This is a genomic window from Streptomyces sp. NPDC102360 (assembly GCF_044766085.1).
Classification (GTDB): domain Bacteria; phylum Actinomycetota; class Actinomycetes; order Streptomycetales; family Streptomycetaceae; genus Streptomyces.
This window is the reverse complement of sequence record NZ_JBIWLG010000024.1, coordinates 1-56,591: the sequence shown is the minus strand read 5'-3', so window position 1 is coordinate 56,591 and position 56,591 is coordinate 1. Positions and strand designations below refer to the sequence as shown.

44 protein-coding genes and 1 pseudogene are annotated in these 56,591 nt (G+C 71.1%); 26 read left to right on the top strand and 19 right to left on the bottom strand.

All coding sequences use genetic code 11. The features are described from left to right. Window positions 1–322 precede the first annotated feature (322 nt). The 6 genes from ACIRHA_RS42595 (at window position 323) to ACIRHA_RS42570 (ending at window position 6,743) form a co-directional block, all read left to right on the top strand. A complete protein-coding gene (locus ACIRHA_RS42595) occupies window positions 323–1,624 on the top strand; it encodes an ABC transporter substrate-binding protein (protein WP_403857419.1) in 1,302 nt (433 codons plus the stop codon). A 65-nt stretch (window positions 1,625–1,689) separates the two neighbouring features. Continuing rightward, the gene (locus tag ACIRHA_RS42590) at window positions 1,690–2,658 is read left to right on the top strand and encodes a carbohydrate ABC transporter permease (RefSeq protein ID WP_403857416.1); all 969 of its coding nucleotides are present in this window, start codon (window positions 1,690–1,692) and stop codon (window positions 2,656–2,658) included. Between the two features lie 2 nt (window positions 2,659–2,660). Further along, a complete protein-coding gene (locus ACIRHA_RS42585; protein WP_403857413.1) occupies window positions 2,661–3,524 on the top strand; it encodes a carbohydrate ABC transporter permease in 864 nt (287 codons plus the stop codon). Next, a complete protein-coding gene (locus ACIRHA_RS42580) occupies window positions 3,521–4,192 on the top strand; it encodes a hypothetical protein (RefSeq protein WP_403857410.1) in 672 nt (223 codons plus the stop codon). Before ACIRHA_RS42585 ends, ACIRHA_RS42580 begins: the two co-directional genes overlap by 4 nt. Window positions 4,193–4,396: 204 nt before the next feature. Then, window positions 4,397–5,416 (top strand): LacI family DNA-binding transcriptional regulator, encoded by a 1,020-nt coding sequence (locus tag ACIRHA_RS42575; protein WP_403857408.1) that lies wholly within the window; start codon window positions 4,397–4,399, stop codon window positions 5,414–5,416. A 4-nt stretch (window positions 5,417–5,420) separates the two neighbouring features. Beyond that, on the top strand, window positions 5,421–6,743 hold the full coding sequence (locus tag ACIRHA_RS42570) for a Gfo/Idh/MocA family oxidoreductase (RefSeq protein ID WP_403857405.1): 1,323 nt from the start codon (window positions 5,421–5,423) through the stop codon (window positions 6,741–6,743). A gap of 174 nt (window positions 6,744–6,917) precedes the next feature. Here ACIRHA_RS42570 and ACIRHA_RS42565 read toward each other — a convergent pair whose 3' ends face one another. The 4 genes from ACIRHA_RS42565 to iolB form a co-directional block, all read right to left on the bottom strand. After that, on the bottom strand, window positions 6,918–8,309 hold the full coding sequence (locus ACIRHA_RS42565) for an APC family permease (protein WP_403857402.1): 1,392 nt from the start codon (window positions 8,307–8,309) through the stop codon (window positions 6,918–6,920). A gap of 322 nt (window positions 8,310–8,631) precedes the next feature. Continuing rightward, window positions 8,632–10,140 carry a CoA-acylating methylmalonate-semialdehyde dehydrogenase gene (gene mmsA / locus ACIRHA_RS42560; protein WP_403857399.1) on the bottom strand — a complete coding sequence of 503 codons (1,509 nt, stop codon included), beginning with the start codon at window positions 10,138–10,140 and terminating at the stop codon, window positions 8,632–8,634. A gap of 31 nt (window positions 10,141–10,171) precedes the next feature. Next, the gene (gene iolD / locus ACIRHA_RS42555; RefSeq protein ID WP_403857396.1) at window positions 10,172–12,049 is read right to left on the bottom strand and encodes a 3D-(3,5/4)-trihydroxycyclohexane-1,2-dione acylhydrolase (decyclizing); all 1,878 of its coding nucleotides are present in this window, start codon (window positions 12,047–12,049) and stop codon (window positions 10,172–10,174) included. Beyond that, a complete protein-coding gene (iolB, locus tag ACIRHA_RS42550; RefSeq protein WP_403857393.1) occupies window positions 12,046–12,864 on the bottom strand; it encodes a 5-deoxy-glucuronate isomerase in 819 nt (272 codons plus the stop codon). Before iolB ends, iolD begins: the two co-directional genes overlap by 4 nt. A gap of 356 nt (window positions 12,865–13,220) precedes the next feature. Between iolB and ACIRHA_RS42545 the strand changes: the two genes are divergently transcribed. The 3 genes from ACIRHA_RS42545 to ACIRHA_RS42535 all read left to right on the top strand — a co-directional run bounded on the left by ACIRHA_RS42545 (window position 13,221) and on the right by ACIRHA_RS42535 (window position 14,854). Further along, window positions 13,221–13,418: an AlpA family transcriptional regulator gene (locus ACIRHA_RS42545; protein ID WP_266719414.1), complete on the top strand. Its 198-nt coding sequence runs from the start codon at window positions 13,221–13,223 to the stop codon at window positions 13,416–13,418. Between the two features lie 126 nt (window positions 13,419–13,544). Continuing rightward, window positions 13,545–14,492, top strand: coding sequence for a PrsW family intramembrane metalloprotease (locus ACIRHA_RS42540; RefSeq protein WP_403857390.1), 948 nt, complete (start codon window positions 13,545–13,547; stop codon window positions 14,490–14,492). A gap of 53 nt (window positions 14,493–14,545) precedes the next feature. Continuing rightward, window positions 14,546–14,854, top strand: a complete 309-nt coding sequence (locus ACIRHA_RS42535; protein ID WP_403857387.1) for a heavy-metal-associated domain-containing protein — start codon at window positions 14,546–14,548, stop codon at window positions 14,852–14,854. Window positions 14,855–15,445: 591 nt separating this feature from the next. Here the strand turns inward: ACIRHA_RS42535 and ACIRHA_RS42530 are convergent. The 3 genes from ACIRHA_RS42530 to ACIRHA_RS42520 form a co-directional block, all read right to left on the bottom strand. Then, window positions 15,446–16,756 carry a citrate synthase gene (locus ACIRHA_RS42530; RefSeq protein ID WP_403857383.1) on the bottom strand — a complete coding sequence of 437 codons (1,311 nt, stop codon included), beginning with the start codon at window positions 16,754–16,756 and terminating at the stop codon, window positions 15,446–15,448. 184 nt (window positions 16,757–16,940) lie between these two features. Further along, entirely contained in the window at window positions 16,941–19,202 is a 2,262-nt protein-coding gene (locus ACIRHA_RS42525) for an ATP-dependent RecD-like DNA helicase (RefSeq protein ID WP_403857380.1), read from the bottom strand. Window positions 19,203–19,272: 70 nt separating this feature from the next. After that, window positions 19,273–19,851 carry a hypothetical protein gene (locus ACIRHA_RS42520; protein WP_403857377.1) on the bottom strand — a complete coding sequence of 193 codons (579 nt, stop codon included), beginning with the start codon at window positions 19,849–19,851 and terminating at the stop codon, window positions 19,273–19,275. A 381-nt stretch (window positions 19,852–20,232) separates the two neighbouring features. Here ACIRHA_RS42520 and ACIRHA_RS42515 point away from each other — a divergent pair, with 381 nt between their 5' ends. From ACIRHA_RS42515 to rbsD, 5 genes are read left to right on the top strand one after another with little or no spacing between them, the layout of a single operon-like run. Continuing rightward, window positions 20,233–21,270: a LacI family DNA-binding transcriptional regulator gene (locus ACIRHA_RS42515; RefSeq protein WP_403857427.1), complete on the top strand. Its 1,038-nt coding sequence runs from the start codon at window positions 20,233–20,235 to the stop codon at window positions 21,268–21,270. Next, window positions 21,267–22,805, top strand: a complete 1,539-nt coding sequence (locus ACIRHA_RS42510) for a sugar ABC transporter ATP-binding protein (protein WP_403857374.1) — start codon at window positions 21,267–21,269, stop codon at window positions 22,803–22,805. The genes ACIRHA_RS42515 and ACIRHA_RS42510 overlap by 4 nt, the downstream gene beginning before the upstream one ends. Further along, window positions 22,795–24,738: a substrate-binding domain-containing protein gene (locus ACIRHA_RS42505; protein WP_403857371.1), complete on the top strand. Its 1,944-nt coding sequence runs from the start codon at window positions 22,795–22,797 to the stop codon at window positions 24,736–24,738. The genes ACIRHA_RS42510 and ACIRHA_RS42505 overlap by 11 nt, the downstream gene beginning before the upstream one ends. 58 nt (window positions 24,739–24,796) lie before the next feature. Further along, window positions 24,797–25,696 (top strand): ribokinase, encoded by a 900-nt coding sequence (locus ACIRHA_RS42500; RefSeq protein ID WP_403857368.1) that lies wholly within the window; start codon window positions 24,797–24,799, stop codon window positions 25,694–25,696. Next, complete coding sequence (gene rbsD, locus ACIRHA_RS42495; RefSeq protein WP_403857365.1) at window positions 25,693–26,082, top strand: D-ribose pyranase; 390 nt, start codon at window positions 25,693–25,695, stop codon at window positions 26,080–26,082. The genes ACIRHA_RS42500 and rbsD overlap by 4 nt, the downstream gene beginning before the upstream one ends. A 181-nt stretch (window positions 26,083–26,263) precedes the next feature. Here rbsD and ACIRHA_RS42490 read toward each other — a convergent pair whose 3' ends face one another. From ACIRHA_RS42490 to ACIRHA_RS42480, 3 genes are read right to left on the bottom strand one after another with little or no spacing between them, the layout of a single operon-like run. Then, window positions 26,264–27,112 carry a sugar phosphate isomerase/epimerase family protein gene (locus ACIRHA_RS42490; protein WP_403857362.1) on the bottom strand — a complete coding sequence of 283 codons (849 nt, stop codon included), beginning with the start codon at window positions 27,110–27,112 and terminating at the stop codon, window positions 26,264–26,266. Beyond that, the gene (locus ACIRHA_RS42485; RefSeq protein WP_403857359.1) at window positions 27,109–28,263 is read right to left on the bottom strand and encodes a dihydrodipicolinate synthase family protein; all 1,155 of its coding nucleotides are present in this window, start codon (window positions 28,261–28,263) and stop codon (window positions 27,109–27,111) included. Before ACIRHA_RS42485 ends, ACIRHA_RS42490 begins: the two co-directional genes overlap by 4 nt. Continuing rightward, window positions 28,260–29,417 (bottom strand): Gfo/Idh/MocA family protein, encoded by a 1,158-nt coding sequence (locus tag ACIRHA_RS42480; protein WP_403857356.1) that lies wholly within the window; start codon window positions 29,415–29,417, stop codon window positions 28,260–28,262. Before ACIRHA_RS42480 ends, ACIRHA_RS42485 begins: the two co-directional genes overlap by 4 nt. Before the next feature lie 205 nt (window positions 29,418–29,622). Between ACIRHA_RS42480 and ACIRHA_RS42475 the strand changes: the two genes are divergently transcribed. Further along, a complete protein-coding gene (locus tag ACIRHA_RS42475) occupies window positions 29,623–30,669 on the top strand; it encodes a LacI family DNA-binding transcriptional regulator (RefSeq protein ID WP_403857353.1) in 1,047 nt (348 codons plus the stop codon). Window positions 30,670–30,676: 7 nt separating this feature from the next. Here ACIRHA_RS42475 and ACIRHA_RS42470 read toward each other — a convergent pair whose 3' ends face one another. Beyond that, the gene (locus ACIRHA_RS42470) at window positions 30,677–30,973 is read right to left on the bottom strand and encodes an HGxxPAAW family protein (RefSeq protein ID WP_403857350.1); all 297 of its coding nucleotides are present in this window, start codon (window positions 30,971–30,973) and stop codon (window positions 30,677–30,679) included. 121 nt (window positions 30,974–31,094) lie between these two features. Between ACIRHA_RS42470 and ACIRHA_RS42465 the strand changes: the two genes are divergently transcribed. Then, window positions 31,095–31,742, top strand: a complete 648-nt coding sequence (locus ACIRHA_RS42465; protein WP_403857347.1) for a TetR/AcrR family transcriptional regulator — start codon at window positions 31,095–31,097, stop codon at window positions 31,740–31,742. A gap of 64 nt (window positions 31,743–31,806) precedes the next feature. Here ACIRHA_RS42465 and ACIRHA_RS42460 read toward each other — a convergent pair whose 3' ends face one another. Beyond that, entirely contained in the window at window positions 31,807–33,234 is a 1,428-nt protein-coding gene (locus ACIRHA_RS42460; RefSeq protein WP_403857344.1) for an alkaline phosphatase family protein, read from the bottom strand. A 322-nt stretch (window positions 33,235–33,556) separates the two neighbouring features. On the opposite strand from ACIRHA_RS42460, the gene ACIRHA_RS42455 reads away from it, so the two are divergent. Next, window positions 33,557–34,492: a GNAT family N-acetyltransferase gene (locus ACIRHA_RS42455; RefSeq protein WP_403857341.1), complete on the top strand. Its 936-nt coding sequence runs from the start codon at window positions 33,557–33,559 to the stop codon at window positions 34,490–34,492. A gap of 17 nt (window positions 34,493–34,509) precedes the next feature. Then, window positions 34,510–35,310: a sugar phosphate isomerase/epimerase family protein gene (locus ACIRHA_RS42450; RefSeq protein WP_403857338.1), complete on the top strand. Its 801-nt coding sequence runs from the start codon at window positions 34,510–34,512 to the stop codon at window positions 35,308–35,310. 127 nt (window positions 35,311–35,437) lie between these two features. Here ACIRHA_RS42450 and ACIRHA_RS42445 read toward each other — a convergent pair. Next, window positions 35,438–36,277: pseudogene (locus tag ACIRHA_RS42445) on the bottom strand (EamA family transporter); the annotation flags it as partial. 126 nt (window positions 36,278–36,403) lie between these two features. Here ACIRHA_RS42445 and ACIRHA_RS42440 point away from each other — a divergent pair. The 3 genes from ACIRHA_RS42440 (at window position 36,404) to ACIRHA_RS42430 (ending at window position 40,364) form a co-directional block, all read left to right on the top strand. Beyond that, window positions 36,404–37,363 carry a LysR family transcriptional regulator gene (locus tag ACIRHA_RS42440; RefSeq protein WP_403857335.1) on the top strand — a complete coding sequence of 320 codons (960 nt, stop codon included), beginning with the start codon at window positions 36,404–36,406 and terminating at the stop codon, window positions 37,361–37,363. 432 nt (window positions 37,364–37,795) lie between these two features. Next, window positions 37,796–39,613, top strand: a complete 1,818-nt coding sequence (locus ACIRHA_RS42435) for a glycoside hydrolase family 3 protein (RefSeq protein ID WP_403857425.1) — start codon at window positions 37,796–37,798, stop codon at window positions 39,611–39,613. Window positions 39,614–39,740: 127 nt separating this feature from the next. Continuing rightward, window positions 39,741–40,364 carry a hypothetical protein gene (locus ACIRHA_RS42430; RefSeq protein WP_403857332.1) on the top strand — a complete coding sequence of 208 codons (624 nt, stop codon included), beginning with the start codon at window positions 39,741–39,743 and terminating at the stop codon, window positions 40,362–40,364. Window positions 40,365–40,391: 27 nt separating this feature from the next. On the opposite strand, the gene ACIRHA_RS42425 is transcribed toward ACIRHA_RS42430, so the two are convergent. Then, window positions 40,392–40,817 (bottom strand): hypothetical protein, encoded by a 426-nt coding sequence (locus ACIRHA_RS42425; RefSeq protein ID WP_403857329.1) that lies wholly within the window; start codon window positions 40,815–40,817, stop codon window positions 40,392–40,394. Between the two features lie 100 nt (window positions 40,818–40,917). Between ACIRHA_RS42425 and ACIRHA_RS42420 the strand changes: the two genes are divergently transcribed. Continuing rightward, window positions 40,918–41,397 carry a hypothetical protein gene (locus ACIRHA_RS42420; protein WP_403857326.1) on the top strand — a complete coding sequence of 160 codons (480 nt, stop codon included), beginning with the start codon at window positions 40,918–40,920 and terminating at the stop codon, window positions 41,395–41,397. Here ACIRHA_RS42420 and ACIRHA_RS42415 read toward each other — a convergent pair. Further along, window positions 41,381–45,169 (bottom strand): ABC transporter ATP-binding protein, encoded by a 3,789-nt coding sequence (locus ACIRHA_RS42415; protein ID WP_403857323.1) that lies wholly within the window; start codon window positions 45,167–45,169, stop codon window positions 41,381–41,383. The genes ACIRHA_RS42420 and ACIRHA_RS42415 overlap by 17 nt on opposite strands. Window positions 45,170–45,232: 63 nt before the next feature. Further along, window positions 45,233–46,270 (bottom strand): esterase-like activity of phytase family protein, encoded by a 1,038-nt coding sequence (locus ACIRHA_RS42410; RefSeq protein ID WP_403857320.1) that lies wholly within the window; start codon window positions 46,268–46,270, stop codon window positions 45,233–45,235. Between the two features lie 162 nt (window positions 46,271–46,432). Between ACIRHA_RS42410 and ACIRHA_RS42405 the strand changes: the two genes are divergently transcribed. After that, window positions 46,433–48,652 carry an ArnT family glycosyltransferase gene (locus ACIRHA_RS42405; protein ID WP_403857317.1) on the top strand — a complete coding sequence of 740 codons (2,220 nt, stop codon included), beginning with the start codon at window positions 46,433–46,435 and terminating at the stop codon, window positions 48,650–48,652. Between the two features lie 153 nt (window positions 48,653–48,805). Continuing rightward, complete coding sequence (locus tag ACIRHA_RS42400) at window positions 48,806–49,609, top strand: endonuclease I family protein (RefSeq protein ID WP_403857314.1); 804 nt, start codon at window positions 48,806–48,808, stop codon at window positions 49,607–49,609. A 15-nt stretch (window positions 49,610–49,624) separates the two neighbouring features. Here the strand turns inward: ACIRHA_RS42400 and ACIRHA_RS42395 are convergent, their stop codons facing one another. The 3 genes from ACIRHA_RS42395 to ACIRHA_RS42385 are packed head-to-tail and all read right to left on the bottom strand — an operon-like array spanning window position 49,625 to window position 53,840. Then, window positions 49,625–51,298, bottom strand: a complete 1,674-nt coding sequence (locus tag ACIRHA_RS42395) for a thiamine pyrophosphate-binding protein (protein ID WP_403857311.1) — start codon at window positions 51,296–51,298, stop codon at window positions 49,625–49,627. A gap of 23 nt (window positions 51,299–51,321) precedes the next feature. Beyond that, window positions 51,322–52,314, bottom strand: coding sequence for an agmatinase (speB, locus tag ACIRHA_RS42390; protein ID WP_403857422.1), 993 nt, complete (start codon window positions 52,312–52,314; stop codon window positions 51,322–51,324). A gap of 50 nt (window positions 52,315–52,364) precedes the next feature. Further along, window positions 52,365–53,840, bottom strand: a complete 1,476-nt coding sequence (locus ACIRHA_RS42385; protein ID WP_403857308.1) for a sodium:solute symporter — start codon at window positions 53,838–53,840, stop codon at window positions 52,365–52,367. A 222-nt stretch (window positions 53,841–54,062) separates the two neighbouring features. Here ACIRHA_RS42385 and ACIRHA_RS42380 point away from each other — a divergent pair, with 222 nt between their 5' ends. Then, entirely contained in the window at window positions 54,063–55,496 is a 1,434-nt protein-coding gene (locus tag ACIRHA_RS42380) for a PucR family transcriptional regulator (protein ID WP_403857305.1), read from the top strand. Window positions 55,497–55,635: 139 nt separating this feature from the next. Then, the gene (locus ACIRHA_RS42375; RefSeq protein ID WP_403857302.1) at window positions 55,636–56,436 is read left to right on the top strand and encodes a phosphatase; all 801 of its coding nucleotides are present in this window, start codon (window positions 55,636–55,638) and stop codon (window positions 56,434–56,436) included. Window positions 56,437–56,591: the final 155 nt, after the last annotated feature.

Here is a 56,591-nt window from a genome sequence, read left to right as displayed (position 1 = left end):
GGGGCGCGCCCCCCGCGACCGCCCCCACAAACCCCCGGCGGGCGGGGCGCTACCCCAAAATGCCCGGGGGGGGGGGGCGCCCCCCCCCCCCCGGGCCCCCGCCCCCGACCCCGGTGCGGCGCAACGAGGACGGCGGCGTCAGTCTGGTGCGGCACATGTTGCAAGCGCTCGCAGCAGGCGTCAAGAGGAGGCGCAGGCACGGGAGTTGGCTGGACGGACGTATTCCGGAAATCGCTGCGCAACCCATTGACCGGCCTGCGAGCGCATGCAACCGTCCCACCACGAACCGCGCCCACCACCGAGCCGCTCGTGGAGGCCCCCTATGGGCAGTGCCGCCCCCTCCCGTCGCACCACCCTGTCCGCCCTGCTCGCCTCCGGCCTCGGTGCCGCGCTGACCGGCTGCGGCGGGCCCGCGCGCTCCGTCGGCGCCGGCGGCACCGTGACGCTGCGCTATTTCTTCTGGGGCGACAGTGGCCGGGCCGACCTCATCAACAAATGCATCGCGGTCTTCGAACGCGAGCATCCCAAGATCAAGGTGAAGTCGAGCTTCGCCGCGTTCGACGCCTTCTGGCCGAAGCTCAGCACCGCGGCCGCCGGCGGCAACCCGCCCGACGTGATGCACATCGACTACGCCTGGATCCGCACCCTCGGTGAGCACGGCGTGCTCGCCGACCTCGGCCCGTACACCGGCTCCGGCAAGGAGATCGACGCCTCGACGGTGATCCCGTCGCTGCGCACGGCCGGCAAGGTGGACGGCCGCCGCGTCGCGCTGCCGCTGGGCGCGAACTGTGTCTCCCTGATGTACGACGCCAAGACGTGGTCCGCCGCCGGTGCCCGCAGGCCGACGGGCCGGATGAGCTGGGACGCGTTCATGGAGCAGTCCCTGAAGGTGACCCGGTACGGCAGACGGCACGGCAGCCCCGTGCAGTACGGCATGGACAACCCCGGGCAGAACTACATGGGCCTGGAGGTGTGGATGCGCCAGCAGGGGCTCCAGATGTGGACCGACAAGGGCGCGCTCGGCTTCGACCGGGACGACATGCGCCGCTACCTCACCCTGGTCGACGGCTGGCGCAAGGAGGGCGCGCTCGCGGGCCCCGACGCCGTACTCGAATCGCTGCCCGGCTTCCCCATCAGCACCCGCAGGGCCGCCTCCTACCTGGAGTGGGACAACCAGGTCGGCGGCCGCAGCGACATGCGCGGCAGCACGCTCTCCCTCGGCACGGTCCCCAGCGACACGGGGCGCTCCGGCATCTACGCCAAGCCGGGCATGCTGATCGCCGCCGCCGCGCAGAGTTCGTACCCGAGCGAGAGCGCGCGGTTCATCGACTTCATGGTCAACGACCGGCGGGTGGCGAAGATCCTCGGCACCAACATCGGCATGCCGCCCACCACGAGCCAGCAGGGCGCGGCCGACACCTCCGACCCGAAGGTGCGCCAGGTCCAGGTGTACGAGGAACAGGTCGCCAAGACGCTCGCCGCGACCCCGCCGCCGCCCGCCGACGGCGGCGCGTCCCTCAACGTCTATCTGCAGCGCGTCGCCGAGAAGCTCTTCTACGGCACCGTCTCCGTGGACCAGGCCGTGGATCTCTACTTCGACCAGTCGGAAGTCGTCCTCGCCTGACGGCAGGACCCCGCGCAGGACCTCGCAGCCCTCTCCTGTCCCTCCCGAAACCGTACGGAGTCCTCATGGCCTCTACGACGACGACCGACGCCGCGATACCCCGCGCACGCAGCGGCGACTCCCCCTCGCCCCCTCCGGGCAAGCGCCGCGGGCGCACAAACGACCGCTCCGCGTACGTCTTCCTCACCCCGTGGATGATCGGCGCGGCCGTGCTGACGCTCGGTCCGATGCTGTTCTCGCTCTACATGTCGTTCACGGACTACAACCTGTTCGACGCCCCGCGCTGGATCGGCCTCGACAACTACAAGCGGATCCTGTTCGACGATCCCGAGGTCAAGGACACCGTCGGCGTCACGCTGCTCTATGTGATCGTGGCGACGCCCCTGAAGCTGGTCGCGGCACTGGGCGTGGCCCTCCTGCTGCACACCCGCCGCAAGGGCCGCAACTTCTACCGGGCCGCCTTCTACATGCCGTCCCTGATCGGGGCGAGCGTCGGCGCGGCCATCGTGTGGCGGCTGCTGTTCTCCACCGGCAGCGTCGTCGACCAGTTCCTCGGCACGTTCGGCATCCACACGGGCGGCTGGATCTCCAACCCCGACTGGTCGCTGATGTCCCTGGTCGCGCTCTCCGTCTGGCAGTTCGGCGCTCCCATGGTGATCTTCCTGGCGGCGCTCCAGCAGATTCCGAACGAGCTGTTCGAGGCGGCGGAGATCGACGGGGCGGGCCCCTGGCGCCGCTTCATCTCGGTGACGGTCCCGATGCTCTCCCCGGTGATCTTCTTCAACCTGGTCCTGGAGATGGTGCACGCCTTCCAGATGTTCAACTCGGCGTTCGTGCTCTCCAACGGCACCGGCGGACCCGCGGGCTCCACCCACGTCTACTCGATGTACCTGTACGAACTCGGCTTCAACGACTTCCGGATGGGCTACGCGGCGGCCCTGACCTGGGTGCTGCTCCTGGTCGTCGGCGTGATCACCGCGGTGCTCTTCAAGACTTCGGGCCGCTGGGTCCACTACGCGGGCGAGGAGAAGTGACGATGGCCTCGACTACCAGCACGGCCACCAGCAAGGCCACCACGCGTTCGGCCTTGTGGCACGTGGGCGCGATCGCCCTGCTCCTGGTGCTGCTCTACCCGGTGTTCTGGGTGTTCACGGCGTCCGTGAAGCCCGCCGACGAGATCATCTCCAGCTTCAACCTGCTCCCCTCATCGGTGAGTTGGAGCGGCTTCGGCACGGCACTCGACGGCATCGCCGAGGTGCCGGCGTGGCGCTTCTTCAGCAACTCCCTGCTGCTGGCGGTGGGTTCGGTGATCGGCAACGTACTGTCGTGCTCGATCGCCGCCTACGCCTTCGCGCGGCTGCGGTTCCGTGGGCGCGGTGCGATGTTCGCCGTGATGATCGGCACGATCCTGCTGCCGACGCACCTGCTGCTCATCCCGCAGTACACGATGTTCCAGCAGGTCGGCCTGGTCGACACCTATGTGCCGCTGCTCCTCGGCAAGTTCCTCGCCACGGACGCGTTCTTCGTGTTCCTGATGGTGCAGTTCGTACGCAACCTGCCGAGCAGCCTCGACGAGGCGGCGCTGATCGACGGCTGCGGGCACTTCCGGATCTTCGGCCACATCGTGCTCCCGCTGCTGCGCCCGGCCCTCATCACGACGGCGATCTTCACCTTCATCTGGTCCTGGAACGACTTCTTCGCGCCGCTGATCTACCTCCAGTCGCCGGAGAAGTACCCGCTGCCGGTGGCGTTGCGCCTGTTCGTCGACTCGACGAGCAGCCAGGACTACGGGGCGATGCTCGGCATGTCGGTCCTCTCACTGCTGCCGGTGATCGCGTTCTTCGTGGCGTTCCAGCGGCTGTTGATCGAGGGAGCGGCGACCTCCGGGATGAAGGGATGAGCGGGATGAACGGGACGGGCACGGCGGCGCGGCGTGACACTCCGTACGGCGAGCGGTTCACGCTCTTCGCGGAGGTGCTGTGGATCGGGGTGCTGGTGGCGGCGGGGTCGCTGCTGCTGGTCACGTGGCCGGCGGCGATGGCGGCGGGGTGCGCGGCGGTACGTCGCTGTGTGCCGGACGGCCCCTCGCCCGGCACGGCCCGCCGGTTCGCGGCGGACTTCCGCGGGGCGCTTCCCGGCGGGGCGGTGGTGGGGGCGGGGGGCCTCGCGGTCCTCGGCTTCCTGGGCGCGGACCTGCGGTTGGCTGCCGCCGCGGGTGACCTGCCGTTCTTCTGGCTGCTGGCGCTGGTGATCGCCGGGGCGGCGGGGGCGGTGGTCGTGTACCAGGTACGGATGGCGGCGACCTGGTCGTCGACGGGGCGCTGGGCGCGGGTGGGCCGTGACGGCCGGGGGTCGGCGATGCTCGCGGGAGCCGTGCTCGTATCGGCGGTGTGCGTCTGGCAGCTGACGATCCTGGCGCCGCTGGTGGCGGGGGTGCTGGCCCTGGCGGCGGTAGCCGTGGACCGGCGCCGGGGTAACGCCCGGGGCTCCGCCCCGAACCCCGCTGCTCAATCGCCGCAGGGGCTTAATATGCCCGACCCCCGCGTCCCCAACTCCGGCGGGGCTTGATTTGCCCGGCCCAACGCTTGAGATGGCACGCGTAAAGCGACGCGCACCCGGGATGGCCGGCCGAAGGCCGGCATTTCAGGGGCGCGGGGCTGTATCGATCTGCGGCTCCGCCGCGGGGCGCAAACCACGGCGCGACGGGACCCGCCCGCGAAACGGGACCACCCGCGGCGCGCACGCGAATACGACCACCAGAGGGGACACGGCATGCGTAACCACGACCGGCAAAGCGGCGCAGCCCCTGGCGCGGAGGAGGTCGCGGCCGACGCCGGCGTCTCCCCCTCCACCGTGAGCCGGTGCTTCGCCTCCCCGCACCAGGTGCGGCCGGAAACAAGGGACCGGGTCCTCGCGGCAGCGCATCGGCTCGGGTACCGGCCCAGCCGCATCGCCAGCTCGCTCGCCCGCGGGCGGACCCGCACGCTCGGGCTCATCGTGCCCGACATCGCCAATCCGTTCTTCGCGGTGATCGTGAAGGCCGTGCAGGCCCGCGCCCGCCGCAAGGACTACGCCGTGTTCCTCGCGGACACCGACGAACACCCCGACGACGAGTACGAGTTGGCGCTCACGCTGGCCCACCAGGTGGACGGTCTGCTGCTCGTCGCCCCGAGGATGGACGGCGCCCGGCTCGCCGAGGTCGTCCAGCAGGTCCCGAGCGTCTGCGTGAATCGGAGCGTGTCAGGCGTGCCGTCCGTGGTCGCCCCCAGCGAGGACGGACTGCGCCAGGCCGTGGCGCACCTGCACGCGCTCGGCCACCGCCACCTCGCCCTGATCCTGGGGGCCCGCAACTCCTGGTCCAGCGAGCAACGCGGCCACGCCGTCCGGTACGCCGCCGAGCAACTTGAGCTGAAGGTCACCGAGTTCGGCCCGCACGAGCCCAAGTTCCACACGGGCGCGCAGGTCGCCGATCTGGCCCTGGCCGCGGGCGCCACCGCGATCGTCGCGCACAACGACCTGATGGCGCTCGGCGTGCTGTCCCGCCTCGCCGACCGGGGGGTACGGGTGCCCGACGACGTCAGCGTCGTGGGCGCCGACGACACCCTCCTCGCCACCACGGCCACCCCCGCCCTGACCTCGGTCCGCATCCCGCTCGACGCGCTCGGCGAACGCGCCGTCGACCTGATGCTGCGCCGCCTCGACGAACCCGGCCGCGTACCCGAAGAGCTCGTCATGGACAGCGAGTTGATAGTCCGCCGCTCCACAGGCCCAGCCCCACGAAAGGATTCCTGACGTCATGAAGCGACGCGCCGCGATCATCGGTACCGGCCACCGCGCCCAGATGTACACCAAGGCCCTGGCCGCCCGCCCCCACTACGACACAGCCCTCCTCGCGGACCCGAGCCCGACCCGTATCGCCCACCACAACCGGCTGCTCGCCTCGCTCGGCCGTGCGGAAGCGGCCACCTGCGACCCGTCGGACTTCGCGGCAGCCCTGCGTACGCACCGGATCGACGAGGTCGTGGTCACCACCGTCGACGCGACCCACCACACGTACATCAACACGGCGCTCGAAGCGGGCTGCCGGGTGGTGACGGAGAAGCCGATGACGACCGACGCGGAGAAGTGCCGCTCGATCCTCGACACGGTGGACCGCACCGGCGGCGAGCTGTCCGTCGGGTTCAACTACCGCTACAACCCGGCCCACGAGAAGGTCTGGCAGCTGCTGCACGACGGCGCGATCGGCGAGATCCGCTCGGTCCACTTCGAGTGGCTGCTCGACGTCCGCCACGGCGCCGACTACTTCCGCCGCTGGCACCGCGAGAAGCAGCACAGCGGCGGCCTGCTCGTGCACAAGTCGGGCCACCACTTCGACCTCGTCAACTGGTGGCTGGGCGCGGCCCCTTCCCGCGTCCACGCAGAGGGTGGCCTGGTCTTCTACGGGCGTGACAACGGCGAACGGACCGGCCTGCGCCGCGACTACGTGCGCGCGCACGGCTCCGCCGAGGCGGTGGACGACCCGTACGCCATCCACCTCGCCGACGACCCCAACCTCAAGTCCCTCTACGTCGACGCGCAGGCGGCCGGTGACTCCGACTACGTCCGCGACCGGAACGTCTTCGGTGACGCCATCGACGTCGAGGACGACCTGTCGGTCCTGGTCCGTTACGACTCCGGGGCCACGATGACGTACCACCTCACGGCGTACTCGCCCTGGGAGGGGTACCGGGTGATGTTCAACGGCACGGCCGGACGCCTGGAGCTGGAGGTCGAGGAGAACACCTGGCAGCCGCCGAAGGTTGCGGTGGGCGGGGAGGGCGCGTCGCACGGCGGAGTGGTCATGGACCGCCCCGGCCGCACGTCGATCCTGCTGCGCCCCCTTTGGGAGGCGCCGCGGGAGATTCCGTACGAGTGGTCGGCGGGGTCCCACGGTGGCGGAGACCTCCGCATGCTGAAGGAGCTCTTCGGGCCGGTGGGGGACGGGTCCGACGACGGGGCCGTGCCGGCGGCGGGCAAGGGAGCCACTGCGCGTGACGGTGCGCTTGCCCTCGCGGTCGGCGTCGCCGGGAACAAGTCCCTGACGACCGGCCTCCCGGTGGAAACCGGCCACCTGTGGTAAACGCCTCGGGGCTCCGCCCCGGACCCCGCTGCTCAATCGCCGCAGGGGCTTGATAGATCAAGCCCCTGCGGCGGTTGGCATTTCCAGCCCCGCCGGCGTTTGAGGCGCTCTTTTAGCCCCGCCGGCGATTGGGTCCGGGGCAGAGCCCCGCGACCGCAACCACGGCTCGCGGCGTCAGTCGGTCGGGACCGACACCAACCACCGCGTCTCCTGCCTCGGCCGGAGGTAAAGCGCCCAGTACAGCGTCGCCACCGCCATGATGCCGCCCGTCCACAGCAGGTACGTGACCTCCTGTTCGACCAGGATGTAGATCATCACCGCGATGAGGAGGACCGGGATCCCCGGCCACAGCGGCATCCGCCAGGCCGGCTGGTCCTTGTGGGCGCCGCGGCGGGCGAAGAGGGCGGCCACCGCGACGAGCAGGTACATGCCGGTGACGGAGACGCCCGTCACGCCGTACAGGGTGTCGAGGTTCACGAAACACAGGGCCGCGCCGGGCACGCCCACCACCAGCGTCGCGACCCACGGCGAGCCGAAGCGGCCGAGCTTGGACAGCGCGTTGTTGACCGGGCCCGGCCAGGCCTTGTCGCGGGCCGAGGCGAACAGGACGCGGGAGTTCTGGATGACCATGACGATGCCCGCGTTGATGATGGCGAGCGCGACGCACAGCGAGACGAAGGTGCCGACCGCCGAGTTCGACCAGGCCACGACCATGCCGCTGATGTCGCCCGAGGCGAGCGCCGACAGGTCCTTCGCGCCCATCGTGATCGCGACGACCGGGACGAGGATGACCACGGAGGAGATGGCGAGCGTGGCGAGCACCGTGCGGGCCACGGACTTGCGGGGGTTCTCCAGCTCCTCGGAGAGGTACACGGCGGTGGAGAAGCCCTGCGTGACGAAGAGGGCGATAGCGAGGCCGGACACGACGAGCATGCCCGTCACCACGTCCGTATGGCCGTGCGCGCCCGCGACCTGCATCGAGCCGAGCGAGCCGATGCCGCGCTCGGCGTGCGCGAAGCCCAGCACCGCGACGAGGGCCGCCGCGATGACCTCCAGGACGAGGAAGATGCCGGTGATCCACGCGTTGGCGCGCAGGTCGAGCAGGCCCGCGAGGGTGGCGAGCAGCATCACGCCCGCGCCGGCGACGGACGGGTCGAGGTGCACGAGCGGCGCGAGGTAGTCGGCCGTGCCCATCGCGATCACCGGCGGCACGATCACCACGACGAGCAGGGACAGCACGAAGACGAGCCAGCCCGCGAGCCGTCCGGCCAGCGTGGAGACCATGGCGTACTCGCCGCCCGCGCTGGGGATGAGCGTGCCCAGCTCCGAGTAGAGGAAGGCCACGCCGATACAGATCAGCGAGCCGATGGCGATGGTCAGGGCGGTGGCGGTGCCGAGGTCGCCGAACAGGTCGGGCACGACGACGAAGAGCGTGGAGGCGGGTGTCACGCAGGACAGCGTGAGCAGGGTGCCTCCGACGACGCCGATGGAACGCTTGAGCTTCTGGGCCTGGGGTCCCGCTTCTGGTGGGGACGGGGAAGCAGCTGGGCGAAGCGTGTCGGTCATGAAGCGATTCCGATCGACTCGTGCGACAGGGCTGCGCCATGCAACCTCGCCGATATCCGAACGTCAACGCCTGTTTTCCTTCGGAATCCGCAGCACCGCTTCCGCCAACTGCGCGCGATTCGCGAGAGGTTCGCAAGGGTTTCGCAAAGTTGACCGGGAGAGACACAGCGACTCCCGCAGATGGCCTTGGTAAGCAAGGTTTCTACGGGAGTCGACTTACGTTGCCCGGTTCATCCCCTACGTACGGGAACCGCAGCCGGAGCGCTGAAGTTGACCGCGAACTGTCCGCACTCCGGACGGCGCGGGAACCTCGGCAAGGTCCTCAGTGGTTGCTCGGGAAGCCCAGGTCGACGCCCGAGGGAGCGTCGGCCGGGTCCGGCCAGCGGGTCGTGACGACCTTGCCGCGGGTGTAGAAGTGCGTGCCGTCGTTGCCGTAGATGTGGTGGTCGCCGAAGAGGCTGTCCTTCCAGCCACCGAAGGAGTGGTAGCCCACCGGCACCGGGATCGGCACGTTGACGCCGACCATGCCGGCCTCGATCTCCAGCTGGAAGCGGCGGGCGGCGCCGCCGTCACGGGTGAAGATCGCGGTGCCGTTGCCGAACGGGGACGCGTTCATGAGGGCCACGCCCTCGTCGTACGTCTCCGTGCGCAGCACACACAGGACCGGGCCGAAGATCTCGTCCTGGTACGCCTTCGCGGTCGTGGGGACGTTGTCCAGGAGGGAGAGGCCCACCCAGTGGCCGTTCTCGAAGCCGGGGACCGTGTGGTCGCTGCCGTCGAGGACGACCTCGCAGCCCTCGGCCGCCGCGCCCTTCACGTAGGAAGCGACCTTGTCGCGGTGGGCGGCCGTGATGAGCGGGCCCATCTCGGACGTCGGGTCGTTGCCGGGGCCGATCTTGATCTTCTCGGCGCGCTCCTTGATCTTCGCGACGAGCTCGTCGGCGATGGAGCCCACCGCGACGACCGCCGAGATCGCCATGCAGCGCTCGCCCGCCGAGCCGTACGCGGCCGAGACCGCGGCGTCGGCGGCCGCGTCCAGGTCGGCGTCGGGCAGCACCAGCATGTGGTTCTTTGCGCCGCCGAGGGCCTGCACCCGCTTGCCGTTGGCGGAGGCCGTGGCGTGGATGTGGCGGGCGATCGGCGTCGAGCCCACGAAGGAGATCGCGGCGACGTCCGGGTGCTCCAGGAGGCGGTCGACGGCGACCTTGTCACCGTGGACGACGTTGAAGACACCGTCCGGCAGGCCCGCCTCCGAGAGCAGCTCGGCGATCTTCAGCGAGGCCGAGGGGTCCTTCTCGGACGGCTTCAGGATGAAGGTGTTGCCGGTCGCGATGGCGATCGGGAACATCCACATCGGCACCATGGCCGGGAAGTTGAACGGCGTGATGCCGGCGACGACGCCCAGCGGCTGGCGGATCGACGCCACGTCGACGCGGCTCGCGACCTGCGTCGACAGCTCGCCCTTCAGCTGCACGTTGATGCCACAGGCCAGGTCGACGATCTCCAGGCCGCGGGCCACCTCGCCGAGCGCGTCGGAGTGCACCTTGCCGTGCTCGGCGGTGATCAGCTCGGCGATCGCGTCCCGGTTGGCGTCGAGCAGCGCGCGGAACCGGAAGAGGATCTCGGTGCGCTTGGCGAGGGACGACTGGCCCCAGGAGATGTACGCCTCCTTGGCGGCGGCGACGGCCGTGTCCACCTCCTCGACGCTCGCGAAGTCGACGTGCGTGGTGACGGCGCCGGTCGCCGGATCGGTCACCGGGCCGTGATTGCCCGACGCGCCCTCGACGGTCTTGCCGCCGATCCAGTGGTGGACCAACTTCGTGTCAGACATACGGGCAACTCCTGTGACGGCTACGTACTTCTCAGAGGTGGCGGCGCCGACCGGCGGCGTGCCGGTCGTACTCCTCGCGGGCCTTGACCGCGGCGCTGCGCTCCGCCGTCTCGGCCACAGGAACATCCCACCACGCCTGCGCAGGAGGCGGGCCCGACACTGTGTCTGACGTTTCGGTCTCCACGTAGACACATGTGGGGCGCGTGGCGTCGCGCGCGGCGGCGAGCGCTTCGCGCAGGTCACGCACGGTCTTGGCGCGGTGCACTGTCATCCCGAGGCTGGCCGCGTTCGCGGCGAGGTCGACGGGCAGCGGCGCGCCCGCGTACGCCCCCTGCTCCCCCGCGAACCGGTACTGCGTGGCGAAGCCCTCGGCGCCGACGGACGCGGAGAGGCCGCCGATGGACGCGTACCCGTGGTTCTGAAGGATGACCACCTTGACGGGAATGTTCTCCTGCACCGCGGTGACGATCTCCGTCGGCAGCATCAGATACGTGCCGTCGCCGACGAGCGCCCACACGGGCCGGCCGGGCGCGGCGAGCGCGACACCGAGCGCGGCCGGGATCTCGTAGCCCATGCAGGAGTACCCGTACTCGACGTGGTACTGGTCGCGGGAGCGGGCCCGCCACAGCTTGTGCAGATCGCCGGGGAGCGAACCGGCGGCGTTGATGAGGATGTCGTCGCCGGTCGCCAACTCGTCGAGAATGCCGAGGACTTGGGACTGGGTCGGCCGTACGAGCTCGTCCTCCGCGGTGAAGCAGGCGTCGACGCGGTGCTCCCAGCGCTCCTTGTCCTCGGTGTACTCGGCGACGTACGCGGGCTCGGCGCGGTACCCGGCCGCTTCGGAACGCAGGGCGGTGAGGCCCGCGCGGGCGTCGGCGACGAGCGGTTTCGCGGACAGCTTGTGGGCGTCGAAGGCCGCGACGTTCAGGTTCAGGAAGCGGACGTCGGGGTTCGCGAAGAGCGTGCCGGAGGCCGTCGTGAAGTCCGTGTACCGGGTGCCGACGCCGATCACCAGGTCGGCGGTGCGGGCGAGTTCGTTGGCGGTGGCGGTGCCGGTGTGCCCGATGCCGCCGACGTCGGCGGGGTGATCGTGCAGCAGCGACCCCTTGCCCGCCTGGGTGGAGGCGACGGGGATCCGGGTGGCGCCGGCGAACTCCTTGAGCGCGTCCTCGGCGCCGCTGTGGTGCACCCCGCCACCGGCGACGACGAGCGGTCGGCGGGCGCGCGTCAACTCCTGTACAGCATCGGCGAGTTCATGCGCATCGGGCTCGGGGCGACGCACGGCCCAGACCCGCTCACGGAAGAACTCCTCCGGCCAGTCGAAGCCTTCCGCCTGCACGTCCTGCGGCAGCGCGAGCGTGACGGCGCCGGTGTCGACGGGGTCGGTGAGCACACGCATGGCCTGGAGCGCGGCCGGGATGAGCCGCTCGGGCCGCTCGATCCGGTCGAAGTACTTAGAGACGGGCCGCAGACAGTCGTTGACCGACACATCGCCCGCGTACGGCACTTCGAGCTGCTGGAGCACGGGGTCGGCGGGCCGGGTCGCGAACACATCGCCGGGGAGCAGCAGTACGGGCAGGTGGTTGATGGTGGCGAGGGCGGCGCCGGTGACGAGGTTCGTGGCGCCGGGGCCGATCGAGGTGGTGACGGCGTGCGTCGACAGGCGGTCGCGCTGGCGCGCGTAGCCGACGGCGGCGTGCACCATCGCCTGCTCGTTGCGGCCCTGGTGGAAGGGCATGTCGTCGCCGTACTGCAGGAGCGCCTGCCCGAGCCCGGCCACGTTGCCGTGGCCGAAGATGCCCCAGGTGGCGTCGATGAGGCGGTGTCGGGCGCCGTCGCGTTCCGTGTACTGGTTCGCGAGGAAGCGGACGAGGGCCTGGGCGACGGTGAGTCGTACCGTTCGGGTCATCGGTATCCCTCCGTGGCGTGATCGGGGTGGAAGCAGATCTTCCACTCCCGCTCGTCCCCCGGTCCCGCCATGACGTTCAGGTAGTACATGGCGTGTCCCGGCTGGGCGATCGAAGGTCCGTGCCAGCCGTCGGGGACGAGCACGGTGTCGCCGGTGCGGACTTCGGCGAGGAGATCGGTGCCGCCGGGCCTGGACGGGGACACGCGCTGATACCCGTACCCCTCGGGACCGCCCTCCCGCCCCTCGATCTCGAAGTAGTAGATCTCCTCGAGCAGCGCCTCCTCGCCCGGCCGATGCTCGTCGTGCTTGTGCGGCGGGTACGAGGACCAGTTCCCTCCGGGGGTGATCACCTCCACGGCGATGAGCTGATCGCAGTCGAAGGCGTCGGCGGCGGCGAAGTTGCGCACCTGGCGGGCGCTTTGGCCGCCACCGCGATCCTCGACGGAAACCTCCGGCGCGGGGCCGTAGCGGACGGGGAGTCGTCGACCGCATTTCGCTCCTGCCAGGGCGAACCGGCCTCCCGCACCGGAGGAGATCTCCACGCTGGTGTCGCGCGGAACGTAGGCGAAGTCACTCACTGAACCGAATACGCTGCCCCTGCCCGCCAGTTCGAGGTTCATCCCTTCCGCGCGGACGGAACATCCGCCGGAGAGCGGCAGCACGATCCACTCGCTCTCCCCGGTGTCGAAGGCGTGCCTCTGCCCGGCCCCGAGTTCGAGAATCCGCAGCCCGGCCCGGGACCAGCCGACCTTGTCGGGGTCGACGGACAAGGCGTAGGCCCCGTCGGCGGCGCTACCGCGTGGAAGGTGCGTCATCTCTCTACTCTCCTCCTGGGTGTCGCGCCGAAGGGGACGGAGCGATCTCCGTCGCCCCGTCAGATCTAGACCCGCCCGAGCACCCTGTCAATACTTTGTCCTGACATCCGGACCACATGGCACCCCCTTATCCATTGACGCGCCGGAGCATGCGCCGAAGGCGCGCCCCCTTTGCATCATTCGCGTCACAAACGCCCCCACCGCGTCACACATGTCAGGCCTACGCGGGTTCTGCGTCACAGAGGCCCCACAGGCCCTCCCTTCACCCCGGTTCACCTCGTTCTCCGGGCACAGGCTGAGTTGATCACGGGCGGCACCCCCGAGCCGCCGTGAGCACCGCCAGGGAGGAGCCACCGATGAACGACCGCAGGCTCTGGTCGTACAAGGACATCGCCGCACACATCCGCGTGCAGCCCGACACCGTCCGCTCGTACCGCAAGCACGGTCTACTGCCCCCGCCCGACCACGTCGAGGCCGGCAAGCCCTACTGGTACGCCGACACGGTCCGCGCCTGGGTGGCCTCCCGCCCGAGCAACCGGGGCCGCAAGGACTGAACCGAGAGCGCCGGGCCGTACGGACGTACGACCCGGCGCCCGCACTGCGGCACGTCCGCCCCCGCCATAAACTTCGGACAAATCACCCAAGGTGACCGTAAGTTACCGGCACGCGGAGGGATCCCAGTGACGCAGCCCCAGCAGCCCTTCGGGGCACCCCAGGCCCGGATTCCCCAGCAGCCGCCCCCGCCGGGGCCGCAGATCCGCCCCGGACTCTGGAAGCGCTGCCTCTGGGGCGGCCTGGCGCTGTGGGCCCTGACGGCGATCGTCACGTACGCGACCCAGAACACCACCCTGCTCCCGACGCTCATCATGCTCGGCAGCTTCCTGACCCCGGCGGTCTTCGTCCTCTGGGCGTACGAGCGGCACGGCCGCGACCTGGGCGTGAGCCTGATCCTGGGCTGCTTCCTTGTGGGCGGCATCCTCGGCGTCCTCGGGGCGTCGGTGATGGAGTACTACCTCGTACACCCCTCGGTCTGGATGTTCGTGGCCGTCGGCCTGATCGAGGAGGCGGCCAAGCTGCTCGCCCTCGTCTACGTACTGCACCGCCACCCGCGCATCAGCGGACTGCGTGCGGGCCTGGTCCTGGGTGCCACGGTCGGCTTCGGCTTCGCCGCCTTCGAGAGCGCGGGCTACGCGTTCAACGCGGCGATCACCATGAAGGGCATCGACCTGCGGGCCCTCCTGGAGACGGAGGTCCTGCGCGGCCTCCTCGCCCCTTTCGGCCACGGCCTGTGGACGGCGATCTCGGCAGCGGTCCTCCTCTCCTTCCGCCGCCCGGACGGCCGCTACCGCTTCGCGGCCCCGGTGATCGGCACCTACCTCGGCGTCTCGCTCCTGCACGCCCTCTGGGACTCGATGCACGGCATCGCCATCTGGCTGGTCGCGCGGCTGACCACCACGGGCCTGGACCGCTCCCTCTTCGCCGAGGGCTACATCCCGAAGCCCACCGGGACCCAGCAGCACCTCTTCACGCTCTTCTCGGTCGGCGGCCTTGCCATCATCACGCTCCTGGCACTCACCTGGGTGCGCTCACTCGCCCGCCGCGATCCTTCTTGGAAGAGTACCCCCTAGGGGTATAGGGTCGAGCGCATCGGAAGATGCATCTCACCACCAAGGAGTACGCCATGAGCAGCGCCCACACCGAGCTCCCCCAGGTCGACAACGAGTCCGCCGGTTCCTGCTGCGGCGGCGCCTGCCACGGCGACGGCGCGGCCCCGGCCGCCGAGGGCGCCTTCACTGCCGTGTACGAGGTCAAGGGCATGACGTGCGGCCACTGCGAGGGCGCCGTGACCGGCGAGCTCTCGGAGCTCGCCGATGTCACCTCGGTCCGGGCGAGCGCCGCCACCGGCCAGGTCACGGTCGTCTCCACCGCGCCGCTCGACGAGGAGGCGGTCCGCGCCGCCGTGGACGAGGCGGGCTACGAACTGGCCTGAGATGTGCGCAGATTCATGCAGAGACCTGCAGGAACCCCTGGACCTCCACACAATCCACACGGCACAATTGCAGTACTCCCCCACAGAGGCCGATATCCACATATCGGATCTCTTGCGCACGCACGGGACATATGCAAGAGACGCAGATCACAGTGGTCTGGACGTAACCCTTTGCGGCTCTCGTGAGTCTAAGGAGGCGATGCAGGAACGTCTTGGGGGACGTTTCCGCATCGGAGGGGCCCGCCTTGGGGGGCGGTCCCGACAGCGTTGGCCGGGGCACGTGCGCCGGGAAGCTTGAGCGGCCCGCCCGGCGGTACGTGTTCCGGCGGCCGACGCATCACAGACCCCCAGGCCGGATCCCGTGGGGGGAATCCGACCCGGGTAAAGGAAAGCGCCCCGACTGTCGGCCCGTGGGGGGACCGACAGCGGGGCGCTTTCTGCTTGCCGCAGTGTGGCGTGGCCTGTTGCGGTAGGCCGGGGTTACGGTTTCGGGGCTCTGCCCCGGACCCCGCTGCTCAATCGCCGCAGGGGCTTGTTATCCCGACCGCCGCAGGGGCCTGTTATGCCGAACCGCCGTCGCGGAAAGATCGATCAGCGCTCTTCCACCGGGATGAAGTCGCGCTCGACGACGCCCGTGTAGATCTGGCGCGGGCGGCCGATGCGCGAACCCGGCTCCTTGATCATCTCGTGCCACTGGGCGATCCAGCCCGGAAGGCGGCCGAGGGCGAAGAGGACCGTGAACATCTCGGTCGGGAAGCCCATGGCCCGGTAGATCAGGCCGGTGTAGAAGTCGACGTTCGGGTAGAGCTTGCGCTCGACGAAGTACTCGTCGGCCAGCGCGTGCTCCTCCAGCTTCAGCGCGATGTCGAGCAGCTCGTCGGACTTGCCGAGCGCCGAGAGGACATCGTGCGCCGCCGCCTTGATGATCTTCGCCCGCGGGTCGAAGTTCTTGTAGACGCGGTGCCCGAAGCCCATGAGCTTCACGCCGTCTTCCTTGTTCTTCACCTTGCGGATGAACTCGTCGACGTCGCCGCCGGCGGCCTGGATGCCCTCGAGCATCTCCAGGACGGAGGCGTTGGCACCGCCGTGCAGCGGACCCCACAGCGCGGAGATACCGGCGGAGATCGACGCGAACATGTTGGCCTGCGACGAGCCCACCAGGCGCACCGTGGACGTCGAGCAGTTCTGCTCGTGGTCCGCGTGCAGGATGAGCAGCTTCTCGAGGGCGGAGACGACGACCGGGTCCGGCACGTACTCCTGGGCCGGCACCGAGAACGTCATGCGCAGGAAGTTCTCGACGTAGCCGAGGTCGTTGCGCGGGTAGACGAACGGGTGGCCGATCGACTTCTTGTAGGCGTACGCCGCGATCGTCGGCAGCTTCGCGAGCAGCCGGATCGTCGAGAGGTGACGCTGCTGCTCGTCGAACGGGTTGTGGCTGTCCTGGTAGAAGGTGGACAGCGCGGAGACCACGGAGGACAGCATGGCCATCGGGTGGGCGTCCCGCGGGAAGCCGTCGAAGAACCGCTTCACGTCCTCGTGCAGGAGCGTGTGCCCGGTGATCTCGTTCTTGAAGGTGGAGAGCTCGTCGACCGTCGGGAGCTCGCCGTTGATCAGCAGGTAGGCGACCTCGGCGAAGGTCGAGTTCTCGGCCAGCTGCTCGATCGGATAGCCGCGGTAGCGGAGGATGCCCTCTTCACCGTCGAGATAGGTGATCGCGGATTTATAGGCGGCGGTGTTGCCGTATCCGCTGTCGAGGGTCACCAGGCCCGTCTGGGCTCGCAGCTTCCCGATGTCGAAGCCCGTGTCGCCCACGGTGCTGTCGATCACCGGGTAGGTGTACTCGTCGTCGCCGTACTGGAGTACTACAGCCTTCTCGTTCTGCTCGCTCACGTCATCCCTCACCGACGTAGTGCCTCTTCTTCGAGGTGCCCTGACTGTCTCTACCTTCCCCCACTTGGACCAGCAGAGTGCACTCGGGGTCGACCATTGGGCCCATTGGCGGCACTCAGTGCCGTCAACTTGCTCATCCTGCCCCCTTCGCCCTGGTTCCGGAAGTCCTTGTGACCTTCGTGACTCATCTGATCGATCAAATCTTTGGGGCGGCAGCGCCCGACAGCCGGAAATTCAGGGCGGTACACCGCCTACCGGCCGAAATCGTACGCACCGCCTGGCCGATCGCTCTGCGCGAACCGACCAGGACGACGAGCTTCTTGGCGCGCGTGACCGCCGTGTAGAGGAGGTTGCGCTGGAGCATCATCCAGGCGCCCGTCGTGACGGGGATCACCACACATGGGTACTCGCTGCCCTGGGAGCGGTGGATGGTCACAGCGTAGGCATGCGCCAGCTCGTCCAGCTCGTCGAAGTCGTAGGGGACTTCCTCGTCCTCATCGGTGCGGACGGTGAGCCTCTGCTCCTCGGCGTCCAGGGACGTGACGACGCCGACCGTGCCGTTGAAGACGCCGTTCGCCCCCTTCTCGTAGTTGTTCCTGATCTGGGTGACCTTGTCCCCCACCCGGAAGACGCGGCCGCCGAAGCGCTTCTCGGGCACGTCCGGGCGTCCTGGGGTGATCGCCTGCTGGAGCAGCCCGTTGAGATTGCCCGCGCCGGCGGGGCCGCGGTGCATCGGTGCAAGGACCTGGACGTCGCGCCGCGGGTCGAGGCCGAACGTGGCGGGGATCCGGCGGGCCGCGACGTCGACGGTGAGCCGGCCGGCCTCTTCGGTGTCGTCCTCGACGAAGAGGAAGAAGTCCTTCAGGCCCTGAGTGAGGGGGTGCTGCCCGGAGTTGATGCGGTGGGCGTTCGTGACGACGCCGGACTCCTGGGCCTGCCGGAAGATCCGGGTGAGCCGCACGGCGGGCACGGGACTCTCCTCGGCCAGCATGTCGCGCAGCACCTCCCCCGCCCCCACGCTCGGCAGCTGGTCCACATCGCCCACGAACAGCAGATGCGCCCCGGGCGCCACCGCCTTCGCCAGCTTGTTGGCGAGCAGCAGGTCCAGCATCGAGGCCTCGTCGACCACGACGAGGTCGGCGTCGAGCGGCCGCTCCTTGTCGTACGCCGCGTCCCCGCCCGGCTTCAGCTCCAGGAGCCGGTGCACGGTGGAGGCCTCGGCTCCGGTCAGCTCGGCGAGCCGCTTGGCGGCGCGGCCCGTGGGCGCGGCGAGCACGACCTTGGCGCGCTTGGCCCGGGCCAGCTCCACGACGGACCGCACGGTGAACGACTTTCCGCAGCCGGGGCCGCCCGTGAGCACGGCGACCTTCTTGCTGAGCGCCAGCTTGACCGCCTCCTCCTGCTCGGGCGCGAGTTGCGCCCCCGTACGGTCGGCGAGCCACGCGAGCGCCTTGTCCCACGCGACATTCTGGAAGGCGGGCATCCGGTCGTCCGCCGTGCGCAGCAGTCTGAGCAACTGGGCGGAGAGGGAGAGTTCGGCCCGGTGGAAGGGGACCAGGTAGATCGCCGTGACCGGCTGTCCGTCCTCACCCGGCACCGTCTCGCGTACCACGCCGGGTTCGCCGGAATCCTCGTCGGGCAGGGCCAGTTCGGCGAGGCACTCGATGACGAGACCGGTGTCCACCTGGAGCAGTTTCACGGCGTCGGCGATGAGCCGCTCCTCGGGCAGGAAGCAGTGCCCCTGGTCGGTGGATTGCGAAAGGGCGTACTGGAGACCGGCCTTGACCCGCTCCGGGCTGTCGTGCGGGATGCCCACGGACTGGGCGATGCGGTCGGCGGTGAGGAAGCCGATGCCCCAGACATCGGCGGCGAGGCGGTACGGCTGGTTCTTCACGACGGAGATCGAGGCGTCGCCGAACTTCTTGTAGATGCGCACGGCGATGGAGGTCGAGACGCCGACCGATTGGAGGAAGACCATGACCTCCTTGATGGCCTTCTGTTCCTCCCAGGCGTCGGCGATCTTCTTCGTGCGCTTGGGGCCGAGCCCCGGCACCTCGATGAGCCGCTTCGGCTCCTGCTCGATGATGTCGAGAGTGTCGAGCCCGAAGTGCTGCGTGATGCGGTCGGCGAAGACCGGTCCGATGCCCTTGACCAGGCCCGATCCGAGGTAGCGGCGGATGCCCTGGATCGTCGCCGGCAGGAGTGTCGTGTAGTTCTCGACGGTGAACTGCTTGCCGTACTGCGGGTGGGAGCCCCAACGGCCCTCCATCCGCAGCGACTCCCCCACCTGCGCCCCGAGCAGCGAGCCGACGACGGTCAGCAGATCCCCGGCGCCCCTGCCGGTGTCGACCCGGCCGACCGTGTACCCGCTCTCCTCGTTGGCGTACGTGATCCGCTCGAGGACTCCCTCGACCCGCGCCATCTGCCGCGCTCCGGCAGCCTCTTGCTGCTTCGCCATGATCCGACGGTAGCGGGAGGGTCCGACAACGCGGGAGGGGCCGCCCGGTCCCGGCCCGGGAGCGAGGGGCTCAGATGCCGCCCATCGGCTCCGGATCGACGCGTAGGGGGGTGCCCCAGACCCGCACGACCTCGTAGTCCGTGAACTCGTGGACCAGGCGGTACGCCATCGCCGCGTCCGGACGGCGGCGCTGGGCCGCCAGGTAGAGGTCCGCCTCGCGGCGGTCGTGGCGCGGGGTGCCGCAGAGCTGCCACACCTGCCCGTTCCACATCTCCGGGATCCAGCGCTGCTGGGGCTGCGGGCGGTCCTCGCGGGTGCCGTAGCGGGAGAGCACCGGGCCCTCGTCGGTGGGGCGGCGGGCCGGGCCCGGGGCGCCGGAGATCTCGGAGCGGCGGGCCTTGCGGCGGCGGGTCTCGCAGAACAGGCACAGGTCGGGGGCGGATTTCTCGACCGGGCCGTAGGGGTGCTCCTTGCAGCGGGTCGTGGGCTTCTCGCCGGACACCGCGTCGTCGAGCTGGTCGAGGGCGCGGGTCAGGTCACCGCGGAGCTCGTGCAGCACGTCGTCCGGGGTGTCGCCGGTCAGCTTCTCGCCGTGCTCGCCGAGCACGCGGAGCGCTCTGCCGAGCGTGGTGAGCTGCGCGTGATTCATGCCCCCACCTTCGCACGCGGCACCGACAATCCCGTTCGCCCGGCACCGTGGTTGCGGCCACGGGGCTCTGCCCCGGACCCCGCGCCTCAATCGCCGGCGGGGCTGGATTTGGGGCTCTGCCCCATACCCCGCTCCTCAAACGCCGGAGGGGCTGAATCTGGCTCGGCTCATCAAGCCCCTGCGGCGCTTGAGCAGCATCTTTTAAGCCCCTGCGGCGATTGAGCAGCGGGGTCCGGGGCGGAGCCCCGTGAGCGCGACCACATCCGCCTCACCGATCACGATCACGTCACAACCCTCCGGGCCCCCTTGCCGCGCAACCGTGTAATCGATTCCAATCCTCCGTGTAATCGATTCCACGCAGCCACAAGGAGGTGGTCCGTGATGTCGGCGAGCGCGAGTATCAAGGATGTCGCGGCCTCGGCCGGGGTTTCCGTCGCCACGGTCTCCCGGGTCCTGAACAGCCATCCGTCCGTGAGCCCGGACGCCCGCACCCGCGTGCTGGCCGCCGTGGAGTCGCTCGGCTACCGGCCCAACGCGGTGGCCCGCTCCCTGCGCACCGCGCAGACCCGCACGCTCGGCCTGGTCATCAGCGACGTGCTGAACCCGTACTTCGGCGAGCTCGCCCGCTCCGTCGAGGAAGAGGCCCGCGGGCTCGGCTACAGCGTGATCATCGGCAACGCCGACGAACGCCCCGACCTCCAGGACCACCACGTACAGAACCTCCTCGACCGGCGCATCGACGGGCTTCTCGTGTCCCCGACCGACGGCGGCTCCCCGCTGATGCTGGACGCCGCCCGGGCCGGCACCCCCATGGTCTTCGTCGACCGGTGGATCCCGGGCGTCGACGTCCCCGTGGTGCGCTCCGACGGGCGCGGCGCCGTGCGGGACCTCGTCGCCCATCTGCACGCGCTCGGCCACCGGCGGCTCGCGATCATCGCGGGACCCGCCGCCACCACGACCGGCAGCGAGCGCGTCGACGCCTTCCGCGCGGCCCTCGCCTCGTACGCGCTGGAACTGCCGGACGCCTACATAGGGCAGGGCGACTTCCAGGCGGACAGCGGGCGCCGGGTGACCGAGGCCTTCCTCGATCTGCCCGAGCCGCCCCAGGCCGTCTTCGCCGCCGACAACCTCATGGCGCTCGGCGCGCTCGACGCCATCCGCGCGCGCGGGCTGCGCGTCCCGGAGGACATCGCGGTCGCCGCGTTCGACGACATCCCGTGGTTCGTGCACACCGATCCGCCCATCACGGCGATCGCCCAGCCGACCAAGGACCTCGGCCGGGCCGCCGTGCGCGCCCTGGTCGACCGCATCGAGGGGCGGGTGCCCGAATCGGTCACCCTCCCCGCCCACCTCGTCGTACGGCGCTCCTGCGGCGAGCCCCCACCAACGCCCACCTCAATGGAGAGGAGCAACGGATGAGCAGCTCCGAAGAGTTGCTGCGTATCGAAGGGATACGGAAGACCTTCCCCGGCGTGGTCGCGCTCGACAGCGTCGACTTCGATCTGCGCCGCGGGGAGGTGCACGTCCTGCTCGGTGAGAACGGGGCCGGGAAGAGCACGCTGATCAAGATGCTCTCCGGTGCCTACACGCCCGACGAGGGCCGTATCACCGTCGGTGGCGAGCAGGTCCGTATCCACGGTGCGCAGGACGCCGAACGGCTCGGGATCGCGACGATCTATCAGGAGTTCAATCTCGTTCCCGATCTGACCGTCGCCGAGAACATCTTCCTGGGGCGCCAGCCGCGCCGCTTCGGTCTCATCGACCGGAAGACGATGGAGAGCGACGCCGAGAAGCTCCTCGCGCGCGTGGGCGTGAAGGTGTCGCCACGCGCGCGGGTGCGCGAACTGGGCATCGCCCGGCTCCAGATGGTGGAGATCGCGAAGGCGCTCAGCCTGAACGCGCGCGTGCTCATCATGGACGAGCCGACCGCCGTGCTGACCTCGGAGGAGGTCGAGAAGCTGTTCGCGATCGTGCGGCAGCTGCGCGAGGACGGCGTCGGCGTTGTTTTCATCACCCATCACCTGGAGGAGATCGCCGCTCTCGGTGACCGGGTCACCGTCATCCGGGACGGCAGGAGCGTCGGTCAGGTACCGGCCGCCACTCCCGAGGACGAGCTCGTCCGCCTCATGGTGGGCCGCTCCATCGACCAGCAGTACCCGCGCGAACGCCCGGCCGGACAGGACACGGCCGGCGCGCTGCTGAAGGTCGAGGGGATGACGCGGGACGGCGTCTTCCACGACGTGAGCTTCGAGGTGCGGGCCGGCGAGGTCGTCGGCATCGCGGGCCTCGTGGGCGCGGGACGTACCGAGGTCGTACGCGCCGTCTTCGGCGCCGATCCGTACGACGCCGGGTCCGTCGAGGTCGCCGGGGCGAAGCTCCCCCGGCACGACGTGATCGCCGCGATGGCGGCGGGCGTGGGCCTCGTCCCCGAGGACCGCAAGGGTCAGGGGCTCGTCCTCGACCAGTCGGTCGAGGAGAACCTCGGGCTCGTCACCATGCGGGCCGCGACCCGCGCCGGGTTCGTCGACCGGCAGGGCCAGCACGACGCCGCCGAGCGGATCGCGAAGCAACTGGGCGTCCGTATGGCCGGGTTGGGCCAGCACGTGCGCACCCTGTCCGGCGGCAACCAGCAGAAGGTCGTCATCGGCAAATGGCTCCTCGCGGACATCAAGGTGCTGATCCTCGACGAGCCGACGCGCGGTATCGACGTCGGCGCGAAGGTCGAGATCTACCAGCTCATCAACGAGCTGACCGCCGCCGGGCACGCCGTGCTCATGATCTCCAGTGATCTCCCCGAAGTCCTCGGCATGAGCGACCGGGTCCTTGTGATGGCGCAGGGACGTATCGCCGGTGAGCTCACCGCCGAGGAAGCCACCCAGGACTCCGTGATGGCGCTCGCCGTCAGCAACCAGCAGCACAGCGCCTTCGAGGAGGAGGGCTCCCGTGACCACTGACACCGTCAAGAACACACAGGCCAAGAACGGGAGCCTGCTGCGGCTGCTCCTCGACAACGGCGCGCTGACCGCGCTCGTCGTCCTGGTCGTCGCCATGTCGCTGATGTCCGGCGACTTCCTGACCACCCAGAACCTGCTGAACGTCGGCGTGCAGGCGGCCGTCACCGCGATCCTCGCGTTCGGTGTCACCTTCGTCATCGTCTCGGCGGGCATCGACCTGTCGGTCGGCTCCGTGGCCGCGCTCTCCGCGACCGTCCTCGCGTGGGCGGCCACCAGCGAGGGCGTGCCGGTGGTGATAGCCGTGCTGCTCGCCGTCGTCACGGGTGTGGCCTGCGGTTTCGTCAACGGCCTGCTCATCTCGTACGGCAAGCTCCCGCCGTTCATCGCCACGCTGGCGATGCTGTCGGTCGGGCGCGGGCTCTCGCTGGTGATCTCGCAGGGCTCCCCGATCCCGTTCCCCGACTCGGTCTCCAAGCTCGGTGACACGCTCGGCGGCTGGCTGCCCGTGCCGGTCATCGTGATGATCGTGATGGGCCTCGTCACGGCGGTCGTCCTCGGCCGTACGTTCATCGGCCGGTCCATGTACGCGATCGGCGGCAACGAGGAGGCGGCCCGCCTCTCCGGCCTGCGCGTCAAGCGGCAGAAGCTCGTCATCTACGGCCTGTCGGGCCTGTTCGCGGCCATCGCCGGCATCGTGCTCGCCTCCCGTCTCGCCTCCGCGCAGCCGCAGGCCGCGAACGGTTACGAGCTGGACGCCATCGCCGCCGTCGTCATCGGCGGCGCCTCCCTCGCGGGCGGTACGGGCAAGGCGTCGGGCACGTTCATCGGGGCACTGATCCTCGCCGTGCTCCGCAACGGCCTCAACCTCCTTTCGGTGTCCGCCTTCTGGCAGCAGGTCGTCATCGGTGTCGTCATCGCGCTCGCCGTGCTGCTCGACACCGCGCGCCGCAAGGCCGGTGCGCAGCCCGCCGCCGCGGGTGCCGGGACCGGCGGTCCCAAGCAGCGGATGCAGTACGTGCTCGCGGCCGTCGTCGCCATCGCGATCGTCGGCGGCCTCGCGGTGTGGAACAACACCGGGGGCTCCGGCGGCAAGAAGGACCTCAAGCTCGGCATGGCGGTGTCCACGCTCAACAACCCGTTCTTCACGGAGATGCGGGCGGGCGCGCAGGCCGAGGCCAAGAAGCAGGGCGTCGAGCTGACCGTCACGGACGCGCAGAACGACGCCTCGCAGCAGGCCAACCAGCTGCAGAACTTCACCAGCGAGGGGCTCAGCGCGGTCATCGTGAACCCGGTCGACTCCGACGCCGTCGGCCCGTCCGTGCGCACCGCGAACAAGGCCGACATCCCCGTCGTCGCCGCCGACCGCGGCGTCAACAAGGCGAAGGCCGCGACCCTCGTCGCCTCCGACAACGTCGCGGGCGGCAAGCAGGCCGCGAAGGTCATGGCCGACAAGCTGGGCGGCAAGGGGAAGATCGCGGTCCTGCAGGGCCAGGCCGGTACGTCGGCCAGCCGTGAGCGCGGCGCGGGCTTCGCCGCCGGGATCAAGGAGTACCCGGGCATCAAGGTCGTCGCCAAGCAGCCCGCGGACTTCGACCGCACCAAGGGCCTGGACGTCATGACGAACATGCTCCAGTCGCACCCCGACGTCGACGGCGTCTTCGCCGAGAACGACGAGATGGCGCTCGGCGCGATCAAGGCGCTCGGATCCAAGGCCGGCAAGTCCGTCCCCGTCATCGGCTTCGACGGCACCCCCGACGGCTTCAAGGCCGTCAAGGCGGGCACGCTGTACGCCTCCGTGGCCCAGCAGCCGCGCGAGCTCGGGAAGATGGCGGTGCAGAACGCGATCTCCGCGGCGAAGGACAAGAAGATCTCCTCGGCCGTGAAGGTGCCGGTGAAGGTCGTCACGGCGAAGAACGTCGCCGACTTCAAGTGACGCGGCGTACAGCTACGCACTCGTACCCTTTGGCGTGACGTACGAAGAAAGGCACAGGATGAACAGGTACGACCTGCTCGTCGTCGGGTCGGCCAACGCCGACCTGGTGGTGGGCGTCGACCGGCGGCCGGCCGCGGGCGAGACCGTGCTCGGCTCCGACCTGCGGACCCACCCCGGCGGCAAGGGCGCCAACCAGGCGGTCGCCGCCGCCAAGTTGGGGGCGAGTACGGCACTGCTCGCGCGGGTCGGCGACGACGGGCACGGCAGGCTGCTGCGCGACTCGATGGAGGCGGCGGGCGTGGACACGTCCGGCGTGCTGGTCGGCGGGGCGCCCACCGGGGTCGCGCTGATCACCGTCGACCCGTCCGGCGACAACTCGATCGTGGTCTCGCCGGGCGCGAACGGGCGGCTCACGCCCGAGGACGTACGGGCGGCGGGCGAGCTGTTCGCGGGGGCGCGGGTCGTCTCGATGATGCTGGAGATCCCGCTGGAGACCGTCGCGGAGGTGGTCCGCAATCTGGCGGACGGCGCCCGCCTCGTCCTCAACCCCTCGCCGCCCGCCCCGCTCCCCGACGAGGTCCTCGCGGCCTGTGACCCGCTGATCGTCAACGAGCACGAGGCGCAGGTCATCGCCGGCACCGACCTCGGCGACGATCCCGAGGACTGGGCGCGGCAGCTGCTCGCGCTCGGCCCGCGCTCGGTCGTCGTCACGCTCGGCTCCGAGGGCGCGCTCGTCGCGGACGCGGCGGGCTCGCAGCGGGTCGCGGCGGTGAAGGTGAAGGCCGTCGACACGACCGGCGCCGGTGACGCGTTCACGGCAGCGCTCGCGTGGCGGCTCGGCACCGGCGAGTCCCTCGCCGAGGCCGCCGCCTACGCCGCGAAGGTGGGCGCCGCGGCCGTCACGAAGGAGGGCGCGCAGGCGTCGTACCCGACGGCGGAGGAGGTCGCTTCCCAGTGAAGAAGGCCGGAATACTCAACCGTCATCTGGCGGGCGCCCTGGCCGAGTTGGGGCACGGCGACGGGGTGCTGGTCTGCGACGCGGGCATGCCGATCCCGGCGGGCCCCCGCGTCGTCGACCTCGCCTTCCGGGCCGGAGTCCCGGCCTTCGCCGAGGTGCTCGACGGGCTGCTCGACGAGCTGGTGGTGGAGGCGGCCACGGCGGCCCGCGAGGTCCGGGACGCGAACCCGGACACCGCGGAACTCCTCCAGGACCGGCTGAAGCCCCTCGGCTTCGTCACGCACGAGGAGCTGAAGGCGCTGTCGGCGCACGCGCGCCTCGTGGTCCGCACGGGAGAGGCGCGTCCGTACGCGAACGTGCTGCTGCGCTGCGGGGTCTTCTTCTGACCGCGCGGGCCACTTGGCCGTGACGCGCTGCGAGGGGCCCGGTCCGCGGACCGGGCCCCTCGGGCTTTCCCCTCCTGCGCCGGAACCCCGATCCCCCCAGATCGCCCCCCCAGGGTGCTCCGACACCCAATACGACACTCGGGCTGCGCGAAGGGTTGTACGTGGTTGCGGAGAAAACTTTCTACGCGGCGTGAGCCGTGAACCGCTCCGCCGTCTCCGCCAGCACCTCGCGCCCGTCGCGGGCCCACAGGCCGTCGTTGAACAGCTCGACCTCGATGGGTCCCGCGTACCCCTGCGCCTCGACGAGACCGCGCCAGTACCGCATGTCGATCGCGCCGTCGCCGATCTGGCCGCGCCCGTTGAGCACACCCTCCGGCAACGGGGTCGTCCAGTCGGCGAGTTGGAACGTCGCGATGCGCCCCTGCGCCCCGGCCCGCGCGATCTGCGCGGGCGCCTGGTCGTCCCACCAGATGTGGTACGTGTCCACGCAGACGCCGACCTGCTCCGCCGGGAAGTTCTCGGCGATGTCCAGGGCCTGCGCGAGCGTCGAGACGACGCAGCGGTCGGACGCGTACATCGGGTGCAGCGGCTCGATCGCCAGTCGCACCCCGCGCTCAGCGGCGTACGGGGCGAGCTCGACGAGCGCGTCGCCGATCCGCTCGCGGGCGCCCACCAGGTCGTACGAACCGGCCGGGAGGCCGCCCGAGACGAGCACCAGGACGTTCGTGCCGAGGGTCACGCACTCGTCGACGGCCCGCTTGTTGTCCTCGATCGCGGCCTTGCGTTCGGTCTCGTCGACCGCGGTGAGGAAGCCGCCACGACAGTGCGTGGTGACGTTCAGACCGGCCTCGCGCAGCAGCTTCGCCGCGGCCTCGACGCCGTACTCCTGGACGGGGGCGCGCCAGGTGCCGAGATGCTGGACACCCAATTCGCGGCAGGCGTCCACGAGTTCCGGAAGCCCGAGCTGCTTCACGGTCATCTGGTTGATCGAGAAGCGGGGGTCGGCGGCAAAGGTCGCGGGCGCTCTCATGAGGTCACTCCGTACAGGGCGAGCAGGTTCTTCATCCGGGCCTCGGCGAGTTCCGGCTTCGGGAACAGGCCCAGCTGGTCGGCGAGTTCGTAGGCGCGCGCGAAGTGCGGCAGCGAGCGCGCGGACTGGAGCCCGCCGACCATCGCGAAGTGGTCCTGGTGTCCGGAGAGCCAGGCGAGGAACACGACGCCGGTCTTGTAGAAGCGGGTCGGCGCCTGGAACAGGTGGCGCGACAACTCCACGGTCGGGTCGAGCAGTTCACGGAAGCCCTGGACGTCGCCGGTGTCGAGGGTGCGCACCGCCTTCGCGGCGAGCGGGCCCAGCGGGTCGAAGATGCCGAGCAGGGCGTGGCTGAAGCCGCGGTCGTCGCCAGCGATCAGTTCCGGGTAGTTGAAGTCGTCGCCGGTGTAGCAGCGCACTCCGTTCGGGAGGCGGCGGCGGATGTCGATCTCGCGCTGGGCCTCCAGGAGCGAGACCTTGATGCCGTCGACCTTGTCGGAGTGCGCCTTGATGATCTCGACGAAGGTGTCGGTGGCGGCGTCGAGGTCGGACGAGCCCCAGTAGCCCTCCAGGGCCGGGTCGAACATCGGGCCGAGCCAGTGCAGGACGACGGGCTCGGCGGCCTGCCGGAGCAGGTCGCCGTAGACCTCGGCGTACTCCTCGGGCCCGGAGGCCGCCGCGGCGAGCGCCCGCGAGGCCATCAGGATGACCTGCGCTCCGGCCTCCTCCGCGACCGCGAGCTGCTCCTCGTACGCGGCCCGCACCTCGGCGAGGGAGGCGCCCGGCGCGACCTGGTCGGTGCCGACGCCGACCGCGATCCGGCCGCCGACCGACTTCGCCTCGGCCGACGAGCGGCGGATCAGCTCGGCGGCGCCCGCCCAGTCCAGGCCCATGCCGCGCTGCGCGGTGTCCATGGCCTCCGCGACGCCGAGGCCGTGCGACCACAGGTGGCGGCGGAAGGCGAGGGTGGCGTCCCAGTCGACGGCGGCCGGGGAGTCCGGGGTGGTGTCGGCGAGCGGGTCGGCGACGACGTGGGCCGCCGAGAACACGACGCGGGACGCGAGCGGCGCTCCGGTGTCGAAGGTGAGGGGCTCGGCGCGCGGCTCGTAGGCCTTCAACTCGCCTGCGGAGTTCGGGAGATGGATGGTCACAGCGAGATCTCCGGAACGTCGAGGCGGCGGCCCTCGGCGGACGACTTGAGGCCCAGCTCGGCCATCTGCACGCCGCGTGCGCCGGCCAGCAGGTCCCAGTGGTAGTCGGCGCCCGCGTAGACGTGCTGGAGGAACAGCTCCCACTGGACCTTGAAGCCGTTGTCGAACTCGGCGTTGTCCGGCACCTCCTGCCACTGGTCGCGGAAGGAGTACGTCGCCGGGAGGTCCGGGTTCCAGACGGGCTTGGGGGTCGAACTGCGGTGCTGGACGCGGCAGTTGCGAAGCCCCGCGACAGCGGAACCCTCGGTCCCGTCCACCTGGAACTCCACCAGCTCGTCGCGGTTGACGCGCACGTCCCAGCTCGAGTTGATCTGCGCGACGATGCCGCCCTCGATCTGGAAGATGCCGTACGCGGAGTCGTCGGCGGTGGCCTCGTAGGGCTTGCCGTTCTCGTCCCAGCGGGTCGGGACGTGCGTGGCGGCAAGGGCGTTGACGGAGGTCACACGGCCGAACAGCTCGTGCAGCACGTACTCCCAGTGCGGGAACATGTCGACGACGATGCCGCCGCCGTCCTCCGAGCGGTAGTTCCAGGACGGCCGCTGGGCCTCCTGCCAGTCGCCCTCGAACACCCAGTACCCGAACTCACCGCGCACGGACAGAATCCGCCCGAAGAACCCACCGTCAATCAGCCGCTTCAGCTTCAGCAGCCCCGGCAGGAACAGCTTGTCCTGCACGACACCGGACTTGACGCCCGCCTCGCGCGCGAGCCGCGCCAGCTCGATGGCGCCTTCGAGCCCGGTGGCGGTCGGCTTCTCGGTGTAGATGTGCTTTCCGGCGGCGATCGCCTTCTTGAGGATGTCCTCACGCGTATGGGTCATCGCGGCGTCGAAGAAGATGTCGATGCTGTCGTCGGCGAGCACGGCGTCCACATCGGTGGAGATGTTCGCCGGGTCGAGGCCGTGCTGCTCGGCGATCGCCTTCAGGGCGTGCTCGCGGCGCCCGACGAGGACCGGCTCGGGCCACAGCACCGTGCCGTCGCCGAGGTCGAGTCCGCCCTGCTCGCGCAGCGCGAGGATGGAGCGGACGAGGTGCTGGCGGTAGCCCATGCGCCCCGTCACACCGTTCATGGCGATGCGCACCGTCTTGCGTGTCACGTGAGTCCCTTCCTCCGGCCGACCGGCCACTCGTGCCCCGCGTATTGCGGCATACGTGAGGCGGCGCCTGCGGAATCTTTCGTAGCAAGCGCTTTCTACATAAGAAGAAGCTAGCCTCTGGACTGCCGCTCGGACAAGAGCGGATACGAGACCGGGGCCTCGGGAGTGCTACCGCGGGCCCGGACCCTTCACGGAGGCAGACTCGATGACCGTGACCCTGGCGGATGTGGCCGCCCGCGCGCAGGTGTCCCCCGCCACCGTCTCGCGCGTGCTGAACGGGAACTATCCCGTCGCCACGAGTACGCGCGAGCGGGTGCTCAAGGCCGTGGACGATCTGGACTATGTGCTCAACGGACCGGCGAGCGCCCTCGCCGCCGCCACCTCCGACCTGGTCGGGGTCCTGGTCAACGACATCGCCGACCCGTTCTTCGGGATCATGGCCTCCGCGGTGCAGTCGGAGATCGTCGGGCCCGGTGGCCGGGCGGGCGGCGAGCGGCTCGCGGTGGTCTGCAACACGGGCGGCGAACCGGAACGTGAACTCACGTACCTGACCCTGCTGCAACGCCAGCGCGCGGCGGCGGTCGTGCTCACCGGCGGCGCGATCGAGAACGAGGCCCACGTCGCGGCCGTGGCGGCCAAGTTGCGGAGGCTCGCGGAGGCCGGGACGCGGGTGGTGCTGTGCGGCAGGCCGCCGGTGCCGGACACGGACGCGGTGGCGCTCACCTTCGACAACCGGGGCGGCGCACGGGAATTGACGGAGCATCTGCTGGCACTCGGCCACCGCAGGATCGGCTACGTCGGCGGCCCCGAGGAGCGCACGACGACCCGCCACCGCCTGGAGGGCCACCGCGAGGCGCTTGCCGCGGCCGGGGCGAGCGAGTCGGACGGCTTGGTGGCACACGGCTCGTACGACCGCACGTCGGGGTACGAGGCGACATCCCAACTCCTGCACCGCGCGCCCGACTTGACGGCCGTGGTGGCGGCGAACGACAGCGTGGCGCTCGGCGCGTGCGCGGCCCTGCGGGAGGCGGGCCTGCGCATCCCGGAGGACGTCTCGGTGGTCGGCTTCGACGACCTGCCTTTCAGCATCGACGCGGCCCCTCCGCTGACGACGTTCCACCTCCCGCTGGCCGAGGCGGCGGCGCGGGCGGGCCGGATCGCGATGGGCCGCGAGGCGGCGCCCAAGGGGCGGATCGTGGAGGTGCGCGGGGAACTGGTGGTGCGGGGGTCGACGGACAAGCCACGTCCGTAGTCGGCGACTAACGGGGGCGACGGCCCGCCAGCCGGCACCCGACGCACTGCGCGTGACCTTCGCTGGCGGCCATGTCCCGTACGCCAACGGGGTGTTGGGCGATCGGGCGCGGCCCCGACGGCTTCCCCCAGCCCGCGAGGTGCAGGGCCCAGGCGAGCAGCGCGCCCAGGGCCAGCACCGCGGGGCCGAGCCAGAGCCCCGGGCGCCAGCCGATGACTCCCAGGCCCGCCGTCGCGGCCCCGACCGCGGCGAGCGCGCAGCCGGTCCAGCCGGCGAGGGTATGGCCTTCGTCCGTAGCCGCCATGTGCCATGCCTCCGGTTCCGCGATCACCAGCATTTGTTGAGCGATGACTCAAGAAGAACTCGGATGGACGGTAGCACCCTTCTTGAGCGCTCGCTCAAGAAGAGCCGATACAGTGGGCGGCATGACTGGCGGTACGACTGAGGGAAAGGCCCGGCCGCGCGGCCGGCCGCGCACGTTCGACCGCGACGCGGCGCTGGCCGTGGCCGTCCGGCTGTTCTGGGAGCGGGGCTACGAGGCGACCTCGGTGGGCGAGCTGACCACGGCCATGGGCATCCGCCCGGCCAGCCTGTACGCCGCGTTCGGGGACAAGAAGTCGCTGTTCAAGGAGGCCGTCGAGGTCTACGGGCGGTCCCCCGTCGGCGCCTTCGTCGGCGTGGCGCTCGCCGAGGAGGCGACGGCGTACGCGGCGTTCGCCCGCATCCTGCGCGAGGCGGCACGTACGTACGCGGACCCCTCGCACCCGGCGGGCTGCCTGGCCAACAGCGCCGCGACCAATGTGACGGAGCAGGACGCGGAGGTCGCCACGTTCCTGCGCGACGTGCGCAACGCCGGAGTCGCCTCCTTCGATGAGCGGCTGCGCCAGGCGCGGGCGGCAGGCGAACTGCCGAAGGCCACGGACACGGCCGCCCTCGCCTCGTACTTCGCCGCCGTGGTGCAGGGCCTGTCGCAGCGCGCGCGGGACGGCGCCGACGCGCGGGAGCTGACGCAGGTGGCCGAGTTCGCGCTGGCGGCGTGGCCGGGAGGCCAGGGCGGCGCGGCGGGACTGTGACGTCTCAGCACGGTATATCCGTGCTGAGACGTCACAGTCCGGGCCTTGCGCGGACGCGCGGAGCTCACACGTGCGGCCTGCGGCCTCGTTCCTGCTCCGGGAAGGACTGGTCCGCGCCCGGCAGCGTCGGCTTCGGGAGGGTGGCCACGTCGCCCTTCGCCCGCTCCCACTGCTCCGCCGTGTCGGCGGGGAGCTTCGGCGGGCGCGGCGCGGAGTGGGAGAAGCGGAAGGCGGAGGTGAGGTCGCCGAAGGTGTCGCGGCGCCAGTCGGTGATGTTGGGTTCCGCGACGCCCGTGAACTTCTCCAGGAACTGGAGCGCCGACGTGTGGTCGAAGGATTCCGACGCCACCCAGCCGCCCACCGTCCAGGGCGAGACGATGATCGCGGGGACGCGGAAGCCGCCGCCGATGGGGAGGCCCTGGATGAACTCGCCGGGGGTGCCCGCCGGGGGCGTCGGCGGGGTCACGTGGTCGAACAGGCCGTCGTTCTCGTCGTAGTTGAGGATGAAGGCGGTCTTCGCCCACACCTTGGGGTTCGACGCTATCGCCTCTATTTTGCGGGCCACGAAGTCGGCTCCCGCCGCCGGCAGGTAGTCCGGGTGCTCGGACTCGTACGACGTCGGCATGATCCAACTGACGGCCGGGAGGCGGTCGTTGCGGGCGTCGTCCTCGAAGGTGCCCTCGGGCTGGGGGCGCATGCCGCGTTCGTAGAGGTCCGACCCCGGCTTCGCGTCCTTGAAGCTCGCGAACTGCTCCAGCATGTTGCAGCCGTAGTCGTCGTCCTGCTGGTAGACCTTCCAGCTGACACCGGCGGCCTGAAGGCGTTCCGCGTATGTCGTCCAGCGGTAGGGCGTGGGCGCGGTGTTGTTCAGGATCGGGCCGCCGTGTGTGCCGGCCGGGTCGATCGAGCCCGTCATCCAGTAGAGGCGGTTGGGCCACGTCGGGCCGAAGACGGAGCAGAAGTAGTTGTCGCAGATCGTGAACGTCTCCGCGAGCGCGAACTGGAAGGGGATGTCCTTGCGGGTGTAATAGCCCATCACGTAGGGGCCGTTGACGCCGTCGGCCTTGCGGTGGGCCGGGAGCCACTGGTCCATTTTGCCGTTGTTCCACGCCTCGTGCTGGACCGACCAGGCGTGGCTCGTGGACGGGATGGCCTGGGCGCTGGAGGTGTGCGTGTCCAGGTGGAAGGGGAGCAGGTAGCCCTTCGGGTTCTCCGCGTCGGGCTGGTAGAAGACCGAGCGGCCGGTGCTCAGCTTCTGCGCCTCGGGGTCATTGAAGCCGCGTACGCCCTTGAGCGTGCCGAAATAGTGGTCGAACGAGCGGTTCTCCTGCATGAGCATCACGACGTGCTCGATGTCGCGGAGCGAGCCCTTGCGGGGCGGGCCCGCCGCCACCGCCTTCTGGACGCTGGGCGGGAGGAGCGAGAGCGCGGCGGCGCCACCGATCGCGCCGGCCGCGGAGCCGAGGAGTCTACGTCGGGTGAGTTCGGCCATGAGTGTCCCCTGGTGTGAGATGCCGGAAGGTCCGGGCATGCCAACGGCCCGCGTGCGACGGGCCGTTGGATCACTGTGCGGCGCGCCGGATGTGGCGCGGAGGAGGCCCGCGATGAACTCGGGAACAACGCGCGGAGAGCGCTTTCCCAACCCATGGGACGCCCTTGAACCGCCATACCTGCCGTATGCATGGACTTGACCGGGCGGTCGCTTTCCCGGGCACTCCGGCGTCCGTCGCGTGGACGCGTCCCCACCCCCGGCGTACTGTGGGCACCACCCCGAACCTCTGACTGAGTCAACAATCTGACCCGCGAGGTGGCCCATGACCGTGCAGGACATCCGGTCCTTCAACCGCTTCTACACGAACGTGATCGGCGCGCTCGACTACAGCCGCCACCTGTACGCCCCGTACACCCTCACCGAGTCCCGCGTGCTGTACGAGCTGGCGCACACGGAGAAGGTCGACGCGGCCGACCTGCGCACCCAACTCAACCTGGACGCAGGCTACTTGAGCCGCATCCTCGGCAAGTTCGAGCGGGACGGACTGGTCGAGCGCGGCTCGTCGGAGAAGGACTCGCGGCGCCGCCGCATCACCCTCACCGCGCGCGGCCGCAGCACCGCGGAGCTGCTCGACGAGCGCACCCGGGAAACGGTCGGCACCCTCCTCACCACCGTCCCGCCCACCGACCGCGACCGGCTGTCCGAGGCGCTGCGCACCGTCCGCGAGATCCTCGGCGACGGCCGCGCCGCCCCGCACCCCGAGAACGTCCTGCTGCGCGAGCCGGGGGCCGGCGACCTGGGCTGGATCGTCGCGCGCAACGGAGCGCTGTACGCGGCCGAGTTCGGCTGGAACGCGGACTACGAGGGCCTGGTCGCGCGCATCGTCGCCGACTTCGCCGAGGACCACGACCCGCACCTGGAGCGGGTGTGGATCGCCGAGCTGGACGGCCGCCCGGTGGGCTGCGTGATGTGCGTACGCGACGAGGCTCCGGGCACCGCGCGGCTGCGGCTGCTGCTGGTCGAGCCGGAGGCGCGGGGGCTCGGCATCGGGGACCGGCTGGTGCGGTCGGTGATCGATTTCGCGCGGGGCGTCGGCTACCGGGAGCTGGTGCTGTGGACGAACGACGTGCTGAAGTCGGCGCGTTCGATCTACCAGCGGTACGGGTTCGTACTCGTCGGCGAGAAGCCGCACCGCTCGTTCGGCGCGGATCTGATCGGCCAGGACTGGAAAATGACCCTCCATAGGACGGCGGACTGACGGGTAGGGTCCCGCCCATGAAGCTGGCGTTCTCCACTCTCGGTGTCCCTGGTCTCCCTCTCGACGACGTGCTCGCGCTCGCCAACGAGCACGGGTATCACGGCGTGGAACTGCGCGCCCACCCCGAGGAGCCGGTGCATCCGGGCATCGACCGGGAGCAACGGGCGGATGCCGCCGCCCGGTTCAAGGCCGCGGGGGTCGAGGTGCTGGGTGTGGCCGGGTACGCGCGCGTGGCGGCGCCGGGCGAGGACGGTCCGGTGCTCGACGACGTGCGGGCGCTGGTGGATCTCGCGCGGGACCTGGGCGCCCGGTACGTACGCGTCTTCCCGGGCGGGGGCGACAAGCAGGGGCCCGAGGAGGCCGACGCAACCGCCGCGCGGCGGCTCGGCGTCGCCGCCGAGTACGCGGCCGACCGCGGTGTGCGGGTGCTCCTGGAGACGCACGACTCGCACCGCACCGGGGCGGCAGCGTCCCGCGTCCTCGGCCTCGTCGGACACCGGAACGTGGGCGCGCTGTGGGACGTGATGCACACGTGGCTCGGCGGCGAGCAGCCGGTGGTCTCGTACGCAGCACTCTCCCCCTACCTCGGATACGTACAGGTCAAGGACATCGCGGGGCCCGACGACACGACTCCGCTGCCGCTCGGGGACGGGGTTCTTCCGCTGGCCGAGTGTGTGGAGGTGCTCAGCCGGGAGGGCTGGGACGGGTGGTTGTGCTGGGAGTACGAGGCGCGTTGGTACGAGGGGGCAGCTCCCCTGCCGGGGCTTCTTGCGGCGGGGCGGGATCACGTGGCACGCCTGCTGAACGAGTCGGCCTAGCCCGTTCGTTCATTGCGGCCCCCGCCGCCAACGCCACGGGGCTCCGCCCCGGACCCCGCTGCTCAATCGCCGCAAGGGCTCCACGTGCCTGGCCGTCCTCCTGCCGGGTGGGCCCGATCGAGCCCCGTGATGTGAGGGCGACGCCGCCCACCAGCAGCGCCGCCGCGCACCAGCGGAGCCCGCTCACCGGTTCGCCGAGGAACACCGCCGCCGATGACATCCCGAAGACCGGGACCAGGAGCGAGTACGGGGCGACCGTCGACGCGTCGTAGCGGCGCAGCAGTCGGCTCCACGCGGTGAACCCGAAGAGGGTGGTCACCAGCGCCACGTACACGATCGCACCCGCCCCGGGCAGGTCGAGCGCGGCCAGCGCATCCGCATCGCGCGTCGGGCCCTCGAACACCAACGACAGCGCCAGGAGCGGCAGCACCGGGACCGCGCTCGACCAGACCATGAACGCGAACGGGGCGTCGGGCGAGGCCTTGCGGGTCAGTACGTTCGACACGCCCCAGAAGGCCGCGGCGACCAGGACCAGCGCGAAGGCGCCGAGCGGGCCCGAACCGCCCTCGTCGACCGCCGCCACCGCGATGCCCGCGAGCGCCACCACCATGCCCAGGACCCGTACGCGGCCCGGGCGTTCGCGCAGGAACGCGAAGGCGATGACCGCCGTGAAGACCGACTGGACCTGGAGGACGAGGGAGGACAGGCCTGCGGGCATCCCCGCGTTCATGCCGACGAAGAGCAGACCGAACTTGCCCACGCCGAGCGCGAGCCCCACCCCCACGACCCAGCGCCACGCCACCCGCGGCCGTCCCACGAGGAAGATCGCGGGCAGCGCCGCGAGCAGGAAGCGCAGGGCGCAGAAGAGCAGCGGCGGGAAGTGGGCGAGGCCGATGTCGATGACGACAAAGTTCACGCCCCACAGGGCGGCGACGAGTACGGCGAGACCGGTGTGCGCGGGTTTCATGCGTCGAGGATCACCGCCCGCGACCCTTTAGCACCAGCGAATGTTGCTGCATGGTTGGATGAAGCACTGCTAATGGGATCGCTCATGGGAACTACTCATGGGAACTGTTCATGGGAGGGGCGAGGGATGCTGGACCTGCAACGGTTGCGTGCCCTGCACGCCGTCTCCGTGCACGGCACCGTCGGCGCCGCCGCGACCGCGCTCGGCTACACTCCGTCCGCCGTCTCGCAGCAGATCGCGAAGCTGGAGCGGGAGACCCGCACGCCGCTGCTCGAACGGGAGGGGCGGGGCGTCCGGCTCACGGACGAGGCGCTGCAACTGGCCGAGACAGCACGCCAGTTGATGGCCATCATGGAGCGCGCCGAGACCGGCATCGAGGAGCGGCGCGGGGTGCCGGCGGGGCGGCTGACGATCGCCGCGTTCGCCTCGGCGGCGCGCGGGCTGCTGCCGGGCGCGCTCGCCGATCTGGCGGCGCAGCATCCCGCGCTCGACACCCGGCTCTCCGAGGTCGACCCGCACCTGTCGGTGGACCTCGTGGCGAAGGGCGCCGTCGACCTCGCCGTCGCGCACGACTGGGACATCGCACCGCTGCCGGCCCCCGCCGGGGTCGAACAGGCCACCATCGGCGACGACTTGTGCGACCTCGTCGTCCCCGATGGCCATCCACTGGCGGGGCGGTCGTCGGTGCGCCGCGAGGAGCTCGGGGGCGAGCGGTGGGTGTCTCAGCCGCCGGGCCGCGTGTGTCACGACTGGCTGCTGCGGACGATGCGCTCCGCGGGCTTCGAGCCCCTCATCGCCCATCAGGCCGAGGAGAATCCGACGCTGGCCGCTCTCGTGGCGGCGGGCCTCGGCATCGCGGTGCTCCCCCGGCTCGGCCGTGGCCCGCTGCCCGACGGGGTGGTGGCGGTGCGGCTCGATCCGGTGCCGCGGCGGCGGCTGTACGCGCTGTGGCGGGAGGGGACGGTGCGGCGGCCGGCGGTTCGGGCGGTGGTGGACGCGCTGCGGACCCACGGGGCGGAGCGCCTGGTGCGGCCCCACGGCCCTACGCCTCGGGGCTCCGCCCCGGACCCCGCTGCTCAATCGTGATCTCTCCAGCCCCGCCGGCGTTTGAGGCGCGGGGTCCGGGGCGGAGCCCCGTGCGGGTGGCCGGGGAGGCGCGGTGGGGCCGGCCACGGGCGTCACGTTCACCACCTGCGCACCGATTTCACGAAATCCCCGAATTCCGGGAACCCCGACCAGCATGCTTCCGTCAGAAGGACACGCTGCCGGAGAGTCACCGCAGTGCGGTGTCGGCCTCGCTGCTGGCTGCGAACGCTGACAAACCCTCTCCGCCGCCTGCGGCCGGCAGTGTCGCCGCCACCGGTGCGCCCCCTCCAAAGTGCCGGTGGCGGCCCCTTCCCCAAAGCGGCCGGCTGCCAACTCCCGTGCCCGCACGGGCTCTTGACTGGCAGAAATTTTCCGGATACTCGTTGCGCGCGGAAGTTGTTTTCAGGGTCCGCGTCTCCTCCGGAAGGAGCGATCGTGCCACTGTCCAGACGTACCGTGCTCGCCGCCGCCACCATCGGCGCCACGGCGGCCGGCCTCAGCGCCACCACCGCACGGGCCGCGGGCGCCGCCCCCGCGTCCGACAAGGCCCTCAAGAAGATCATCTCCGGGATGTCCCTGGAGGAGAAGGTCGGCCAGCTCTTCGTCATGCGGGTGTACGGCCACTCGGCCACCGCCCCCGACCAGGCCGACATCGACGCCAACCTCCAGGAGATCGGCGTCCGCACCGCCGCCGAGCTCATCGACACGTACAAGCTCGGCGGCATCATCTACTTCGCGTGGGCGCACAATGTGCGTGATCCGCACCAGATCGCCGATCTGAGCAATGGGATTCAGCGGGTCGGGCTGCAACAGCCTTCCGGAATACCGTTGTTGATCTCCACCGACCAGGAGCACGGCATCGTCGCCCGGGTCGGCAAGCCGGCCACCCTGTTCCCCGGCGCGATGGCGTTCGGCGCCGGTCGCTCCCGCGAGGACGCGCGCAGGGCCGGGCAGATCGCGGGCGCCGAGCTGCGCGCCATCGGCATCCGGCAGGACTACGCGCCCGACGCCGACGTCAACGTCAACCCGGCCAACCCCGTCATCGGTGTGCGCTCCTTCGGCGCGGACCCGGAGGCCGTCGCGGGCCTCGTGGCTGCGCAGGTCAAGGGCTACCAGTCGGCGCACATCGCCTCGACCGCCAAGCACTTCCCCGGACACGGCGACACGGCGACGGACAGCCACACCGGGATCCCGTACATCAGCCACACCCGCGAGCAGTGGGAGCAGCTGGACGCTCCGCCGTTCAAGGCCGCGATCGCGGCCGGCATCGACTCGATCATGACGGCCCACATCGTCGTCCCGGCCCTCGACCCGAGCGAGGATCCGGCGACGCTGTCCCGCCCCATCCTCACCGGCATCCTGCGCGAGCAACTCGGCTACGACGGCGTCGTGGTGACCGACTCGCTCGGCATGCAGGGCGTCCGCGACAAGTACGGCGACGACCGTGTCCCCGTACTGGCCCTCAAGGCGGGCGTCGACCAGCTGCTCAATCCGCCGACACTGTCCGTCGCCTGGAACGGGGTCCTCGACGCCGTCAGGAGCGGTGAGCTGACCGAGGCGCGGCTCGACGAGTCGATCCTGCGCGTGCTGCGTCTGAAGTCGAAGCTGGGGCTCTTCAAGGAGCCCTACATCTCCGATGGCGGCGTCGACCGTACCGTCGGCACCCCCGCGCACCTCGCCGCGGCCGACCGGATCGCCGAGCGCACGACGACGCTCCTGGTCAACAAGGAGGGGCTGCTGCCGCTGTCCCGGCGCACGCACAAGAACGTGCTCGTGCTGGGCGCCAACCCGGCTTCCCCCTCGCTCAGTGACGGGCCGCCGACCACGGTGATCGGCGCGGCGCTCACCGAACTCGGCTTCACCGCCACGGTGCTCGCGACGGGCACGGCGCCCACCCAGGCGACGATCGCGCAGGCCGTGGCGGCGGCGAAGGGCAAGGACGCCGTGGTCATCGGCACGTACAACGTCGCCGCGGGCAGCGCGCAGCAGTCGCTGGTGAACGCGGTGGCCGGGACCGGGGTGCCGGTCGTGACGCTGTCCATGCGCAACCCGTACGACGTCGCCCAACTGGCCGCCGCCGACGCGCATGTGGCGGCGTACTCGTGGATCGATGTCGAACTGCGGGCGGCCGTGCGGGTGCTGGCCGGGGCCGGGAAGGCGGAGCCGCGCGGGAAGCTGCCGGTGCCCGTGCAGAAGGCCGACGATCCCGCGCAGGTCCTGTACCCGATCGGCTACGGGCTGACGTACTGACCCGTCCGTAGGGGGCGTACGCCACGATCGGCGCACGCCACCACCAACTGGCGCAAAGCACCCCGCACGCCTGGCGTGCGCCCGTCGCCACGGGCCACGCTGGGACGGGACGTCGGGGGGTTTTGCCATGTTTGGGCGGTGGGGCGGTGTGGTGTGCGCGGTGCCGGTACCGGCATTCGTACTCGCGCTCGCGCTCGCACTCGCCGGGTGCCAGGGCTCCCCCGGCTCTTCCGGCGACCGGCCGTCCCCGCGCGCGTCCTCCGGGTACGGGGCGGTGTTCCTCGCTGTGGGCGAGTGCAGTTCGCGCGGGCGCGCGTCGTTCAACGAGGTGCCGTGCCGCAGCGAGCGGGCCGTGGCCCGGGTCGTCGCCCGGCACGACGGGGAGACGTCGGGAGGGCCCGCGTGCCCGGCCCGCACCGACTTCGTGCTGTACATCAGCGAGAAACGGCCCGCGGCCGACGAGAACGGCGACGGGGCCGTGGCCCGCGGCTACGCCTGCATGCGCAATCTGGACGCCCCGCACCCCGGCGACCCGGGTCGCGGTGGCGGCCCCCGCACGATCGTCGGCGACTGCCTCACGGCGGCGGGCAAGGGCCAGGTCCGGGAGACGGCCTGCGCCGGCACGGGCCGGGGCGCCCCGCGGTACCGGGTGGTCACGGCGGTGCCGTCCCGCTCGGCGTGCCCGCCGTCGACCTCGCTCTACGTGACCCTGGGCGGCAGCAGGCCGGTGGGGTGCGCGGTCACGGTGTGAGCACCTCGCCCGCCCCGGAGGCCCCCTTCAGCACAGGATCCAGCCGCTGCGCACCGACTTCGTGCCCACGGATCCCTTCACCCGGACACAGCGGTGTCCCGCGTGCACGGTGATGGGGCCCGCGTGCCTGGTGTAGCGGCCCTTGTCGACGACGGCCCGGTTGCCGCGGGCCTGGACGCTCACGGACATGGTTTGGCGGGCGCCCGTGTGCTTGGCGTAGGTGACTGCGCAGACGTAGCCGCTGCTCTTGTAGAGGACCGTGCGGCCCGTCTCGAAACGCAGCGTGCGGGCCTTGTGTCCGCCGCACAGCGAAGCGGCCTGGACTCCGGTGACCGTGGGGCCCGCGAGGACCAGCAGGGCCGCGGCGACCAGTACGGACAGGGCCGGCGCGAGCACCCCGCAGGGCCCGCGCGGCGTGCGTATGCCGCCCTCACCGAGCCCTTGTCCGCGCACCGCAGCCCCTCCTGTCACATCCGCACCAGCGTACTGTTGAACTGACGCGACAAGGCGGCCGGGCGGTTGCGTGCCGACCCGGCCCGGAAGGCGGGTCCTCATGACATCCATGAACCGCACCGCACGCTACGTCTTCGCGGCAGGACTGCTCACCGTCGCCCTCGCGGTCCCCAGCGCCGCCGCGCCCCGCACCGACGGCAACCCCTCCGGCGCCCCCGCCCGCAGCGGTGACCCGGGCGCCGTCTACGACCGGGTCGCGCACTTCTACGGCGCGTACATCGACGTCGCGAACGATCCGGGTGACAACGCGCTCGCCGCACGACTTCGGCAGTTCTACCTGACCTCGGATCTGCGCTCCCGGCTCGCGAACTGGGAGAAGCGGCACGACGCCGACGGTGTGCTGCGCGCGCAGAACGTGCCGAGCGCCTGGAAGGTGACGGCGGGCGACAGCGGGATGGGCAAGACGTACTCCACGGTGCGGCTGACCTGGGGCACCGGGAAGCACGTCTCGTACACCTACCTGACGGTCCAGTCGGATCTGGCGACCAAGAAGATCTCCGACATCACGTCGAAGAGCTGACCTCCCCGGCCGCCACCGGTTCGCCCAGGAACGTCCGCCACAGCGCGGCGTACTTCCCGTCCAGTCGAAGCAGCTCGTCGTGCGTTCCGTCCTCCGCGACCCGGCCGTGGTCCATCACGACCACCCGGTCCGCGCGGGCCGCCGTCGTCAGGCGGTGGGCGACGATCAAGGTGGTGCGCGCGCCGGCGCTCGTTGAGGGGCGGTGGTCGGGCGACGGGTGGGCGCGCCTGCCGGAGATGCGGTCCGTGGCCTGGTTGACCTGGGCCTCGGTGGCGAGGTCGAGGGCGGCGGTCGCCTCGTCGAGCAGGAGGATGTCCGGGGCGACGAGTTCGGCGCGGGCCAGGGCGATCAACTGCCGCTGCCCCGCGGAGAGGTTGCGGCCGCGCTCGGCGACCTCGTGGAGGTAGCCGCCGTCGAGCGTCGCGATCATCTCGTGCGCGCCGACGGCCCGCGCCGCCGCCTCCACCTCGGCGTCGCTCGCGCCGGGGCGGCCGTAGGCGATGGCGTCGCGGACCGTGCCGGGGAAGAGGTAGGCCTCCTGCGGGACGACGCCGAGCCGGTGCCGGTACTCGGTGAGGTCGAGTTCGCGCAGGTCGATGCCGTCGGCGGTGACCCGGCCGCCCGTCGGGTCGTAGAACCGGGCGACGAGCTTGACGAGCGTCGACTTGCCCGCGCCGGTCTCGCCGACGAACGCGACGGTCTGCCCGGCGGGGATGCGCAGGTCCACATCGCTCAGGGCGGCCTCCGGCTTGTCGGCGGACCCGTACGCGAAGTCCACGTCCTCGAAGGCGATCTCGCCGCGCAGCGAGGGCACCTCGCGGGGGCGCTCGGCGTTCTTCGTCGACGTCGGCTCGCGCAGCAGTTCCTGGATGCGGCCGAGCGAGACGGTGGCCTGCTGGTATCCGTCGAAGACCTGGGAGAGCTGCTGCACCGGCGCGAAGAACAGGTCGATGTAGAGCAGGTAGGCGACCAGCGCGCCCGTCGTGAGGGTGCCCGCGTCGACCCGTTGCGCGCCCACGGCCAGCACGGACGCGGTCGCCACCGCCGACAGGAGCTGCACGAACGGGAAGTACACGGAGATCAGCCACTGGCCGCGGATCCGCGCCTTGCGGTAACTGGCGCTGCCCGCCGCGAACTTCGCGCTGCCGTCCTCCTCGCGCCGGAAGGCCTGCACGATCCGCAGCCCGGCCACCGTCTCCTGGAGATCGGCGTTCACGACGGAGATCCGCTCGCGCGCCAGCTCGTACGCCTTGACGCTGGAGCGGCGGAAGAAGAACGTCCCGATGATCAGCGGCGGCAGCGTCGCGAAGACGACCAGCGCGAGCTGAACGTCGATCACGAGCAGCGCGACCATGATGCCGAAGAACGTGACGAGGGAGACGAACGCGGTGACCAGACCGGTTTGCAGGAAGGTCGAGAGCGCGTCGACGTCGGTGGTCATCCGAGTCATGATGCGACCCGTCAACTCCCGCTCGTAGAAGTCGAGTCCGAGCCGCTGGAGCTGGGAGAAGATCTTGAGCCGGAGCGAGTAGAGCACTCTCTCGCCGGTACGTCCCGTCATCCGCGTCTCGCCGAACTGCGCGGCCCACTGCACGAGTACGGCGACGAGACCGAGCCCCGCCGCCACCCACACCGCGCCGATCGCCAGCTGCGAGACGCCCTCGTCGATGCCGTGCCGGATGAGGATCGGCAGCAGCAGGCCCATGCCCGCGTCGACGGCGACGAGCGCGAGGCTGATCAGCAGCGGCGCCCGGAATCCGCGCAGCAGTCGGCGCAGACCGTACGACTCCTCGGCCGTGACGGCCCGCGTCTCGTCGATGTCGGGGGTGTCGGTGGCAGGCGGCAACGCGTCGACCTGCGCGAGGAGTTCCGGCGTCGCGGGCGACCCGGCGAGCGCGGCGTCCCGCGGCTCGCGGTCGCCCGTCCACAGCCTGGGGGTGACGCCGCGTTCGGCGTCGAACTCGGCGTCGAGTTCGTCCCGTACGGAGGTGTCCTCCACCGGCTCCCCCGCGGCGGGGGCGGTGTGTCCCGGCGACACCCCGCCCAGCCCGTCGGGGTCGGTGAGCAGGCTCCGGTACAGCGGCGACCCTGCCTCCAGCTCCTCGTGCGTACCGATCGCGGCGAGCCGCCCGCCGTCGAGGACGGCGATCCGGTCGGCGAGGCCGAGGGTGGAGCGGCGGTGCGCGATGAGCAGCGTCGTACGGCCCGCCATCACGTGCGCGAGCGCCTCGTGGATCTCGTGCTCGACGCGGGCGTCGACGGCGGATGTCGCGTCGTCGAGGACGAGGAGGCGGGGGTCGGTGAGGATGGCGCGGGCGAGCGCGACGCGCTGGCGCTGACCGCCGGAGAGGGTGAGGCCGTGCTCGCCGACCGTGGTGTCGTAGCCCTCGGGCAGCGCGCTGATGAAGCCGTGCGCCTGCGCGGCGCGCGCGGCCGTCTCGATCTGCTCCCGCGTCGCGTCCGGGAAGCCGTACGCGATGTTGGCGCCGACGGTGTCGGAGAACAGGAACGAGTCCTCCGGGACGAGTCCGATCGCGGAGCGCAGCGACGCCGTCGTCAGCTCGCGCACGTCGTGGCCGCCGACGAGGACGGCGCCGTGCGTGACGTCGTAGAAGCGCGGGAGCAGGAGGGAGACGGTGGACTTGCCGGAGCCGGAGGAGCCGACGACGGCGAGGGTCTCGCCGGCCCTGATCCCGAAGGAGAGGCCGTCGAGGACGGGGCGGTCGGCGGCGTCCGCGTACGCGAAGGACACGTCGTCGAACTCGACGGTCGCGGGGGCGTCCGCGGGAAGCTCCTTGGTGCCCTCGGTCAGCGAAGGCTCGGTGTCGATCAGTTCGAGGACGCGCTCGACACCTGCCCGCGCCTGCTGCCCGACGGTGAGGACGACCGCGAGCATCCGGACGGGCCCGACGAGCTGGGCGAGGTACGAGGAGAACGCGACGAACGTGCCGAGCGTGACCTCTCCGTGCACCGCGAGCCAGCCGCCGAGGGCCAGCATGGCGACCTGCCCGAGGGCGGGCACGGCCTGGAGCGCCGGGGTGTACTTCGAGTTCAGCCGGACGGTACGCAGCCGCCCCGCGAAGAGCCTGCGGCCGACCGTCTTGAGCTTCCCGGTCTCCTGCTCCTCCTGCCCGAACCCCTTCACGACGCGGACGCCGCTCACCGACCCGTCGACGACACCGGCCACGGCGGCGGCCTGCGCCTGCGCGTACCAGGTGGCGGGGTGCAGCCGGGAGCGGCTGCGCTTGGCGATGAACCAGATGGCGGGGGCGACGGCGAGCGCGACCAGGGTCAGCGGCGGCGACAGCCACGCCATGATCACCAGGGAGATGACGAAGAGCAGGACGTTCCCGATGGTCATCGGGAGCATGAAGAGCAGGCCCTGGATCAGCTGGAGGTCGCTGGTGGCGCGCCCCACGACCTGCCCGGTCGACAGCTCGTCCTGGCGGCGGCCGTCGAGCCGGGTGATCGACCCGTACATCTCGGTACGCAGATCGTGCTGGACGTCGAGGGCGAGCCGGCCGCCGTAGTAGCGGCGAACGAACGCGAGGACGTAGACGACGACGGCCGCGCCGAGGAGCGCGCCCGCCCAGACGGCCATGGACCGGGAGTGGTTCCCGATCACGTCGTCGATGATCACCTTCGTGATCAGCGGGACGAGCGCCATGACGCCCATGCCGCCGAGCGAGGCCCCGAGCGCGAGAACGACGTCCTTGGGATGGCGCCATGCGTATCCCGCGAGTCGTTTCGCCCAGCCCCGTTGTTCCGCCACGCCTTCGCCTCCACGTCTCACCTGCTGCTCTGCCGTGAGGGCCAACGCGACCGGGAGCGGATTTCATCCCACTGCAACAATCCGCGGCGCGATCCGCAGGGAGTAGAACCGGGTGATCTGGTTCGCGCTCTGGTTGTCGTCGCTGGCGAGGAGCAGGCGGAGGGCGCCGTGCGGGCCACGCCCCGTCACGGTCATCGCCTCGATGTTGTCGAGCAGCGGGTTGGTCTGGGGCTGGTGGGCGGGCGCGCCGAGCGAGGGGCAGTTCGCGAGGTCGGCGAGGAGGGTCTTGTGGGCGAGGCGGACGCCCTTCTGGCCCGTGAGGTCGCTGACGCCGGAGGTGTCGGTGGCGCCGCGGAGCTCGGCTTCGTACAGCCGGACCGTGTTGCCGACGCCGCTGGTGAAGCCGCGTTCCAGGACGAGGAGGCGGCCGTCGGGGGCGGCGGTGACCTCGGAGATGCCGAGGTTCGCGTCGGTGCGGTAGCCGTACTGGGCGGCGGGCCTGAAGTGACCGTCGTGGGTGCGCCGCCAGGTCTGGAGCCGGTTGACGGTGTCGCCGGTGAGCGGGGACTCCATGGAGGCGAGGAGGGTGCGGCCGCCGGGCAGCAGGGTCAGTCCCTCGAACGTGGCGTTGGCGCGGGCCCGGTCGTGCAGCGCGGCCGGGACGGGCAGCCGGTCGAGGACGCGGGCGCCCGTGCGGTCGTAGCGGCGGATCGAGGGCTCGGTCTCGGACGTGACGAGGTACGTGCCGTCGCGGTCGACGGCCAGGCCCTCGGAGTCGAGCGCGGCCCCCTTCTCGTCGGCGAGCGGCGCCACGGAGCGGGGCGCGAGCGTGCGCCCGTCCAGGGTGAACAGGGACGAGCGGTCGGACAGCGCGGCGAGCCGCCCGCCCCGGTCGGTGGCGAGCGCGGAGAGGTTGCCGACGAAGGTGCCGTCGTACGTCGTCTTGTCGAGGGCGTCGGAGTAGCCGGTGATCGTCACGGCCGGGGAGCAACGGCCCGTCGCGGCGGGCGAGTCGGCTTGCGCCGGGGCCGGAAGAGCCGTCAGGGAGGCGGCGGAGAGGGCGACGGTGGCGAGCACGGAACGTGCTGATCTGCGCGACATGGGGTCACGGTAGGGCGCGCGCGGCGACGGCCGGGCGGACTTTCCGTGAACGATGCGTCCCCTCCCTGAACGTCCCTGAACGACGAGGTGTTCGGCGACATGCACAGGTGACGCCCAGCCTCATCACAGCCCGCCCCCACAGGCGCCGTGCACCGTGCACTGGTGACCTCCATGACCGATACGCATTCCGACGCACCCGCACCCCCGCCACCGGCGGAGCCGCCGGCCGAGCGCCGCACGCCGCGCTGGTCGCTGCCGGCGCTGCTCGCGATCCTCGTGGTCGCCGGGGTGCTGTACTCCTGGAACCTCTCGTCGAACAGCCTCAACAGCTTCTACAGCGCCGCGATCTACAGCGGCACGCAGAGCTGGAAGGCCTGGTTCTTCGGATCCATCGACGCGGGCAACTTCCTGACCGTGGACAAGCCGCCGTTCGCCACGATGGTGATGAGCCTGTCCTGCCGGGTCTTCGGCTTCGGCACCTGGCAGATGATGCTGCCGCAGGTCGCCGCCGGGCTCGGCTCGATCTGGGTCCTGCACTCCTCCGTGAAGCGGGTGTGGGGCCACGTGGCGGCGACCGTCGCCGCCCTGGTCCTCGCCCTCACCCCGATCACCGTCGCCATCAACCGGGACAACAATCCGGACACCATCCTGGTGCTCCTGATGGTGGGCGGCGCGGCCCTCGCGCTGCGCGCCACCCGTAACGGCAGGCTGCTCCCGCTGCTCGGCTCGGCGGCCCTGTTCGGCCTCGCCTTCAACACGAAGATGCTCCAGGGCTACATCGCGCTGCCGGTCGTCTTCGCCGTGTACCTGTACGCGTCACACCTGGGCTGGGCGAGGAAGGCCCGCAACCTGGTCCTCGCCGCGGTCGTCCTCGCGGTCTCCAGCTTCTGGTGGGCCACGGCCGTCTCCCTGACCCCCGCGTCCGAGCGCCCGTACATCGGCGGCTCGACGGACGGCACCGCCTGGGACCTGATCATGGGCTACAACGGCTTCGGCCGGATCCTCGGCGGCGAGGGCAACGGCGGGGGCGGCGGAGGTGGCGGAGGCGGTTTCTCCGGCACGGCGGGCCTCGGCCGGCTCTTCAACGACACGCTCGGCGGCCAGATCTCGTGGCTGATCCCCTTCGCGGCGATCGCCCTCGTCGGCGGCCTGGTGCTGCGCGGCCGCGCCCCGCGCACCGACCTCACGCGCGCGGCTCTCGTGCTGTGGGGCGGCTGGCTGGTGCTGCACTACGTCACGTTCGCGACGGCCGAGGGCACCATGCACCCGTACTACACGACCGCGGTCGCCCCCGGCATCGCGGCGCTGTGCGGCGGTGGCGGCGTGCTGTTGTGGCGTGCCTTCCGCGACGACAAGCGGTGGGCGTGGGTGCTGCCGGTCGCACTCGCCGTGACCGGGATCTGGTCGGCGGTGCTGCTGCGCCGCGCGTCCGGCTGGAACGGCTGGCTGTGGCCGACGACGGCCGTCGTCATGGCACTCGCGATCGCGGGCCTGCTCGTCTTCCGTACGTCGACGGGGAGGCGGCTGCGGCTGCTCGCGGTGGCCGTGGCGGCGGCGGTCGTCGCGTCGGTGGCGGGCCCGGCGGCGTACGCCTTCTCCGTGCCGTTCGGGTCCGGAGCGGGCGGCGGCATGGGCGGCTCCAACCCGACGGCCGGGCCTTCGACGGGCGGCGGCATGGGCGGGCCCGGTGGGGGCGGCGGTGGCCGGGGCGGGTTCCCTGGCGGCGGCGAGATGCCGGGCGGCGGTTCGCGGCAGGGCGGCGGGACCCAGCAGGGCGGCGGCGAGATGCCCGGTGGCGGGTCGATGCCCGGTGGCGGCGAGGCACCCGAAGGCGGCTTCCCCGGTGGCGGCTCCCAGGAAGGCGGTCCCCAGCAGGGCGGTGGCATGCCGGGCGGCGGCGAGATGCCGGGCGGCGGCCAGGAATCCGGTTCCGGCTCCGGCTCCGGCAAGCAGGAATCCGGCCGTCGCGGCGGAGCCGGTGGCATGGGCGGCAACGTCGACAGCGAGCTGATCTCGTACCTGGAGAAGCACCAGGACGGCGCCAAGTGGCTGCTCGCGGTGTCCAATTCGCAGTCCGCCGCGCAGATCATCCTGAAGACCAAGAAGCCCGTCATCTCCATGTACGGCTTCACCGGCTCCGACAAGGGCATGACCGTCGCCAAGCTCAAGAAGCTGGTCGAGAGCGGCCAGTTGCACTACATCCAGGTCGGCGAGAGCGGCATGGGCGGCCCCATGGGCGGCAGCAACGACGTCAGCTCCGCGGTCACCAAGTGGGTGAAGAAGCACGGCACGGCGGTGAAGTCGAGCGAGTACAGCAAGAAGTCCAGCAGCTCGACGAGCTCCCAGTCGCTGTACCGACTGGACGCGTCCGACGTGGACTGACCCAGTAACTCCCCGCACACCAAAGGCCCCTGACATCCAGTCAGGGGCCTTTGTCGTCACACAATCGACGCCCGGCATTCACCCAATCCATACGTGTCCATGTCACGCTCCGTTCCACCAAATCAACCCGCGTAGAACGGACGGACACCCCACATGCCCGGAATCCACATACGCACCGTCGCCCTCACCACCGCGGCCGTACTCGCCGCCTTCGCCCTCCCCGCGGCGACAGCGACAGCGACCCCACCCTCAGGCTCCGCCTCCGCCGCGTACGACGACACGTACTACCAGGACGCCGAGGGCAAGACCGGCACGGAACTCAAGAGCGCGCTGCACACGATCATCAGCGACCAGACGAAGCTCTCCTACGACGCGGTCTGGGACGCCCTGAAGGCCACCGACCAGGACCCGGCCAACAGCTCCAACGTGATCCTGCTCTACAGCGGCACCTCACGCGCGAAGTCCGCCAACGGCGGCGACAGCGGCGACTGGAACCGCGAGCATGTCTGGGCCAAGTCGCACGGCGACTTCGGCACCGCGACGGGCCCCGGCACGGATCTGCACCACCTCCGCCCGGAGGACGTCACGGTCAACTCGATCCGTGGCAACAAGGACTTCGACAACGGCGGCAGCGAAGTCGCGAACGGCGGCGGCAGCCTCACCGACGGCGACTCCTTCGAGCCGCGCGACGCCGTCAAGGGCGACGTGGCGCGCATGATCCTCTACATGGCGGTCCGCTACGAAGGCGACGACTCCTTCGCCGACCTGGAGCCCAACGACTCGGTGGACAACGGCAGCGCGCCGAACATCGGCAAGCTGTCCGTCCTCAAGGCGTGGAGCGACGAGGACCCGCCGGACTCCTTCGAGCAGCACCGCAACGAGGTCATCTACGACTCGTACCAGCACAACCGCAACCCGTTCATCGACCACCCGGAGTGGGTGGGCGCGATCTGGTAGGCGCGGTCGTCCGCGTCAGCCCAGATGCGTCGGCGCGAACATCCTGAGCAGCGCCGGGAGCACCACCACGCGCGGGCCCGGTGCCGCGAACGCCTCGGCCAGGTCGGCGCGGAGCGTCTCCGGGGTCGTACGGACCCCGGGGACGCCGAAGGACTCGGCGAGTGCCACGAAGTCGGGGCGGGCCAGCTCGGTCGCGGTGGCCTCGCCGAAGGCGTCGGTCATGTATTCGCGCAGGATGCCGTAGCCGCCGTCGTCGACGATGAGCCAGGTGACGTTCAGGTCGTACTGCTTCGCCGTGGCCAGTTCGGCGATGGAGTACATGGCGCCGCCGTCGCCGGAGACCGCGAGGACGGGTGTCGTCGGGTCGGCGGCGGCCGCGCCGATGGCGGCGGGGAACCCGTAGCCGAGGCCGCCCGCGCCCTGCGCCGAGTGCATGATCCCCGGCCATGCGGACCACGCCCAGTAGGCGAGGATCGTCATGTCCCAGAAGGAGGGCGACGCGGCCGGGAGCGCATCCCGTACCGACGCCAACACGCCCTGCTCCAGGGTGAGTTCCTGCGCGTCGATACGTTCCCGTACGGCCTTCAGGACCGCTGCGACGCGTGCGGGCGCCTCGTCGTCCGGGCGCTCGGCCACCGTCTCGACCAGGGCCTGGAGCGCGAGGCGTGCGTCCGCGTGGATGCCGAGGGCCGGGTGGTTGGACTCCAGCTTTCCGGCGTCGGCCTCGATCTGGATGACGCGGCCGCGCGGCGTGAACGTGTGGTAGTTCGAGGAGAGTTCGCCGAGGCCCGAGCCGACGACCAGCAGGACGTCCGCGTCCTCCAGGAAGTCCGTCGTGTGCTGGTCCTCCATCCAGGACTGGAGCGACAGCGGGTGCTCCCAGGGGAAGGCGCCCTTGCCGCCGAAGGTGGAGACGACGGGGGCGTTGACGCGTTCGGCGAGCGCGCGGAGCTTGCCGGTCGCGTCGGCGCGGACGACGCCGCCGCCCGCGATGATCGCCGGCCGTTCGGCGCGGGCGAGCAAGTCGGCGGCCACGGCGGTGAGTTCGGGCCGCGGGACGAGATCGTGCGGCGTCGCGTCCACCGCCGTGACGACTGGAAGTGTCGTCTCGGCGAGGAGCACGTCCTGGGGGATCTCCACCCACACCGGGCCGTGCGGGGCGCTCAGCGCGGACTCCCAGGCCGCGGCGATCGCCGACGGGATCTGGGACTGCGTACGCACGGTGTGGACGGACTTGACCACGTCCCTGAACGAGGCCTGCTGGTCGCGGAGTTCGTGCAGGTAGCCGTGGCGACCGCCGCCGAGTCCCGCGACCGGGATCTGGCTGCCGATGGCGAGCACGGGAGCCGAAGCGGCCGCCGCCTCCTGGAGCGCGGCGAGCGACATCAGCGAACCGGGCCCGGTGGAGAGCAGCAGCGGCGCCACCTCTCCCGTGACCCGGCCGTACGCGTCCGCCGCGAACCCGGCGTTGTTCTCGACGCGCAGCCCCACGTACCTGAGCGACGACCGGCGCAGCGCGTCGAACATGCCGAGCGCGTGCTGCCCCGGAAGGCCGAAGACGGTGGCCGCGCCGAGGCCGTGCAGGGTCTCGACGACGAGGTCACCGCCGTTGCGCCCGGCGGGCGGGTTGAGCGCCGCCGCGATCTGCGCGGGGGTGGGCGTCAGCTCAAGGTCGTGGTCGTGCGTCACGGGTGTCCATCTCCTGCTGAGTGCTATGCGCGTGCGTCGGCGATCTGGCGGGACATGATCGTCGTCAGCTCGTACGCGGTGTGCGAGGCGGCGACGGACGTGATCTCCGCGTGGTCGTACGCGGGCGCCACCTCGACGACGTCCGCGGACACCAGGTTGCACGAAGAAAGCCCGCGAAGAATCTCCAGGAGCTCGCGGGAGGTCATGCCGCCCGCCTCCGGGGTGCCGGTGCCGGGCGCGTGGGCCGGGTCGAGGCAGTCGATGTCGATGGAGATGTAGAGCGGACGGTCGCCGATGCGCTGGCGGAGCTGGTCGGCGACCTCGTCGGCGCCGCGCCGGTAGACGTCGGCGGAGGTGACGATGCCGAAGCCGAGCTTCTCGTCCTCCGTGAGGTCGGAGCGGCCGTAGAGCGGGCCGCGCGTGCCGACGTGCGAGAGGGCGGACGTGTCGAGGATGCCCTCTTCGACGGCGCGGCGGAACGGGGTGCCGTGCGTGTACTCGGCGCCGAAGTACGTGTCCCAGGTGTCGAGGTGCGCGTCGAAGTGCAGCAGGGCCACCGGGCCGTGCTTCTTCGCGACCGAGCGGAGCAGCGGCAGCGCGATGGTGTGGTCGCCGCCGAGCGTCATCATGCGGGCGCCGGAGCCGAGCAGGTCGTCCGCGGCGGCCTCGATGGTGTCGACGGCCTCGTTGATGTTGAACGGGTTGGCGGCGATGTCACCGGCGTCCGCGACCTGCGCGAGCGCGAACGGCGAGGCGTCCTGCGCCGGGTTGTAGGGGCGCAGCAGGCGGGAGGCCTCGCGGATCGCGTTGCCGCCGAAGCGGGCGCCGGGCCGGTAGGAGACACCGGTGTCGAAGGGGACGCCGACGACCGCCACGTCGGCGGCGTCCACCTCGTCGAGCCGGGGCAGGCGGGCGAACGTCGCGGGGCCCGCGTAGCGCGGGACGCGGGAGGAGTCGACCGGTCCGACGGCTCCGGCGGGGCCGTTGGGTACGCGGGGCGTCTCGTTGCTGTTCATTGCGCGCATGCCTTCTTTCCTACGAGTGCGTACGGGGGTGTCGTACGGGGTTACTGCGCCGCGGCGGCGGGAGCCGGCTCGGGCTCCTCGGCGCCGCGTCCGGCGAGCCGCTCGCGCCAGTTGGCGAGGACGGCGGCGTCGGTGGGCCGGGTGGCCAGGGACACGATCACGTAGACGACGAGTGACGCGATCAGGCCGTAGTACACGGGCTCGTTGGCGAGGATGCCGTAGCGCCACATCCCGCCGATGACGGTGAGGCCGCCGACGACGACGGAGGCGAGGGCGCCGCTGACGTTGCCGCGCTTCCAGAGCAGCCCGCCGAGGATGGGCACGAGCAGCCCGCCGACGAGCAGGTTGTAGGCGACGGTCAGCGCCTCGACGACGTTGTTGAGGACGACCGAGATGACGATCGCGACGACGCCGAGGCCGAGGATGAACATCCGGTTGCCCTTGACCTCGTCGTGATCGTCCTCCGCGGACGCCTCGGCCTTGATGCCGCGCAGCCGCTTCCAGATGTCGTTGTTGGCGACGGTGGCGCAGGCGATGAGCGCTCCGGAGGACGTCGACATGACGGCCGCGAGGGCGGCGGCGAGCACGAGCCCGCGGACTCCGATGGGCAGCTCGTCCTTGACGATCCGGGCGAACGCCTCGTCGGCGGTGCCGAGACCGGTCGGGTAGAGCACCTTGGCGGCGGTGCCGATGACCGCGCCGGCGATCGCGTAGACCAGGCAGTACACGCCGGAGAACGTGCCGCCCCAGCGGGCCACCTTGTCGTTGCGGGCGGTGAAGACGCGCTGCCAGATGTCCTGGCCGATGAGCATGCCGAACGTGTAGATCAGCACGTAGGTGAAGATCGTCTCGCCACCGATGCCCAGCGGGTCGAAGTACTCGGTGGGCAGCTGCGCCTTCATCTCGCTGAAGCCGCCGGCCTTGACGACGGCGACGGGCAGCAGGATCAGCAGCACACCGATGGTCTTCACGACGAACTGCACCATGTCGGTGATCGTGATCGACCACATGCCGCCGAGCGTCGAGTAGGCGACGACGATGGTGCCGCCGACGACGATCGCGAGGGTGCGCGGCACGTCGAAGAGGACGTCGAAGATCGTCGCGTACGCGATGGTGGACGTGACGACGAGCATCAGCGTGTACGCCCACATGACGATGCCGGAGATCATCCCGGCGCGGCCGCCGCCGTAGCGCAGGTCGAGCATCTCGGAGACCGTGTAGACCTTCAGGCGGGCGATGCGCGCCGAGAAGAAGAGCGACAGGGCGAGGATGCCGAGGCCGATGGTGAACACCATCCAGGCGCCCGACAGGCCGTACTGGTAGCCGAGGCCGACGCCGCCGATGGTGGAGGCGCCACCGAGCACGACAGCGGCCATGGTCCCGGAGTACATGGCGGGACCGAGGCGCCGGCCGGCGACGAGGAAGTCGCTCTTGGACTTGGCGCGGCGCATGCCCCACCAGCCCATCGCGAGCATTCCGGCCAGGTAGACGACGATCACTACGTAGTCGACGGCCATGGGGCGTCCTCCTTTGGTCCACCTCGGTGGCGTGTCGTGCAGGGGAGTGTCCGGCTGCGGAACCCTGTCGGACCTCTTGGGTCTGTCGGGGCCCCTGGGGTGTCGGGGACATCCGCCCGTACCCGCACCCACCGGTCGGAAGAAATCTAGGTGGCCGAAAAGCAGCACTGAAGTGTACGTTCCGTTCATCGATCAGGATTCGAGTGGAGGAATCATCCACCCATGAGCGTGACCGCACCGCCCACGCAGGGCGTTCCGCTCGCCGCGGTGCTCGCCCGCGCCGACCTGGGCCTTCGCCAGATCGCGGGACCCGCGGCGGCGGCCGTCCTGGTGCACGGCGCGCACACCTCGGAGCTGACGGACCCGGAGCCGTACCTGCTGGGCGGCGAGCTGCTGCTCACGGCGGGCGTGCACGCGCCGGCGGCGCCTGTCGCCGGCCACGACGAGGAGCACGCCGGCTACTTCGAGGAGTACGCGGAGCGGGTCGCGCGGGGCGGTGCGGTGGCGCTCGGCTTCGGTGTGACGCCGGTCTTCGACACGGTGCCGCCGGAGCTGGTCACGGCCTGCGAGCGGCGCGGGATCCCGCTGGTCGAGGTCCCGCCGCGGACCACGTTCAGCGGGATCGCGCGCGCCGTGTGGGAGCTGATGGCGCAGGCCAGGAACGCGGAGCTGCGCCGGGTCACGGAGGCCCAGCAGGCGCTGGCATCGGCGGCGGCGCGGCCCGACCCGCTCCCCTCCGTGCTGCGCCAACTCGCCCAGCGCACCGGCGGGTTCGCGGTGGTCGTCACCCCGGAGGGCGACGAGCCGCACCACGCGGGGACGCGCCCCGCGGGTGCCGTGAGCGAGGCGCTCGCCGAACTGACGGCGGTGGTCCGCCCGCACGCCACGCACCTCTTCCCCACGCCGTCGTCGGCGGCGGACACGGTGGGCGGCACCCACCTGTCGGCGTACGCGCTTCAGCCGGGCGGCGCGCTCGGCCTCGCGACACGGACCCGCTCGCCGGGCGACCACACGATCGCGGGAGCGGCGGTGGTCCTGCTCTCCCTCCTCACCGGCGAACACCGCTCGACCGGTGGCACGCGCCGCGCGGCGACCCTGGTCGACCTCCTCCTCGGCGCGGACCGCGCGCAGGCGGCGACGGACCTGCTGGGCGCGGACACCACCTGGCGGGTGGTCCACGCCCGCCCGCTCACGCCCCGCCCGGCCCCCGACCTGGCGACGCCCCTGATCTCCACCTCGACCGGTGACTCGCTCACCCGCGCCCTGGTCCCGGCCGACCAGGACGTCGCGGCGCACACGGGCCACGTGCTCGGTGTCAGCGCCCCGGCCCTCGCCCGTGACCTGCCGCTCGCCGACGCCCAGGCGGCCCACGCCCTCACCCGCGCGCGGGCCACCCGCAGCCCGCTGGCCCACCACCGCCCGGACGACACCCCCGCGCCGACCCTGGCCGCCCTCTCCGACAAGCCGGCCCTCCTGGAAACCCTGCGCACCTGGCTCTCCCTGCACGGCAGTTGGGAGAGCACGGCCCTCGCCCTGGCCATCCACCGCAACACGGTCCGCCAGCGCATCACCCGCTGCGGCACGCTCCTGGAAGCCGACCTCGACGACCCGGACACCCGCATGGAACTCTGGTTCGCGCTCCGCGGGGCGCGGTGACGGGTCGCGACGGTGGCCGTCTCCCCGGTCCCGCCCGACTCCCGTCCCCCGCCCCGGGCAGCCCTCACGACCCCTGCCCGCCCGTTCCACTCCCCGGAACCGATCAACGCCCCGCCGCGGCCCCCGGCACAATGGGCGTATGCCGATACCCGGACTGCCCAGCGATACCCCGACCCGTGCCGCCCTCGTCGACCACCTCGTCCGCACCCGGATCGCGGGCGACGTCGCCACCCCGCGCGAGAACAACCTTTCGCACTACCGAAGGCTCGCGAACGGCGACCGCCACTATTGGCTGGGCCTGGAACTCGGCGACCGCTGGACCGATGAGCAGGACGTGCTCGCCGTCATGGCCGAGCGCTGCGGTGTCGTCCCGGACGCGGGACACCGATCCGGCCAGGACACCATCGACCCGGAACTGACCGTCGACGCTCTTGACCGTATGGCGACGCGGCTGCGCAAGGCCGCGGAGGACCGCCAGCGGGTGCTGTTCGCCACGGGGCACCCGGGCGGGCTCCTCGACGTCCACCGTGCGACGGCGACGGCGTTGCGCGCGGCGGGCTGCGAGATCGTCGTCATACCCGAGGGGCTCGCCACGGACGAGGGAATGGTCTTCCAGTTCGCGGACGTGGCGATGCTGGAGCGTGGCGCCACGCTGTGGCACACCCACTCCCCCGACCCCATGGCCGCGATCCTCGACGGTCTCGCCCGCGAGGGACGGCCGCTGCCCGACCTGGTCGTCGCCGACCACGGGTGGGCGGGCTGCGCGGCCCAGCGCGGCCTGGACTCCATCGGTTACGCGGACTGCAACGACCCGGCCCTGTTCGTGGGCGAATCCGAAGGCACGATGCAGGTCACGATCCCCTTGGACGACCACGTGACGAGCCCGAGGCACTACGACCCGATGACGGCGTACCTCTTGGACGCGGCGGGCCTCGTTTAAGCGGCCTTTTAAGCCCCTGCGGCGATTGAGCAGGCGGCTCCGTGCTTGACGCCTCGGGGGGGGGGCCCCGCCCCCCGGGGGGGCACGCCCCGCCGGGGGGGGAGGGAGGAGGCCCCCCCCACGCGGATGGTGTCGCCCCCCCCGCCGGGGGCGGT

Coding starts and splice junctions, on each gene's coding strand:
- ACIRHA_RS42375 (WP_403857302.1), top strand. CDS start 55,636: ATGCCGATACCCGGACTGCCCAGCGATACCCCGACCCGTGCCGCCCTC.
- ACIRHA_RS42420 (WP_403857326.1), top strand. CDS start 40,918: ATGACATCCATGAACCGCACCGCACGCTACGTCTTCGCGGCAGGACTG.
- ACIRHA_RS42465 (WP_403857347.1), top strand. CDS start 31,095: ATGACTGGCGGTACGACTGAGGGAAAGGCCCGGCCGCGCGGCCGGCCG.
- ACIRHA_RS42585 (WP_403857413.1), top strand. CDS start 2,661: ATGGCCTCGACTACCAGCACGGCCACCAGCAAGGCCACCACGCGTTCG.
- ACIRHA_RS42570 (WP_403857405.1), top strand. CDS start 5,421: ATGAAGCGACGCGCCGCGATCATCGGTACCGGCCACCGCGCCCAGATG.
- ACIRHA_RS42410 (WP_403857320.1), bottom strand. CDS start 46,270: ATGTCGCGCAGATCAGCACGTTCCGTGCTCGCCACCGTCGCCCTCTCC.
- ACIRHA_RS42595 (WP_403857419.1), top strand. CDS start 323: ATGGGCAGTGCCGCCCCCTCCCGTCGCACCACCCTGTCCGCCCTGCTC.
- ACIRHA_RS42575 (WP_403857408.1), top strand. CDS start 4,397: ATGCGTAACCACGACCGGCAAAGCGGCGCAGCCCCTGGCGCGGAGGAG.
- ACIRHA_RS42455 (WP_403857341.1), top strand. CDS start 33,557: ATGACCGTGCAGGACATCCGGTCCTTCAACCGCTTCTACACGAACGTG.
- ACIRHA_RS42430 (WP_403857332.1), top strand. CDS start 39,741: ATGTTTGGGCGGTGGGGCGGTGTGGTGTGCGCGGTGCCGGTACCGGCA.
- ACIRHA_RS42385 (WP_403857308.1), bottom strand. CDS start 53,840: ATGGCCGTCGACTACGTAGTGATCGTCGTCTACCTGGCCGGAATGCTC.
- ACIRHA_RS42535 (WP_403857387.1), top strand. CDS start 14,546: ATGAGCAGCGCCCACACCGAGCTCCCCCAGGTCGACAACGAGTCCGCC.
- ACIRHA_RS42510 (WP_403857374.1), top strand. CDS start 21,267: ATGAGCAGCTCCGAAGAGTTGCTGCGTATCGAAGGGATACGGAAGACC.
- ACIRHA_RS42515 (WP_403857427.1), top strand. CDS start 20,233: ATGTCGGCGAGCGCGAGTATCAAGGATGTCGCGGCCTCGGCCGGGGTT.
- ACIRHA_RS42545 (WP_266719414.1), top strand. CDS start 13,221: ATGAACGACCGCAGGCTCTGGTCGTACAAGGACATCGCCGCACACATC.
- ACIRHA_RS42450 (WP_403857338.1), top strand. CDS start 34,510: ATGAAGCTGGCGTTCTCCACTCTCGGTGTCCCTGGTCTCCCTCTCGAC.
- ACIRHA_RS42380 (WP_403857305.1), top strand. CDS start 54,063: ATGAGCGTGACCGCACCGCCCACGCAGGGCGTTCCGCTCGCCGCGGTG.
- iolB (WP_403857393.1), bottom strand. CDS start 12,864: ATGACGCACCTTCCACGCGGTAGCGCCGCCGACGGGGCCTACGCCTTG.
- iolD (WP_403857396.1), bottom strand. CDS start 12,049: ATGACCCGAACGGTACGACTCACCGTCGCCCAGGCCCTCGTCCGCTTC.
- ACIRHA_RS42565 (WP_403857402.1), bottom strand. CDS start 8,309: ATGACCGACACGCTTCGCCCAGCTGCTTCCCCGTCCCCACCAGAAGCG.
- speB (WP_403857422.1), bottom strand. CDS start 52,314: ATGAACAGCAACGAGACGCCCCGCGTACCCAACGGCCCCGCCGGAGCC.
- ACIRHA_RS42500 (WP_403857368.1), top strand. CDS start 24,797: ATGAACAGGTACGACCTGCTCGTCGTCGGGTCGGCCAACGCCGACCTG.
- ACIRHA_RS42440 (WP_403857335.1), top strand. CDS start 36,404: ATGCTGGACCTGCAACGGTTGCGTGCCCTGCACGCCGTCTCCGTGCAC.
- ACIRHA_RS42525 (WP_403857380.1), bottom strand. CDS start 19,202: ATGGCGAAGCAGCAAGAGGCTGCCGGAGCGCGGCAGATGGCGCGGGTC.
- ACIRHA_RS42490 (WP_403857362.1), bottom strand. CDS start 27,112: ATGAGAGCGCCCGCGACCTTTGCCGCCGACCCCCGCTTCTCGATCAAC.
- ACIRHA_RS42520 (WP_403857377.1), bottom strand. CDS start 19,851: ATGAATCACGCGCAGCTCACCACGCTCGGCAGAGCGCTCCGCGTGCTC.
- ACIRHA_RS42590 (WP_403857416.1), top strand. CDS start 1,690: ATGGCCTCTACGACGACGACCGACGCCGCGATACCCCGCGCACGCAGC.
- mmsA (WP_403857399.1), bottom strand. CDS start 10,140: ATGTCTGACACGAAGTTGGTCCACCACTGGATCGGCGGCAAGACCGTC.
- ACIRHA_RS42460 (WP_403857344.1), bottom strand. CDS start 33,234: ATGGCCGAACTCACCCGACGTAGACTCCTCGGCTCCGCGGCCGGCGCG.
- ACIRHA_RS42475 (WP_403857353.1), top strand. CDS start 29,623: ATGACCGTGACCCTGGCGGATGTGGCCGCCCGCGCGCAGGTGTCCCCC.
- ACIRHA_RS42400 (WP_403857314.1), top strand. CDS start 48,806: ATGCCCGGAATCCACATACGCACCGTCGCCCTCACCACCGCGGCCGTA.
- ACIRHA_RS42470 (WP_403857350.1), bottom strand. CDS start 30,973: ATGGCGGCTACGGACGAAGGCCATACCCTCGCCGGCTGGACCGGCTGC.
- ACIRHA_RS42580 (WP_403857410.1), top strand. CDS start 3,521: ATGAGCGGGATGAACGGGACGGGCACGGCGGCGCGGCGTGACACTCCG.